This is a genomic window from Chryseobacterium piscicola, from assembly GCF_900156685.1.
Taxonomy (GTDB): Bacteria; Bacteroidota; Bacteroidia; order Flavobacteriales; family Weeksellaceae; genus Chryseobacterium; species Chryseobacterium piscicola.
In genome coordinates this window covers 633,460-691,130 of record NZ_FTOJ01000001.1, presented here as the reverse complement: position 1 = coordinate 691,130, position 57,671 = coordinate 633,460, and the positions used below count along the sequence as shown (strand labels likewise).

The 57,671-nt window shown below is 34.0% G+C and carries 50 protein-coding genes and 1 riboswitch (2 of these 51 only partly in view); of the genes, 13 read left to right on the top strand and 37 right to left on the bottom strand.

The features are described from left to right. On the top strand, positions 1-2,224 hold the 3' portion of the coding sequence (locus BW939_RS03265) for a UvrD-helicase domain-containing protein (protein ID WP_076450133.1). The gene continues 914 nt to the left of window position 1, outside the view; 2,224 of the gene's 3,138 nt are visible here — the last part of the coding sequence; its start codon lies beyond the left edge, outside the window; its stop codon occupies positions 2,222-2,224. Between the two features lie 657 nt (positions 2,225-2,881). Here the strand turns inward: BW939_RS03265 and clpB are convergent. Further along, a complete protein-coding gene (clpB, locus tag BW939_RS03260) occupies positions 2,882-5,476 on the bottom strand; it encodes an ATP-dependent chaperone ClpB (protein WP_076449717.1) in 2,595 nt (864 codons plus the stop codon). Between the two features lie 410 nt (positions 5,477-5,886). Between clpB and BW939_RS03255 the strand changes: the two genes are divergently transcribed. Further along, a complete protein-coding gene (locus BW939_RS03255) occupies positions 5,887-6,462 on the top strand; it encodes a TetR/AcrR family transcriptional regulator (RefSeq protein ID WP_076449715.1) in 576 nt (191 codons plus the stop codon). A 214-nt stretch (positions 6,463-6,676) separates the two neighbouring features. Here BW939_RS03255 and BW939_RS16000 read toward each other — a convergent pair whose 3' ends face one another. From BW939_RS16000 to BW939_RS03240, 3 genes are read right to left on the bottom strand one after another with little or no spacing between them, the layout of a single operon-like run. Beyond that, the gene (locus tag BW939_RS16000; protein ID WP_228417113.1) at positions 6,677-6,763 is read right to left on the bottom strand and encodes a glycoside hydrolase domain-containing protein; all 87 of its coding nucleotides are present in this window, start codon (positions 6,761-6,763) and stop codon (positions 6,677-6,679) included. A 10-nt stretch (positions 6,764-6,773) separates the two neighbouring features. Then, positions 6,774-7,457, bottom strand: a complete 684-nt coding sequence (locus BW939_RS03245) for a response regulator transcription factor (RefSeq protein WP_076449712.1) — start codon at positions 7,455-7,457, stop codon at positions 6,774-6,776. A 17-nt stretch (positions 7,458-7,474) separates the two neighbouring features. Continuing rightward, the gene (locus tag BW939_RS03240) at positions 7,475-8,722 is read right to left on the bottom strand and encodes a sensor histidine kinase (protein ID WP_076449709.1); all 1,248 of its coding nucleotides are present in this window, start codon (positions 8,720-8,722) and stop codon (positions 7,475-7,477) included. A 172-nt stretch (positions 8,723-8,894) separates the two neighbouring features. Between BW939_RS03240 and BW939_RS03235 the strand changes: the two genes are divergently transcribed. The 4 genes from BW939_RS03235 (at position 8,895) to BW939_RS03220 (ending at position 13,613) form a co-directional block, all read left to right on the top strand. Beyond that, positions 8,895-9,308, top strand: a complete 414-nt coding sequence (locus tag BW939_RS03235) for a DUF1573 domain-containing protein (protein ID WP_076449707.1) — start codon at positions 8,895-8,897, stop codon at positions 9,306-9,308. 172 nt (positions 9,309-9,480) lie between these two features. After that, on the top strand, positions 9,481-10,362 hold the full coding sequence (locus BW939_RS03230; RefSeq protein WP_076449705.1) for an SDR family oxidoreductase: 882 nt from the start codon (positions 9,481-9,483) through the stop codon (positions 10,360-10,362). A gap of 83 nt (positions 10,363-10,445) precedes the next feature. Then, positions 10,446-12,656: a M1 family metallopeptidase gene (locus tag BW939_RS03225; RefSeq protein WP_076449703.1), complete on the top strand. Its 2,211-nt coding sequence runs from the start codon at positions 10,446-10,448 to the stop codon at positions 12,654-12,656. A gap of 129 nt (positions 12,657-12,785) precedes the next feature. After that, positions 12,786-13,613, top strand: a complete 828-nt coding sequence (locus tag BW939_RS03220) for an endonuclease/exonuclease/phosphatase family protein (protein ID WP_076449701.1) — start codon at positions 12,786-12,788, stop codon at positions 13,611-13,613. A 29-nt stretch (positions 13,614-13,642) separates the two neighbouring features. Here BW939_RS03220 and BW939_RS03215 read toward each other — a convergent pair whose 3' ends face one another. The 11 genes from BW939_RS03215 to folE all read right to left on the bottom strand — a co-directional run bounded on the left by BW939_RS03215 (position 13,643) and on the right by folE (position 25,309). Further along, a complete protein-coding gene (locus tag BW939_RS03215; RefSeq protein WP_076449699.1) occupies positions 13,643-14,287 on the bottom strand; it encodes a response regulator transcription factor in 645 nt (214 codons plus the stop codon). A gap of 2 nt (positions 14,288-14,289) precedes the next feature. Then, entirely contained in the window at positions 14,290-15,069 is a 780-nt protein-coding gene (locus BW939_RS03210; protein WP_076449697.1) for a sensor histidine kinase, read from the bottom strand. Further along, complete coding sequence (locus BW939_RS03205) at positions 15,048-15,716, bottom strand: hypothetical protein (protein ID WP_076449695.1); 669 nt, start codon at positions 15,714-15,716, stop codon at positions 15,048-15,050. The genes BW939_RS03210 and BW939_RS03205 overlap by 22 nt, the downstream gene beginning before the upstream one ends. A 14-nt stretch (positions 15,717-15,730) precedes the next feature. Then, positions 15,731-16,222: a hypothetical protein gene (locus BW939_RS03200; protein WP_076449693.1), complete on the bottom strand. Its 492-nt coding sequence runs from the start codon at positions 16,220-16,222 to the stop codon at positions 15,731-15,733. 158 nt (positions 16,223-16,380) lie between these two features. Then, positions 16,381-16,890 carry a ferritin gene (locus BW939_RS03195; RefSeq protein ID WP_076449691.1) on the bottom strand — a complete coding sequence of 170 codons (510 nt, stop codon included), beginning with the start codon at positions 16,888-16,890 and terminating at the stop codon, positions 16,381-16,383. A 187-nt stretch (positions 16,891-17,077) separates the two neighbouring features. Beyond that, positions 17,078-17,527 (bottom strand): hypothetical protein, encoded by a 450-nt coding sequence (locus BW939_RS03190; RefSeq protein WP_076449689.1) that lies wholly within the window; start codon positions 17,525-17,527, stop codon positions 17,078-17,080. Positions 17,528-17,708: 181 nt separating this feature from the next. Then, complete coding sequence (locus BW939_RS03185; RefSeq protein ID WP_185115840.1) at positions 17,709-18,656, bottom strand: hypothetical protein; 948 nt, start codon at positions 18,654-18,656, stop codon at positions 17,709-17,711. A gap of 139 nt (positions 18,657-18,795) precedes the next feature. Beyond that, entirely contained in the window at positions 18,796-21,447 is a 2,652-nt protein-coding gene (locus tag BW939_RS03180; protein WP_076449685.1) for a 4-alpha-glucanotransferase, read from the bottom strand. Between the two features lie 128 nt (positions 21,448-21,575). Next, a complete protein-coding gene (locus BW939_RS03175; protein WP_076449683.1) occupies positions 21,576-22,739 on the bottom strand; it encodes a T9SS type A sorting domain-containing protein in 1,164 nt (387 codons plus the stop codon). A 303-nt stretch (positions 22,740-23,042) separates the two neighbouring features. Next, complete coding sequence (cysS, locus tag BW939_RS03170) at positions 23,043-24,509, bottom strand: cysteine--tRNA ligase (protein ID WP_076449682.1); 1,467 nt, start codon at positions 24,507-24,509, stop codon at positions 23,043-23,045. 131 nt (positions 24,510-24,640) lie between these two features. After that, positions 24,641-25,309, bottom strand: a complete 669-nt coding sequence (folE, locus tag BW939_RS03165; protein WP_076449681.1) for a GTP cyclohydrolase I FolE — start codon at positions 25,307-25,309, stop codon at positions 24,641-24,643. A 99-nt stretch (positions 25,310-25,408) separates the two neighbouring features. On the opposite strand from folE, the gene BW939_RS03160 reads away from it, so the two are divergent. Beyond that, a complete protein-coding gene (locus tag BW939_RS03160; protein WP_076449678.1) occupies positions 25,409-26,563 on the top strand; it encodes a hypothetical protein in 1,155 nt (384 codons plus the stop codon). Positions 26,564-26,775: 212 nt separating this feature from the next. Here the strand turns inward: BW939_RS03160 and metF are convergent, their stop codons facing one another. The 9 genes from metF to BW939_RS16140 form a co-directional block, all read right to left on the bottom strand. Then, positions 26,776-27,732, bottom strand: a complete 957-nt coding sequence (metF, locus tag BW939_RS03155) for a methylenetetrahydrofolate reductase [NAD(P)H] (RefSeq protein ID WP_076449676.1) — start codon at positions 27,730-27,732, stop codon at positions 26,776-26,778. Between the two features lie 50 nt (positions 27,733-27,782). Next, a complete protein-coding gene (locus BW939_RS03150; protein WP_076449674.1) occupies positions 27,783-28,250 on the bottom strand; it encodes a hypothetical protein in 468 nt (155 codons plus the stop codon). 31 nt (positions 28,251-28,281) lie between these two features. Continuing rightward, complete coding sequence (gene metH, locus BW939_RS03145; RefSeq protein ID WP_228417092.1) at positions 28,282-30,996, bottom strand: methionine synthase; 2,715 nt, start codon at positions 30,994-30,996, stop codon at positions 28,282-28,284. Further along, positions 30,986-31,360: a four helix bundle protein gene (locus BW939_RS03140; RefSeq protein ID WP_076449672.1), complete on the bottom strand. Its 375-nt coding sequence runs from the start codon at positions 31,358-31,360 to the stop codon at positions 30,986-30,988. Before BW939_RS03140 ends, metH begins: the two co-directional genes overlap by 11 nt. A 20-nt stretch (positions 31,361-31,380) precedes the next feature. Continuing rightward, positions 31,381-32,391 (bottom strand): homocysteine S-methyltransferase family protein, encoded by a 1,011-nt coding sequence (locus BW939_RS03135; protein ID WP_076449670.1) that lies wholly within the window; start codon positions 32,389-32,391, stop codon positions 31,381-31,383. A 181-nt stretch (positions 32,392-32,572) separates the two neighbouring features. Continuing rightward, the gene (tnpA, locus tag BW939_RS03130) at positions 32,573-33,025 is read right to left on the bottom strand and encodes an IS200/IS605 family transposase (RefSeq protein WP_076449668.1); all 453 of its coding nucleotides are present in this window, start codon (positions 33,023-33,025) and stop codon (positions 32,573-32,575) included. A 238-nt stretch (positions 33,026-33,263) separates the two neighbouring features. Next, positions 33,264-34,430, bottom strand: coding sequence for an O-succinylhomoserine sulfhydrylase (locus BW939_RS03125; RefSeq protein WP_076449666.1), 1,167 nt, complete (start codon positions 34,428-34,430; stop codon positions 33,264-33,266). A gap of 98 nt (positions 34,431-34,528) precedes the next feature. After that, positions 34,529-36,064, bottom strand: a complete 1,536-nt coding sequence (locus BW939_RS16145) for an ACT domain-containing protein (RefSeq protein ID WP_076449664.1) — start codon at positions 36,062-36,064, stop codon at positions 34,529-34,531. Then, positions 36,061-37,005, bottom strand: a complete 945-nt coding sequence (locus tag BW939_RS16140) for an alpha/beta fold hydrolase (RefSeq protein ID WP_076450127.1) — start codon at positions 37,003-37,005, stop codon at positions 36,061-36,063. The genes BW939_RS16145 and BW939_RS16140 overlap by 4 nt, the downstream gene beginning before the upstream one ends. Before the next feature lie 67 nt (positions 37,006-37,072). Next, positions 37,073-37,185: riboswitch (SAM riboswitch) on the bottom strand. 184 nt (positions 37,186-37,369) lie between these two features. Between BW939_RS16140 and BW939_RS03110 the strand changes: the two genes are divergently transcribed. Then, positions 37,370-39,976 (top strand): MGH1-like glycoside hydrolase domain-containing protein, encoded by a 2,607-nt coding sequence (locus BW939_RS03110; protein ID WP_076449662.1) that lies wholly within the window; start codon positions 37,370-37,372, stop codon positions 39,974-39,976. A 62-nt stretch (positions 39,977-40,038) separates the two neighbouring features. On the opposite strand, the gene BW939_RS03105 is transcribed toward BW939_RS03110, so the two are convergent. The 7 genes from BW939_RS03105 to BW939_RS03075 all read right to left on the bottom strand — a co-directional run bounded on the left by BW939_RS03105 (position 40,039) and on the right by BW939_RS03075 (position 46,982). Then, positions 40,039-40,464 (bottom strand): OsmC family protein, encoded by a 426-nt coding sequence (locus BW939_RS03105; RefSeq protein WP_076449660.1) that lies wholly within the window; start codon positions 40,462-40,464, stop codon positions 40,039-40,041. A gap of 197 nt (positions 40,465-40,661) precedes the next feature. After that, the gene (locus BW939_RS03100) at positions 40,662-41,984 is read right to left on the bottom strand and encodes a DUF58 domain-containing protein (RefSeq protein ID WP_076449658.1); all 1,323 of its coding nucleotides are present in this window, start codon (positions 41,982-41,984) and stop codon (positions 40,662-40,664) included. 4 nt (positions 41,985-41,988) lie between these two features. Beyond that, entirely contained in the window at positions 41,989-43,017 is a 1,029-nt protein-coding gene (locus BW939_RS03095) for an AAA family ATPase (RefSeq protein WP_076449656.1), read from the bottom strand. Positions 43,018-43,080: 63 nt separating this feature from the next. After that, complete coding sequence (locus BW939_RS03090) at positions 43,081-44,241, bottom strand: hypothetical protein (protein ID WP_076449654.1); 1,161 nt, start codon at positions 44,239-44,241, stop codon at positions 43,081-43,083. Positions 44,242-44,244: 3 nt separating this feature from the next. Continuing rightward, positions 44,245-45,054, bottom strand: a complete 810-nt coding sequence (locus BW939_RS03085; RefSeq protein WP_076449652.1) for a hypothetical protein — start codon at positions 45,052-45,054, stop codon at positions 44,245-44,247. After that, a complete protein-coding gene (locus BW939_RS03080) occupies positions 45,047-46,009 on the bottom strand; it encodes a DUF4013 domain-containing protein (protein WP_076449650.1) in 963 nt (320 codons plus the stop codon). The genes BW939_RS03085 and BW939_RS03080 overlap by 8 nt, the downstream gene beginning before the upstream one ends. Further along, on the bottom strand, positions 46,002-46,982 hold the full coding sequence (locus BW939_RS03075; protein WP_076449649.1) for a stage II sporulation protein M: 981 nt from the start codon (positions 46,980-46,982) through the stop codon (positions 46,002-46,004). The genes BW939_RS03080 and BW939_RS03075 overlap by 8 nt, the downstream gene beginning before the upstream one ends. Positions 46,983-47,009: 27 nt before the next feature. Here BW939_RS03075 and BW939_RS03070 point away from each other — a divergent pair, with 27 nt between their 5' ends. After that, positions 47,010-47,759, top strand: a complete 750-nt coding sequence (locus BW939_RS03070) for an RDD family protein (protein WP_076449647.1) — start codon at positions 47,010-47,012, stop codon at positions 47,757-47,759. 93 nt (positions 47,760-47,852) lie between these two features. Beyond that, entirely contained in the window at positions 47,853-48,143 is a 291-nt protein-coding gene (locus tag BW939_RS03065; RefSeq protein WP_076449645.1) for a GNAT family N-acetyltransferase, read from the top strand. Here the strand turns inward: BW939_RS03065 and BW939_RS03060 are convergent. From BW939_RS03060 to smpB, 5 genes are all read right to left on the bottom strand, one after another. Then, on the bottom strand, positions 48,129-49,103 hold the full coding sequence (locus tag BW939_RS03060) for a glycosyltransferase family protein (protein ID WP_076449643.1): 975 nt from the start codon (positions 49,101-49,103) through the stop codon (positions 48,129-48,131). The two genes, BW939_RS03065 and BW939_RS03060, sit on opposite strands and share 15 nt — an antisense overlap. Before the next feature lies 1 nt (position 49,104). Next, complete coding sequence (locus BW939_RS03055) at positions 49,105-49,929, bottom strand: UDP-2,3-diacylglucosamine diphosphatase (RefSeq protein ID WP_076449641.1); 825 nt, start codon at positions 49,927-49,929, stop codon at positions 49,105-49,107. 291 nt (positions 49,930-50,220) lie between these two features. Beyond that, positions 50,221-50,961: a YebC/PmpR family DNA-binding transcriptional regulator gene (locus BW939_RS03050; protein ID WP_076449638.1), complete on the bottom strand. Its 741-nt coding sequence runs from the start codon at positions 50,959-50,961 to the stop codon at positions 50,221-50,223. Positions 50,962-51,054: 93 nt separating this feature from the next. Continuing rightward, positions 51,055-52,539 (bottom strand): OmpA family protein, encoded by a 1,485-nt coding sequence (locus tag BW939_RS03045; protein WP_076449636.1) that lies wholly within the window; start codon positions 52,537-52,539, stop codon positions 51,055-51,057. 77 nt (positions 52,540-52,616) lie between these two features. After that, positions 52,617-53,075, bottom strand: coding sequence for an SsrA-binding protein SmpB (gene smpB / locus BW939_RS03040; protein WP_076449634.1), 459 nt, complete (start codon positions 53,073-53,075; stop codon positions 52,617-52,619). Positions 53,076-53,192: 117 nt separating this feature from the next. Here smpB and BW939_RS03035 point away from each other — a divergent pair, with 117 nt between their 5' ends. Further along, a complete protein-coding gene (locus BW939_RS03035; protein WP_076449632.1) occupies positions 53,193-54,815 on the top strand; it encodes an ABC-F family ATP-binding cassette domain-containing protein in 1,623 nt (540 codons plus the stop codon). A gap of 83 nt (positions 54,816-54,898) precedes the next feature. Here the strand turns inward: BW939_RS03035 and BW939_RS03030 are convergent, their stop codons facing one another. After that, complete coding sequence (locus BW939_RS03030) at positions 54,899-55,714, bottom strand: M48 family metallopeptidase (RefSeq protein ID WP_076449630.1); 816 nt, start codon at positions 55,712-55,714, stop codon at positions 54,899-54,901. A 98-nt stretch (positions 55,715-55,812) separates the two neighbouring features. Between BW939_RS03030 and recJ the strand changes: the two genes are divergently transcribed. Both recJ and nadD read left to right on the top strand, forming a co-directional pair. Continuing rightward, the gene (gene recJ / locus BW939_RS03025; protein ID WP_076449628.1) at positions 55,813-57,531 is read left to right on the top strand and encodes a single-stranded-DNA-specific exonuclease RecJ; all 1,719 of its coding nucleotides are present in this window, start codon (positions 55,813-55,815) and stop codon (positions 57,529-57,531) included. Positions 57,532-57,653: 122 nt separating this feature from the next. Next, a protein-coding gene (gene nadD, locus BW939_RS03020; protein WP_076449624.1) for a nicotinate (nicotinamide) nucleotide adenylyltransferase crosses the window boundary here: on the top strand, positions 57,654-57,671 show its 5' end (the start). 567 nt of this gene lie beyond the right edge of the window; the window shows 18 of its 585 coding nt (coding positions 1-18); its start codon is at positions 57,654-57,656; its stop codon lies off the right edge, out of view.

Sequence of the window (57,671 nt, the reverse complement as noted above, 5' to 3'; positions counted from 1 at the left end):
AGAGATAGACATCAGTGAGATCCTGGATCAGCTCATTCAAAACCGACTTACACTCATTAAAATTTATATTGAAACTCAAAAAAAAGAGAAAATTCTAGCTGCTCTTTTGCCTTTAAAGGTTAATAAAGACATTCAGGATGAACTAAAAAAAATTGAGGAAGAAAACGATCTTGTTTTGCTTTCGAAATTTAATATTTTAATCAATGAAAATCTTAAAAGTGAGCCTTCTGCGTTTATTTATGAAAAAGTAGGTTCGCAGTTTCATCATTATTTCTTTGATGAATTTCAGGATACATCAGAACTTCAATGGCAGAATTTTCTTCCGTTGAGAGATCATGCGGTTTCCAGTGACAATACTTCATTCACCTTAGTTGGTGATCCTAAGCAAAGTATTTATCGTTTTCGTGGTGGGGAAAGTCAACTAATGCTCGACATTATCAACAAGAAAGAAACAACGCCGAAGGAAGCATCGCTCTTAGTTTTAAAAGACAATTGGCGAAGTGCTAAAAATATTGTGAATTTTAATAATGATTTGTATCGTTTTCATTCTGAAAATTTAAACGAAGAACACAAGAATATCTTTGGAAGCGATGGTGAGCAAAACCCAAAATCATCGCTGGAAGGTCGGGTTAAAATAAACCTCATCGAGAATCTCACAAATGAAGATTTTTATACTGACACGTCCGAAAAAATGCTGAAAGACATTCAGGAAAGTTTGAACAATGGGTTTTCATTTTCCGATATTACGATTCTCTGCCGTGGGAATTTTGACATTTTCAGCTACGCTCAAAAACTGGGAAATCTTACAGTAAATTATAAAGGTGAAATTACCAACATCAAGACCATTTCAGACAAGGGATTAACGTTGGATCTTTCTAATACATTGAAAGCCGTAATAGAATTTCTGAGATGGCAAAGCAACAGAAAAAATAAAACCAGCCTTATTATGCTGATGTATTTTCTGAAAAAATCGGGGAGAATTGTGATGGATGATTTTACCGTGGGCATGCAGGAAATACTCAATATTTCAGATCACGATCTTATTGCTGAAGAGATTCTGAAAAAATATGGCGTAAAACTTCATCAAGATGATTTCCCGAAATTTAATCTTTACAATTTTGTTGAATTTTACATCAATGAATTTTCCGTGGAAAATAAAGAAACAGATTTCCTCTTAAACTTCTTGGAAATGTTGTTTAATTTCACTCAAAATGCAGGAGCAAGCACCAAAGAATTCTTAAAATATTGGGATGAAGAAGCTTCGAAACATACGATTCAGGCGTCGGAAAATATTGATGCCATCCAGATTATGACTATTCACAAAGCCAAAGGATTGGAATTTCCGATTGTTTTTATCCCCATGATTAACAAAAACCGTGATGCGGAATTCACCAATTGGTTTGGAACCGAAGACCTTGATGTTTTACAGTCTGTGAACATCAGCCAGTTCAGCAAAAATCTTGAAGTCTACGATGAAGAAATCGAAATTTTTAATCAGGAAAATTCTTACAAAAATTTTGTTGACCGGCTTTGTCTGCAATATGTTGCCACAACACGACCTGTAGAGCAATTGTTTTTCTACATTCAAAAAGCCAATAAAACCTCCAACAATCTTGAAATTCTGGATTTTGTACAATCTAAAAACATTGAAAACACTGACGAATTTGACCTCTACCCAACCGAACCTGAGATGTTGAAGAAAAAGGTTTTTCATAAAAAATCAACATTCAGAACCAAGAATATTACGGAGCTTAAAAACCTCAATGAGAAAAAAACATCGATAAAAGTAGCAACGCCTTCGAAAAATTATCAGACAAGAATTGAAAAAGTGAGAGTCGGTCTTTTTGTACACGAACTTTTATCGAAAATTAACACGAAAAAAGATATTGCAAAAGTACTAGAAAGGTATATTTTAGACGGACAAATCACGCTGGAAGAGAAAATTGATATCGAAAAAAATCTGCTCAGAATTATTGATCAGCACAACGAATTTTTTGATGAAAAATGGGAAGTCATCAACGAGAAAGACATTATGATTTCTGAAAATGGCGTTACAAAAATCTACAGACCCGACCGTATTCTGAAATTAAAAGATGAATACATAATCGTTGATTTCAAAACAGGAGAGGAAAGCGAAAAAAACGATGCTCAGATTGAAAATTACAAAACTGTTTTGGAAAGTTTAGGAAGAAAAGTTGTGAAAACACGATTGATTTACATATAAAAAGTATATTTTTCTATAAATAACACTGAATTATAGAAATAAATACAATTTAAATTATAAAATAGTGGACTTTTTAAATTATAATTTGTTATTTAATTTATTTTTTATATTTACATTCGAAAATAAACAACGACAATGAAAAAAAAAATAATTCATTTGCAATAATGAGTTTTCTTGCAATTTAACTAATAATCTCTTGTTCAACCGAAGGAGATTTAGAAACAGAAAACACTGAAATTTCTAATATTAAATTTGCATCACGCGGCTCAAAAATATGTGCCCTTTTTGAAAATGCTGTGGAAAGTTTAATATTACCAGGAATAAAAGCTGTAAATATTGACAATGGAATACCATTTACATGTAATAATAATATTTTAATTTTTCCTTCTTTAGATTATTATGAAATTGCTATAGAAAAAATAAGACCTAAAAATTGATGAATATAATGATTCATTTGATTTACAAACAATGGGTTGACAGACGCAGAAGCAGATGATTATGCTGATCTAACCGGTTTCAATGAAGAACATATTACGAGGCAAAAAGAGATGTTTACAGAGTTGGAGTAACGTATTATTTTAATGGGAAATAAAAAAATTCCAGGCAAGAACAATGTCTATGTCTGGAATTCTAAAAACTAAATATGAAAAAAAACTATTATTTTTCTGCAGGTCTAAAAACCAACCCTGTCTCTTCAAAATAATCCAGCGTGATTCTGTCGCCGTCATTCACAGTTCCAGCGAGGATTTCTCTTGATAATTTATTTAAAACTTCCTGCTGGATGACTCTTTTCAATGGCCTTGCTCCGAAACTTGGGTCGTAACCTTTGTTGGTCAGATAATCCAAAGCATCCTGCGTTGCGGTCATCATAATATTTCTTTTCAGCAACAAATCGTTGAAACCTCTCAACTGATACTGAACGATTTTTCCAATTTCTTTTTTTCTCAAGGGCTGGAATAATACCGTCTCATCAATCCTATTCAGGAATTCCGGACGAAGTGTTTGTTTCAATAAATCGAAAACCTGAATTTTTGTGTCCGCGACAATTTCATCCTGATTTTCTTCAGTAATATTTTCAAAATTTTCCTGAATGATATGCGAACCCAAATTAGAAGTCATAATGATGATCGAGTTTTTGAAATTCACCACACGGCCTTTATTATCCGTCAATCTTCCATCATCCAAAACTTGTAATAAAGTGTTGAAAACATCGGGATGAGCCTTTTCAATTTCATCTAAAAGCACGACAGAATAAGGTCTTCTGCGAACCGCCTCAGTTAATTGCCCACCTTCATCATAACCCACGTAACCCGGAGGCGCACCGACCAATCTCGACACCGAATGACGTTCCTGATATTCGCTCATATCAATTCTCGTCATATTATTTTCGTCATCAAATAAAAACTCTGCTAAAGCTTTTGCCAACTCGGTTTTCCCGACCCCGGTTGTTCCCAAGAACAAGAATGAACCAATTGGTTTTTTCTCATCGCTCAAACCAGCCCTATTTCTTCTGATCGCATTTGAAACAGCTTCAATAGCTTCTTCCTGACCTACAACTCTGTGATGAAGTTCGGTTTCAAGATGCAATAATTTTTCCCTTTCAGATTGCAGAAGTTTGGTAACAGGAATTCCCGTCCATTTTCCTATAACTTCTGAAATATTGTCTGCAGTTACTTCTTCTTTAATTAATTCATTTTGATGATTTTGCATCTCCAGTTCGAGTTTCTGCAAAGCATCTTCTTTCTCCTTTATTTTCCCGTACTGGATTTCTGCAACTTTTGCGTAGTCTCCCGCTCTGGATGCGCGTTCTGCCTCAATTTTCAGGGATTCAATATCTTTTTTAATGGAGGTAAGATCTTCAGATTTTTGTTTTTCTTTCAGCCATTTGGCGTTGATTTCGTTGCGTTCTTCTGAAATTCTTGAAATATCTTCTTTCAGATGAGTTACTTTAATATCATTTCCTTCCCGTGAGATTGCCGCTAATTCAATCTCCATCTGCATCAGTTTTCTGTCTAGAACATCCAGCTCTTCGGGTTTTGAATTGATTTCCATTCTCAGTTTAGCAGAAGCCTCATCAATTAAGTCTATCGCTTTATCTGGTAAAAAACGGTCTGAAATATACCGCTGAGACATTTCCACGGCTGCAATAATCGCCTCATCTTTGATTCTTACTTTGTGGTGGGCTTCATATTTATCTTTAATTCCTCGCAGGATAGAAATCGCCGATTCTGTATCGGGTTCTTCTACCATCACTTTCTGGAAACGTCTTTCTAACGCTTTATCTTTTTCAAAATATTTTTGATATTCATTTAAAGTGGTTGCTCCAATCGCTCTTAATTCTCCTCTCGCCAAAGCGGGTTTCAGAATATTGGCTGCATCCATAGCACCTTCACCACCTCCGGCTCCCACCAAAGTATGTATTTCATCAATGAAAAGAATAATTTGTCCGTTTGATTTTGTAACCTCGTTAATTACGGATTTCAAACGTTCTTCAAACTCACCTTTGTATTTTGCGCCTGCAATCAACGCTCCCATATCTAAGGAATACAAGGTTTTATCCTGCAAATTTTCGGGGATATCTCCGCTGATAATTCTGTGGGCAATTCCCTCTGCTATTGCCGTTTTACCAACGCCAGGTTCACCAATCAAAATCGGATTGTTTTTGGTTCTTCTGGAAAGAATTTGCAAAACCCTTCTTATTTCTTCATCACGACCAATTACAGGATCCAATTTGCCTTCTGCAGCGAGTTCGTTAAAATTTTTGGCATATTTATTCAAAGACTGATACGTTTCTTCCGAACTTGCAGAATTGGCTTTCGAGCCTTTTCTAAGTTCTTTAATTCCGCCTTCCAAAAGACTTTTAGTAACACCCATATCTTTCAGCATTTTTGAAACCTCAGAATTCACATCCAGTAGAGAAAGCCACAGATGTTCGATGGTTACAAACTCGTCACCCATTCTTTTAGCGATGTTTGGCGCATCCAGCAAAACTTTGTTTGCAGATTGAGAAAGGTAGATGTTTCCGCCTTGTACTTTCGGAAGTTTATCTAAATTACCTCTGTTTCGTTCTCTCACAAGAGCGGCATCTGCTTCAGATTTTTTCAGTAAGAAAGGCGATATATTTTCATCCGTCCGGAAAATCCCTTCCAAAAGGTGTTGAGGTTCTATTTGCTGGTTCCCAAATTCCATAGCCACTTGTTGTGCAGCTTGAATGGCTTCCTGTGATTTTACGGTATATTGGTTTAAGTTCATATTTTTTTATAATTGATGGTTAATAAATAATAATTGATTTTAAAATTGCATCAAATTTTGTTTAATTTTTTAGTGTTGAAGAATGATTTTAATTGTTTTTAAAAAACATTAAGAACTTAAGTTTATCAGGTTTAAATTCTTAACGTTTATCAATCATTTAATTCTGAAACCAATACAGCAAAAAGCGATCAATTGTTTATTTTATAATAAAATCGGTCAAAATTTCCGAATTTAATATTTACAATTCATCAAATAAAGACAAAATTTCCGTTTTTAATGAAAATTAAAAAAAATAAATCACCTAAGTTCGGTTGTTCAAAATTTAACTTACTTCTGAAAATGGAGTATTAAAAAATCACTCATCAAAAAGAATAGATTTAATTTGAGAATATTTACTTTTGTAGACACGCATGGAACTGAAAGAAAAACAACAGAGAATATTAGAAGTAGCCATTGAGCTTTTTAAAGAAAAAGGTTATCCGGCAAGTTCTGTAAGGGATTTAGCTACTAAACTGAACATCAAGGCAGCATCTTTGTATGCACACATCCGCTCGAAAGAAGAAATTTTAGAATGGATTTGTTTTGGTGTGGCTCAGGAGTTTTTTGATGAGCTTCAGGTCATTAAAACCACCAATCTTCCACCAAAAGAAAAACTCAATCTTTTTATTGACAAACACCTTTCGATTGTTTTAAAAAACCGCGATGTAACTCACATTTATTCAAACGAATGGAAGCATCTTGATGAAAGATTAACAGAATTTGTGGAATTAAGAAAAAACTATCAGCAAGAAGTAGAGCAATTGATTTCTGAAATTTACATCGCAGAAAACTGGGAGCTGAAATCTACTACTTTTACCACGAGATTTATTCTGCATACTTTAAACAATTCTTATTTTTGGTTTAAAAGAAATACAGAAACTACAGATGAAATCAATAAAGAAATCAAAGAAAAACTGCTGTACGGCTTACTTGGTAGAAATAAGTAGATTATTTATTTGCTTTTAGAGTCTTATAAAAAGTTAGTTTTCCAGCATTCATAATATCAGAATGTTTTAAAGTAAAATTTTCAATTTATTTTCCGTTGAGAGCAACTTTCTGCACATAAACACATTTTTACCCTTGGTAAACAGCATCAATTTCAAACCGTTTTCCGCTTTCTAAATTTAAAATTGTGCTATCAACAGACGGACTTCCAATTGCTTAATTTTTGGATCCCAGCGCAACCAGATAAAAGCCCCCAGAATTTAAAATATACCACGCTCTCATTTGACCTGCATCGTCATTTATCTCTACGCTTTCACTCTTTTACAGCGAACCGAAATCCTATTCCGTGGACATTTTCAATCCAGATTTGCTCTTCATCAGCAAAAACTTTGCGTAGTCTCGAAATAAAAACATCCAAACTTCTTCCCATAAAATAATCATCATCTCCCCAAATTGCCTTCAAAATATCTTGCCTCTTCAAAACGGTATTTTTGTGAGTGATAAAATAAAAAAGCAATTCAGACTCTCGCTGAGTGAGTGTAATTGTAATTTCAGAGTTTTTTAAAGTGTAATTTTTCGGATCAAAATCATATTTTCCAGCTTTATATTTTGACGGATTTGCTTCTACTTTCTTTGAACGTTTGAGGAAAATTTCAATCTTCAAAATCAATTCCTCTATACTGAAAGGTTTTACGAGGTAATCATCTGCACCAATTCTTAAACCTTTAATTCTATCTTCTTTTAATGCTTTTGCTGAGATAAAAATAATAGGTATTTCAGAATTTTCTCCGCGAATTTTCTCCGCCAACTCAAAACCATTGATTTCGGGCATCATAATATCCAACAGGCAAATATCAAAACTTTCTTTTTTAAAGGCATCCAAAGCCGCTCTTCCGTTAGAAAAATGGCTTATTTGATAATAATTTTCAAGACTATCCTGAATCAGAAATGCAATTGTTTCATCATCTTCTGCATATAAAATTTTAGATTTATTCATTATTAACACTTAAAAAATCACATTGGAATAAACAACGTTGTAGTAATCCCCTGATCTTTATTATTTTCTACTAAAATCTTCCAATGGTGTTGGCGCACCACCTTTTTCACATAAAAAAGTCCTAATCCGAAACCATTAATCTCATTATGTTTCTTAGAAATCACTCTGTAAAATTTATCAAAAATCTGAGGAATATTTTTCTCAGGAATTCCTATTCCATTGTCTTTAAATTTTAAATATAAGCCTTTTGTATCTTTTACAGAAAAAATTCTGATTTCTGGTGAAGATTCGCAGTACTTAATTGAGTTGTCTAAGATATTATAAACGATATTCGTAAAGTGAAATTCATCCGCCGTTATCGTGATATTTTTTTCAATTTCTAAATTTATCACCAGATTTTCACTTTTTTGCCTGAGGGTTTCTGCAATCTCTTCAATAAAGGGAAGCAATCGTATCTTTTTGGGCTTTAATAACAATCCAGACTCATCGTTTTTAGCTACATTGAGGATCTTTTCTATGTGATTATTCAGTTTAATACTTTGATTAACAATAATTGAAGTATAGGTCTGTAATTTCGGATTTTCTTTCACCGATTCTTGTTTATTTAAAGCTTCTGTCGCTAAAAGTATTGATGAAAGCGGAGTTTTGAACTCATGGGTCATATTATTGATAAAATCTCTCTGTAATTCTGAGAATTTTTTCTGCTGAATAATTGTATAAATTGAATAAACATATACCAAAAGTATGATAATTAAAGCAAAAGTAAGTAAATACCAAAACCTAAGAGAACTGATTAAATAGGTCGCTTTGTCTGGAAAACGAATAGAAAAATAATAGGTGAGATTTTCATGTTTAGGAAAATTGATTTTTTTAAGCTCAGACTGCTTGGTTTCTGGAGTTATGTATTTTCCGTAAATCATTTTGTCACTATGGCAATTGTAGACGGCGTAAACATAATTGGTATTTATCTGAAGGCGCGTAAATTCTGTTTTTAGATAATATTCTAAAACATCAGGATGAAATTCATTGTTGATATTAACCACATAATAATCATTGGCAATATTCTGTACGGGGTTTTTTGCGAATGACGTTTCTCCTCCAGAAAGTTTTTCTACCACTTCACTCAAAGCAATATTTACTGTTTGATTAAATTTTTTATCCTCCAGATTATATGCCTGTCTGGTCCACAAAAGCTGAGCAATCAAAATTCCTACAATGGCGACAAGCCCCAAAGTGATGATAATATTAAGTTTCTTTATTTCCATTTTGTGAAACAATATTATCTAAAAAAATCAATAATATTTTATCATTAACAACTCGTTAACAAATTTTTGAAAACGATTAACAATAAATAAGAATTTGTGTAGTAAATTTGTTACATCAAGAAAAACAATCGTATTAATTGATTTTTTACTATCAACAATAAAATTTATATTTATGAAAAAACTAAAAATCTCTGCTGTTTTGGCTGTTTTGGCATTCTCATCAATCTATGCTGAAGTTTTGCCCGTAGCAAACAATGCAATCGTAACTGTAATCGCAGATGCAATCAAATGGAAATCAGAATCTATTGATGTTGGAAACATTCCGCAAGGAAAACCAAAATTAATTAGATTTGAATTGACTAACACATCTACTAAGCCTGTAATCATAGAAAATGTAGCGCCTGCATGTGGATGTACAACTGCTGATTATACAAAAACTCCTATCCTACCAGGTAAAAAAGGATTTGTAGAAGCTAGCTATAACGCAGCAACTACAGGTTCTTTTATTAAAACCGTAACTGTAACAACAAGCGATAGCAAAACTCCAAAAACACTTTCATTTAAAGGAACTGTTGTAGGAGCTTAATTGTCTATTAATTTTTAAATATCAACCTTGTAATTGTTTTGCAAGGTTTTTTTTATGCTTTACTTCATTTAAAATTTAAGCTTCTATCAAGAATAATTATTTACAACATCATTTATTTTAGAATTTTGAACCTTTTCCGTTCAATATTCATTATTTTTAAAAAAAATAAAATATGAATCTTTATACACAACCCATGTTACGTGAAGGGGCTTTGAAAGATAAAGTTGCCATCGTTACTGGTGGCGGAAGCGGACTTGGAAAAGCTATGACAAAATATTTCCTTGAATTGGGAGCAAAAGTAGTGATCACCTCTAGAAATTTAGAAAAATTACTACTTACAGCCAAAGAATTAGAAACGGAAACCAACGGAAAAGTTCTTTGCATCGCTTGTGACGTAAGAAATTGGGACGAAGTAGAAGCCATGAAAGAAGCCACATTAAAAGAATTTGGCAAAATCGACATCCTTCTCAACAACGCGGCCGGAAATTTTATCTCGCCTACCGAAAGATTGACTCACTCTGCATTTGATTCTATTTTAGATATTGTTTTAAAAGGAACAAAAAACTGCACACTTTCAATCGGTAAACATTGGATTGATTCTAAAACATCGGGAACAGTTCTAAATATAGTGACCACTTATGCATGGACCGGCTCTGCCTATGTTGTTCCATCCGCTTGTGCAAAAGCAGGAGTTTTGGCCATGACAAGAAGTCTTGCAGTAGAATGGGCTAAATACGGAATCCGTTTCAATGCCATTGCACCAGGCCCCTTCCCTACCAAAGGAGCTTGGGACAGATTGCTTCCAGGAGATTTGCAGGAAAAATTTGATATGAGAAAAAAAGTACCATTGAGAAGAGTTGGAGAACATCAGGAGTTGGCTAATCTTGCAGCCTATATGGTCTCAGATTACTCAGCTTACATGAACGGGGAAGTTGTTACCATTGACGGCGGCGAATGGCTTCAAGGCGCTGGAGAATTTAATATGCTAGAAGATATTCCGCAAGAAATGTGGGATGCTTTGGAAGCAATGATTAAAGCAAAAAAATCAAACTAATATTATTTCGACACATTTACGTCAGAATTTGTAACGATTACACGATTTTTTTTACTCATCATTTTAAATTAAACCTTTTCCAGATGAATCTTAAATTCCCTACAAAAATTTTTGTTGCTACTGTTTTTGCAGTTTCTTCTCATTTTTCTGCTCAGGAAGCAATAAAAGAATCTCCAAAATACGATTTCGTGGAGGCTTTTAAACCATTTTTTTATCCTCAAACGGGTACAGAAACAAGATCGGCAAGCGGACAACCCGGTCATGCCTATTGGCAGAACTCTGCAGATTACAAACTAGACATCAAACTAGACGAAAAAAAGAATGAGCTTACAGGAACCGCAGAAATTTTATACACCAACAACAGCCCAGATCAATTAGGATTCTTGTGGTTGCAGTTGGATCAGAATTTATTTTCAAAAGACTCTAGAGGAAATTCTGTAGTTCCTTTATCTGGAAGTAGAAATGGATCTCACGGAGAAACTTTTGAAGGAGGATACAAAATTAAATCTGTTTCTTACGATGGTAAAACCGTAAAATACACAATTAACGATACCAGAATGCAGATTGACCTTCCACTACATCTTGCAGCAAAAGGGGGAAAAGCAAAAATTAAAATTGAATATTCATTTGTTTCTCCAAAGTACGGCTCAGACCGTATGGGAATTGAGGAAAGCAAAAACGGAAAGATCTACACTATCGCTCAATGGTACCCTAGAATGTGTGTTTATGATGACGTAATGGGCTGGAACACCCTTCCGTACCTTGGTGCATCTGAATTTTATTTGGAATACGGAGATATTACTGCGAATATTACCGTTCCTGCGAATCATTATGTGGTAGCGTCAGGAGAACTTTTAAACTCAAAAGAAGTATATTCTAAAGAGGAAAATGACCGTTGGGAACAAGCGAGAAACTCTGATAAAACGGTAATGATCAGAAAAGAATCTGAAATAAAAAAAGGCCAGGATTCGGGTACAAAAACTTGGAAATTTAAAATCAATCAAACGAGAGATTTCGCATGGGCATCTTCTTCAGCATTTGTTCTAGACGCAGCTAAAATCAATCTTCCAAGTGGAAAAAAATCTATCGCTATCTCTGCCTATCCTGTGGAAAGTGCGGGCGATAAAGCCTGGGGAAGATCTACAGAATACACCAAAGCATCTATCGAACATTATTCTAAAAAATGGTATGAATACACTTATCCTGCAGCAACCAATGTTGCCGGAAATGAAGGCGGCATGGAGTATCCTGGAATTGTTTTTTGCCACATGGATTCTAAAGGTGAAAGCCTTTGGGGTGTAACAGATCACGAATTTGGGCACAACTGGTTCCCGATGATTGTAGGATCAAACGAAAGACTATTTGCTTGGATGGACGAAGGTTTCAACACATTCATCAATGAACTTTCAACTGAAGCATTCAACAACGGAGAGTATTATCAGAAGAAAAATATCGCTCAATCTGGCGCCTTTTTGATGAATGACAGTTTCGAGCCAATTATGGTGGGACCAGATAATATGAAAGAAAGAAATATTGGAATTTTAGCTTACTATAAACCAGGTCTAGGCCTAGGTGTTTTACGTGAGTCTATCCTCGGTCCTGAAAAATTTGATAAAGCTTTCAAAACTTACATAGATAGATGGGCTTTCAAACATCCAACTCCTTGGGATTTCTTTCATACAATGGAAAATGTTTCCGGTGAGGAACTCAACTGGTTCTGGAGAGGCTGGTTTATCAATAAATGGAAGATAGATCAGGGTATAAAATCAGTAAAATATGTAAACGGAGACTATAAAAATGGTGCTCAGATTACTATTGAAAATCTGGGCCAATTACCTATGCCTACCACGGTTCAGCTTAAATTTAAAGATGGCAGCAACCAGATTGCAAAACTTCCGGTAGAGGTTTGGAAGAGAAATACAGAATGGACTTTTAAAGTAGATTCTTCTAAAGAGATAAGCGAAGTAAAGATTGATCCAAACAGTGAAATTCCGGATATCAACTTAAAAAACAACAGCTGGAGTTCTTCTCAAGCAAGTACTGCTGAGAAAATTAACCCTAAAGATTTCATTGGAACTTTTGGCAGCAAAGAAATGCCTTTAAAAATAGTTTTAACAGAAAAAAGCGGACAACTTTACGCTCAAGCAACTGGGCAACAAGCATTTCCACTAGAATATTCTGGAGATAACAAGTTTACTTTTGAGCAAGCTCAAATAGAAATCACTTTCAGTAAAGACAAAAAATCTTTCACCATCGGACAAGGCGGGAAAGATGTGAAATTTACGAAAGAGTAATTTTTTATTCAATAATCAAAACTCCGGTATCTTCCGGAGTTTTTTTTGCTTTATATTTAATAGTAAAATAATTTATTCTGAAACCCAATATTCGTAATGAAATTATATTTTTGTTTTAAATTTAAAAATATGAAAAATATTCTCACTTTTTTTTCTGTTTTAAGCTTTTCGTTTGCATTTTGTCAGGATTTAAAAGTAATATCATTCAATATAAGACTTAATTTAGAATCTGACTTAGAAAATGCTTGGCCAAAAAGAAAAGCAGAGGCATTGGGACTTCTAGAATATTATCATCCGGATTTCTTCGGGATTCAGGAAGCTTTACCCGAACAAATAAAAGATATAAAAACGGTTTTACAAAACTATAATTTCGTAGGCGTTGGAAGAGATGACGGCAAAGAAAAAGGCGAATTTTCGGCGATATTTTATGATACTTTGAAACTGAAAATTGTAAAATCCGGAACATTCTGGCTTTCTGAAACACCCGAAAAACCTTCCAAAGGATGGGATGCTGCTCTTAACAGAATTTGCACTTATGCAATATTTAAAGATTTAAAATCTAAGAAAGAATTTTTGGCAATGAATATTCATTTTGATCATGTAGGAAAAACTGCAAGAGTAAAATCTTCCGATCTCATTTTGAAAAAAGCGCAGGAATTAAACCCTAATAACCTCCCAATAGTATTGACCGGGGATTTTAACTTAACAGAAGATACCGAACCGATAAAAATATTATCTCAAAATCTTAAAGACACTTTTTATCATTCAGAAAAGAAACATTATGGTCCCATAGCTACGTTTACGGGTTTTAATATTAATGAACTTCCAAAAGATAGAATTGATTATATTTTTGTGAAAGGTTTCAAAATTAAATCTCACCGCCATATCAATGATAGAAGAGAAAATCTTCTTTACCCTTCAGATCATTTTCCTGTTTTTTCAACATTAAGTTTTTAAAAAAATACTACTGTTGAAGGACAGCGTTTTTATGTTTCGGCAAAACCATTTTTTATGGCAAAAATAGCCAGACCAACACGTGTTTTCAGATCAAACCTTTCGCAAAGTTGATCTCTGTAACTTTCAACAGTTCTGGGGCTACAGCTCATCTCTAGCGCAATGGCTTTGTAACTAAGTTCTGTTACGGTGTAACGAAGAAACTCTCTTTCCCGTTCGGAAATTTTTAATTCTTTATCATTTTTAGAATCGGCATTCATACTAGAGAAAATAACCTTAGAAGCCCAATCCGGATAGAAAAATCCTTCGCTTGAAAGTTTTTTAAGGGCAAATTCAAGGTCTTTTGGGTGGGTGTTTTTTAGAAGATAGCCTTTTGCTCCGTTTTTTATCATTTTAATAACACTTTTATCATCATCCTGCATACTGAGAGCCATTACTTTGATGTCGGGATAATTCTCTTTAAGCCAAAGAACAGTTTCAAAGCCGTTCATCACAGGCATACTGATGTCCAAAAGTATAATCTCAGGAATTCTGCGGTTTGCCGCAAATTTATCAATGAGATCCTGCCCGTTTTCTGCACAGTAAATCACTTCAAAATCAGTAAAATGATCAATAATACCCTCGAGTGCTTTTGCTATAAGAATATGATCGTCTACAAGAACAATTGTTTTTTTCATGGTTATTTTTTTAAAACAATGTTAAGCGAAGTTCCAATATTTTTTTCACTTTTGAAAGTAAAATCTGCCCCAATCATTTCTGCCCTATTTTTCATATTGCCAAGCCCAATTCCGGATGAATTTACTACTTCAGTATCAAAACCTTTACCGTCATCTTTGATATTAAGTTCCCACAGATTATTTTCGTTTGTATTCAGATTTATAAAAACATTTGTACATCCGGAATGCTTCATGCTATTTTGAATGAACTCTTGTATAATTCTAAGCACAACTGTTTTATGTTTGAAATTTAAATCTAAATCATAAAAATTATATTCAAAATTTACTTTACATTTTTTTATTGCATTGGCAGCATTGACCTCATCCTCGATCAGCTCTACAATTTTGTTGTGACTTATTTTATTATCAGTTAGCGATTTAGACAAACTCCGTAGATCATCAATAGAATGATTAATGATTTGTGAAACCTGTTCTATTCTTTCGTTGACGTCGGGCACCTTATTCTCATGAAGAAGCTGTTGCGTATAAAGACTTACCAGCGTGAGTTTTTGACCTATATTATCATGAAGTTCTCTCCCAATTTGCTTCATCGTAGATTCTTGTATTTCGAGCTGAGTAGCGAGAAGTTCTTTCTGATGAATTTCGTTTTTCATTTGAATTTCAACAAGATATTCCTTTTTCCTTTGCTTATACTTTCTGATGTATACCATAATGGCTACAATAAAACCTAAGAAGAAAATATTGAAGAGTATAACGGTTATTAAGAGTTCTGTTTTTTCCATACATCAGCATTTTCTTTTCCTAGAATAAATGAAACTGCAAATAAAACATACATTACAATACCTGAAATCTGAAAGTAAATATAGTAAATACTAAACAAATCTTTGAGCTCTGCAAAGAGACTCCAAAATGATAACAAAGGCAATGTACCGATGTAGAATACGGTAACCCCCCAATTGATGTAAAACATTCTATTGTCGCTAAAATTAAGAATATCCGAAGAATTCACCTGCCTGTAATACTCTAAAACAACAAGATACAATAGAAAAAGAGAACCCAAGGTATAATTAAGTGAAAAAACAATTTTCTTTGAGCTGAAAAATAATTCGTGTGGAATAAACGACAATAGATACAAAGCAGATAATATGTAAAAAAGTTTTGGCTTTCTAAAAGATTTTGCTGCATATAGCCAATAAAAAAAGATGAACTCTCCTGGAATCACAAGATAATTATAAAACCGAACTTTATTATCTCTAGAAAACACTCCTTGTTCTCCTAAAGTTTCACTTATAAAAATAAGAATAAGATATATTGCAAAATATTTCCAATAGGTGTTTTTCAATCGTGGCAGATACAATAATCCTATCAAGGCTGCTAAAGCCTCGCTACCGTAATAAATATGACTTAAAATATCCCGAAAAAAATCCATCTACTTTATTTGTTTTAATATAATTCTCCTTCGCAAGAATCTGGAGGTGCAAGACTGCCATGATTTTGAGCCATTGCTTTCGTTGTTACTAACGCCAATCTTTTATCTGAAGAATTAATGAGTGGATTGTAATCATAATGTACGATTTCACCAACAGAATTCTCCTGCTTTTTTGTTGGAATCATTATAAGTGTATGCAGTTTAAGATATTCATTTTTAACACTTATGTCTTCTAGATTTTCTGGATAAGCTGCATAGTACATTCTCACTCCCAAATCTGCATCAATTACTGAAGCATCTGCATTACGAGCCAGATTTTCCACATCTGCAATAAATTTTTTAAGAGTTGGGAGATCAAACCATATAGAATGTGCATCTTCCAAACCCAAATTATCGGCAGTGCACTGGAGTTGATTACTTCTATATTGTGCCACAGCAGCTCTTATGAAATCTACACTCAGGCTGTTTGCTCCGTTTCTTTCTATTGAATCAAATTCTTGTCCCATGATATTAGTTAGTTTTTACAAAATTGAAAAAAAAATATCAATACCTAAACGTATTTTCCCTAAATCCTTACCGTATTTTTACGGTGATATTGTAAATAATAAAAACATACCCCAAAAACACAATGTTTTTGGGGTATGTATAGTAAATAAATCTACTTTTAAGCAGTTGCGTCTGGCGTAAATTTTCTTGTTGCCAATTCTTGATCAAACAAATATAGCGCTGAAGGATTATCACAAACCATTTTAATTTTAGTAACATACTGTGAAGCACTTGCTTCCTCTTCAACCTGCTCATTGATAAACCACTGGAGGAAAGAAGTTGTAGCAAAATCACCTTCATCGTTGGCATTTTTTACTATATTGAAAATACTTCTCGTTACTTTCTTTTCATGCTCCAAAGCTTTCTCAAAGATGTCTGTAGCATTAGAAAATTCGTGTGGTGGTTTTGCAATTTCACCGATGATGATTTGTCCACCAACATCGTTTAGATAATCAAACATTTTATCTGCATGCATCAATTCTTCTTTGCTTTGAACTCTGAAGTAATTTGCAATCCCATCAAGATCTATAGCAGAAAACCATGCAGACATTGAGAGATAATATTGAGCAGCATATTGCTCGTGAGCTATTTGTTCATTTATAAGTTGTGCAATTTTTTCGCTTACCATAATTTTTAATTTAACTTCAAATTTACGCAATATAAGGCGGTCTGTAAAATGATGAAAGAAATTTAAGTTTAGATTAGATAAAAATTACAACTCACATGCTCCTTTCAATCAAAAAATAATACATAAGAAAAGCGGAAATAAATTTCCGCTCTTACCTCACATTAAAAAATCTAAACTATGAACTCAATTATCTTATAGGCTCCAGTTGCTGTTTCATTGGCTTGTGGTGAGTTCTTTCGCCATTTTTTCTACTTTTCATTGCCGTTCTTCTCTGCTCCATCTTTGCATTTCTTTCGGCTTCCCATTTTTTGTATTGTTCAGGATTTAAGATGCTTTTCATTTCTTGATTCGTTTGTTCTCTTTTATCTTTCATTTCCTTCATTTTAGCCATTCTCCTGTCTTTATTTTTATCGAAATCAGCTTTTCTTTCTGCTCTTTTCTTTTCATGAAGTGCTTGCACTTTTGCTACCTGATCTTTCGATAAATTCAAATCTTTTTGCATTTTATCCAAATGATTCTTTTCTCTCTGCTGCATTTCAGCTCTTTTAGCTTCTTTCTGTTCTTGTGTATGATTTTGTTGAGCCATTGCCAAACTTCCAAATCCTACTAACGCTACTGATAAGATTAATTTTTTCATTTTATTAAAGGTTTAATTAATTATTTTCTATTGGTTTGATGTGAAATTAATTTAAAAGTTAAAAATTAATTTTACAAAAAATGTTAAACTTAATTAACAATACCTCACCCATAATATAAAATAAAAAAAGAGTAGATAAAAAATCTACTCTCTACACCACTCAAATATAATATATGAAAAACTAATTTCCTGCTAAACGAGTTCTAAACCCTCCGCTCCTTTCTCCGCCTCCAGAACTTCTTGTTCCTGGTGTACCTTCGCTGCGCTGAGGTCTAGATTCGCCACCACTTCTAAAGCCTCCACCTGATCTTGGGCTACTATTTTCGTTTCTTGGTTGACCGCTTTCACTTCTGAATCCACCGCTTCTAGGCTGCGTACTTTCTACTCTTGGCTGAGTGTTCTCATTTCTGAAACCACCATTACTGCGAGGTTGTGAACTGCTGTTATCTCTGAAACCTCCGTTTCTAGGTCTTGTTCCTGAATTACTGTTGTCTCTAAACCCTACTTCTGAATTGTTTCTAAAACCTGAGCCTCTTACTACATTTAAAGTTGGATTTACTGTTCTTCTGAACTCTGATCTATTTACTTTATAAATATTGATATTTACATTTCTATATCTTGGCATTACAGTAAATCTCGGGCTATAATAAGATCTTCTGTAATTCTGAAAATATAAAACGGGTCTGTTTCCTCTGTAATAATTATTCTGAAAAACCACAAAGACTCTTGGGCCCATGATTCTTTCTAAAGCGTAGAATCTATCATAATACCATCTATCCGGATTATAGCTGTAGAAATTATTCCATGTAGAAAAATTACTGTACAGACTATTCAAATAAAGAATCTGATCGATTTGCCATCTAGACAATCTATTTTGTGCAAAAAACACATTCCAGTTGATATTACTTACCGAGTTTCTGTAATCGTTATAATAACTTTGGTAATAATCTTGCGGATAATAATCTTGCGGATAGTTGTAGTAATAATCATCTGGGAAATAATTTTGATCGTCATCATCACTGTAATATCCGTCAGAGTAGCCATTATCTCCGTATCCATTGTTCGGATATTGCTGGGCCATCAAAAAAGAAGCAAATCCCAAAGCAAATCCCAAAAGTATTTTTTTCATTTCTATAATCATTAATTGGTTTATAATATTTTGAATCTCTCAATTCTATCTTTTGGATATAGGAAAAAAAAAGAAGTTAAACCTTTCGATAAAACTTCTTTTAAATTTAAATTAAGTATTTGATAATCAATTGTTAAATTTACAACCTTCCGCTATCTTCAATCCATTTTTTTATCTTTTCATTGAAATTTTCTGCTTTATGGAGTTCTTCAATATTTAAATGCATTCTATACCTCCAATAGTGAGGAAAAACGGCAGGATTATTAATTCTTTCAATATCTAGATTTGGATTAGAAAGCGTTTCTTCGGTCGCTAAAAACTCTTGAATCGGGAATATCGCCAACATTGCATCGTTGTACAAATGCTGTTTTATAATAATTTCAGCTAAATCTGGCATCAGATTTTCCGGAGCTTCCCCATATTGATTAAGTTGCTGATTATAATACTTTTGCGTGAGAGCAGAATCCTCTTTCCACCATTGTCTTAAGGTAGAACTATCGTGAGAAGAAGCGGTTACCACATTCATATAATCTGCTATTTTAGGGTTATAAAAAGGTATATTTTCAGAAGGCATTCTCTGTACCTTGAGAGCTATGATTGCAAGTTCATCCATTACTACAGGAACACAATCTGGTACGAGACCAAGATCTTCTCCGCAAATCAACATTTCTGTAGCATTTAGAATAACAGGAAGTTTTTCCATTGCCTGTGCGTACCATAAGCCATCTTGTCTTTTGAAGAAATAATCATGATAAAGATTATAAATAATACGTTTTTCACCATCTGAAAGAAACTGATAAGATTCTGTTTTATAAATATTAAACCTTGGATGATATACTGTTTCTCTATCTTTTTCTTCTGTTAAAAACAAAACATTTGCTGCCAAAGAAATTAGTTGCTCTGTAAATTCTGTATTTTCATCATTCTTAAAATGATTTGAAATTTTTCTTTGCGTATCAAATTGAGGTTTAAAATAATAAGTTTGATCAGAATTTATATCTAAATATTCCAAAGCACTATCTTCGTTTTCTCCAAAATATTTGTTTAAAATCTCATCATTGATAAATGGTTTACAGTAACGATTAAAATCAAATGGAAGATGAAGCTTTTTAAACTCATCCTCGGTAATGGGCATAGCAGGATAAAAATACCCCAAAATTCCTTGTGTTGCCGAAATCGGCATTCTCCATATTCTGAAAAAACCAAGAATATGATCTATCCTCATTGCATCAAAATATTGCTCTAATGCTTTGAATCTGTTTTTCCACCATTGGTATCCGTCATTTTTCATCGCTTCCCAATTATAAGTCGGGAACTCCCAGTTTTGCCCCAAATCTGTAAATTGATCTGGCGGTGCACCCGCTTGGAAATCCATACCAAAAAGTTCAGGCTCAGTCCAAGCCTCGACTGAATAACGATAAATTCCGATAGGCAAATCTCCTTTGATTGAGATTCCTAAACCATGCATATAATCAACAGCATCTTTCAACTGTTTATGAAGCTGAAATTGAACCCAAGAATGAAGCATTACCGCCTCATAGTCTTTATTTTTGATGGTAAAAAGCTGAGAAATTTTCCCTGCAATGTATTTTTTATGGGTTTTCCATTCTCCGAAATTAGGCGTTTTGTACTTATCTCTCAAAACACAAAATGCAGAATAAGGAACTAGCCAAGTTTCGTTATCTTTAATAAATTTCTTGAAATTTCTATCTTTAAAAATGTTTTCTTTTTGCTCCTCAAAAACCTGTTTTATAAATTTCCATTTTCCAGAAATCATTTTTTCGTAATCGATGAGGTTAAGAGTATTAAGCTCATCTTTTTGAGCGTTGTATTCTTCAACTAAATTCTTCGGCAATACATAATCTAGTTTTTCTAAAGATAGGTATTGTGGGTGCAATGCATAAACAGAAACTGCTGCATACGGATAAGAATCTGTCCATGTGTAGTTTGCGGTTGTATCATTAATTGGCAATATTTGAATAATTCCCAAACCTGTTGCCTTATTCCAGTCTGCCAGTATTTTAAGATCAGGAAATTCACCAACTCCGAAACCATCTTCTGTTCGCAGAGAAAATACAGGAACCGCAACTCCTGCATCGTGGTACATTTGATAAGATTTAAACTTAAAATAATGGTCTGAAACAATATGAAGTACCTCTTTATTAGAATTTGGATAAACCAATCTGTTTGCTCCAGATTCTACATCAATCACTTTCTTTTCAACTGTATCGTAAATACAATACTTGTATTCTACAGGATAATTTTCAGGAATTTCTACCGAAGCTTCCCAAACACCGAAATCGGTTTGAGAAAAAATAATTACCTTATCATAGCTCCAACTGCCAAGAGATTCTGAACTTCCAAAAAGCACAATTTTCCAGTTGGAATGATAAATTGGAGCAAAAATTTTGAAAAGGTGGGTATGTTTTTTTAGAATACTGTTTTTTTCAGGCTTAAAACCCGTAAGCTTATTCTTTAAGATCTTATTGGTAAGATAATTTTCCGGAAAATTTTTCTTGTTCCAAACATCAATGATTACAAATTCTTTGTATGTATGTGGAAAAGATAATTGATGACCTACATCTTCTACAGCAACCGTAGTATTTTCTTCATTTTTCACCAAATATTTATAGCTTATATCTTTAGAAAAGTGATCTACCTCTGCCTTCCAAACTCCAAAATCCGAAGGCTGCATTTGATGATCCTGCGCTTCTTGTCCATTGGTAATTACTGAAACAAACAAACTTTCACCCTTTTTTGTGATATATCTTACGCTGAAATATAATTTCATCTCTATATTTTTTGCTAAAAATAGTGTTTTATAAGTTAAAAATAAGGGTTTTTTGCATCAATTATTCATTAAAAAAGCCTTTCAAATAAAATCTGAAAGGCAAATATATCCAAATGACAAAATTTTTTTTACTTTGTTTTCAACACTTTTTTAGTAGCTATAATTTTTCCTGTATTATCAAAAACACTTACCAAATAAGCCCCTTGAAAAAGAGTAGACAATTCTATTCTTTCATTAAGATTTCCATCTTTTATTGATAATTTTTTACTCAAAACATTTTTACCGGAAAGATCAAAAATCTCAACTTTTATATTGCCTTTTATCTTTGTTTGATTCAAATTAACATAAATAAAATCCTCATCAATCCTTGTAGGATAAATTTCCGCATTGATTGAAGGAGCTCCAATAGCTTTTCTATCGTTCAAAAAATATTTACTCGCCAGATCATAAATATGAAGATTGGTTTCTCCGGCAAGTTGTTTTGCTTCCAGGCTTTCGAAATTCACTTCATACAAAGCATTTCCTTTGGCACTTGCTACAAGTATTTTACCTTTAGAATTTACAGCCACTCCGTTTACAGAATAATTTTCTGGAAGCCCTGATATTTTACCTAAAAAGTAAGCTTGAAGACTTTTAGAGGAAATTTTAAATGCATTTCCTGAGGCCGAAAAAACGTAGAAATTACCTTCTGCATCTGAAATCATATCACCTCCGAAACCTGTTTCCATAGATGTAAATGAGTTTTTGCCATTGGAAGCAGCATCTTTCACAATGCCTAAATCTGCAACAGCATACTGACCGTCTTTTTTCGAAATCTGTAGCAACTGTGTTCCTGCATTATTCAATGCATAAATGGCTCCGTCGTAGCCTAATGTCATTCTTGTAAAATGAGAATTAACGTCACAAGATGTCACTTTTGCTACATTATTTTCAACAAGAGTAATTTGTTTTGTATTCTGATTTAAAACATAGATATTTGATGAAAACATAGGCATATAAACAAGATTTTCTTGTGAAGAATCCGTTGCCAGCGCAGCGAGATTCATTGCTTGTGCATTTCCGTAAGAATTTCTGTCTTCAGTAATTTTCATTCTTGAATTTTGCGAAAATACTTCAGATGGCGTCACTGATGTGAAAATCTGTGTTGTTGAACTTCCATCTGCATTCATCATGCGGATATCATTGAACTCAATTCTTGGAGAATCTTTCCCTGCCAATGCAAATAAGTCTTGCTGTGCATGGATTGTATTTCCTAGAAATAATAAGATAATAGGGAATAAATGTCGTTTCATATAGAGAGATTTAGGTTGGTAATTGTTTTAGTCTTACTAAGTTAAACATTTTTTAATTTCAAAATAAAAAAATGTGATTTAAATTACTCATACGTAATGCTCAAAAAAATCCAGACGTATTAACCCAATAAATTTGATGTGTGATTTAGCAAAGTTAGACGTCTGAATATTAAGATTAATACCAATCAATTTATTGTATGATGTAAATAATGTAGTTATCAAACTATTTACTGTGTTAAATTATAAACACAAAAAACTCCCACTAAGTGAGAGTTTTCAGTATAATTTTATTTGATTTAAAATTTAATTTAAAACATAAGAAGTTCCATCTCTTCCATCTTTCAGCTCAATACCTTCAGCCAAAAGTTTGTCTCTGATTTGGTCTGAAAGTTCAAAATTCTTAGATTTTCTTGCCTGATTTCTCAATTCAATTAAAACCTGTAGAGTTTGGTCTAGCTTCTCATTGTTGTTTTCTTCAATTGCCTGAAGTCCCAAAACATCGAATATCAAAGCGTTCAACGTTGATTTTAAATCTGCCAAATCTTCTGTAGAAACTGTTTCTTTTTCATCTTTTAAAGCAAAAATAAATTTCACGGCTTCAAACAAATGGGCAATCAAAACCGGAGAGTTGAAATCATCTGTCAACGCATCATAAGCTTTAGTTTTCCATTCTTTTAGGTTATAACCAGATTCTTTTTTATCATCTGGGATGATTGAATTTAAAGCTTTCATCGCTTCCATTAATCTTGTGAAACCTTTTTCGCTTGCCATCATTGCATCATTAGAAATATCTAAAACACTTCTGTAATGTGCTTGCAAAAAGCAGAAACGAACAATGGTAGGATGAAAAGGTTTTTCGAAAAAATCGTTTTCTCCCGAAACCAATTGTTTAGGTAAAATATAATTTCCGGTCGATTTGCTCATACGCTGGGAATTCATCGTCAACATATTGGCGTGCATCCAGTAATTTACGGGTTCTACATCATTGCAAGCTTTTCCTTGTGCAATCTCACATTCATGATGTGGGAATTTCAAATCCATTCCACCTCCGTGAATGTCGAATTTATCTCCCAAATATTTCGTACTCATTGCCGTACATTCAAGATGCCATCCGGGAAAACCTTCTCCCCAAGGCGAATTCCAACGCATGATGTGAGCCGGAGAAGCTTTTTTCCATAAAGCAAAATCCTGTGGATTTTTCTTTTCTCCCTGTCCGTCTAGATCTCTGGTATTGGCAAAAAGTTCTTCGATATTACGTTTTGACAGTTCACCGTAGTTCAAACCTTTTTTATTGTATTCTAAAACATCAAAATAAACCGAGCCGTTGCTTTCGTAAGCAAAACCTTTTTCGATTAACTTTTGAGTCAATTCAATTTGTTCCACGATATGACCGGTTGCTGTAGGTTCAATATTGGGAGGAAGAAGATTAAACATTTCCAGAACTTTATGAAAATCGACAGTATATTTTTGCACGATTTCCATTGGTTCTAATTTTTCAAGACGAGTTTGCTTAACGAATCTGTCGTTATTCACGTCTCCATCGTCAGTGAGGTGACCCGCATCAGTAATATTTCTTACATATCTTACTTTGTAGCCCAAATGTATTAAACTTCTGTAAATAAAATCGAAAGAAAGGAAAGTTCTCACATTTCCCAAATGCACATTGCTGTAAACCGTAGGTCCACAAACGTACATCCCGACATTATTTTCGTGAATTGGATTGAATATTTCTTTCTCCGCTGTAAGCGAATTGTATATTTTTAGTTGCATTATTTATAAATGATGATTGATAATTGATGATTGATTTTTAAATTAATTCAAGAAAAATCAGCAACAACAAATAATTGTCATTACAAAAATCTTATTTGAAACTTTTTTAAATTTTATCATTATTCTAAATATTAATAATCCAATTTCGCATGGCTTCCTACATAATGTAGAAATTCTTGTCTTGTAATAGGATTGGTTCTGAAAATCCCGCTTAATTCTGCGGTGATTGTAGAACTTGCGGTATCTTTTATTCCTCTGCAATTCACACAAAGATGTTTTGCATCAATGATGCATGCTACATTTTGAGTTCCCAACGCTTCTTTCAAGGCATCCACAATCTGCATGGTTAATCTTTCCTGAACCTGTGGTCTTTTTGCGTAATAATCTACAATTCTGTTAATTTTTGAAAGACCAATCACATCACCATTCGATATATAAGCAACATGCGCTCTTCCTATAATCGGTAGAAAGTGATGTTCACAGAATGAGTACACAGTAATATCCTTTTCCACCAACATTTGTCGGTATTTGTATTTATTTGAAAATGTAGAAATTCCGGGTTTATTTTCTGGAAGTAACCCTCCGAAAATTTCGTTTACATACATTTTCGCAACTCTTTTAGGAGAATCCTTTAATGAATCATCGGTCATATCAAGGCCTAAAGTTTCCATGATTTCTCCGAAAAGTTGGGTAATTTTTTCTATTTTTTCCTGTGGCGATTTCTCAAAAGCATCTTCACGAATCGGCGTATGGTCTTTTCCTGTGAAAATATCATCATCGTTATCGGTAAAATCAACCATTTTTATTTATTTTGCAACAAAAATACGGATAAAATTTATTCTACATTTTAATTTAAACCTAAATTGAATTACCTTTCCCATCTAATAGTCTAAAAAAATATGGTCATTGCAGAAGAAGTTTTGAATATCAAGCAAAAAAAAGAATTTTTGGAGTTTCCCGCGAGACTTTATAAGAATGACAAAGCATACATTCGGCCTTTAGATAAAGATATTGAATTCGTTTTTGATCCTCAGAAAAATAAGTTTTTTGAAAACGGAAAATGCAAACGGTTTTTATTTTTAAATGAAAATGGCGAAACTGTAGGAAAGGTTGCCGCGTTTCATCATCAAAAATACCTTCAGAATCAACCCACCGGTGGAATTGGTTTTTTCGATTGCATCAACGATCAGGAAACCGCCAATTTCATCTTCGATTTCTGTAAAAACTTCCTTCAATCGATTGGAATGGAAGCAATGGATGGGCCTATTAATTTTGGAGAAAGAGATAAATTTTGGGGCGTTTTAATTGATGGTTTCACTCCGCCTTTATACGGAATGAATTATAATTTTCCATATTACAAAGATTTATTAGAAAACTACGGTTTTCAGGTTTATTATGACATGCTTTGTTTTAGCCGTAAAGCCCATGCTCCCACTTCTAGAATTTTCAACATTATGCATGCAAAGCATAGTAAAAATGAAAATATCTCTGCAAAACCGGTTACTAAAAAACAAATCAACAATTTTGCAGAAGATTTTTTTGAACTTTACAATAAAACTTGGGAAAGTCATGGTGGTGGAAAACAGATGAATTTGAAAGAGGTTAAAAATATGTTTAACAGTATGAAACCTGTAATGAATGAACATATTGCGTGGTTTGCCTATGACAATAACAAACCCATTGCGATGTGGATTAACATTCCTGATCTTAATCAATGGTTTAAATATCTAAATGGGAAATTCGGTTTTTTAGACAAGCTTAAATTTCTTTATTATAAGGCGACAAAAACCAATACCAAATTTGTAGGATTAATTTTCGGTGTTGTACCAGAGTGGCAAAACAAAGGCGTGGAAGGTTATCTTATCGTAGAAGCAGCGAAGCATTTTCAGGTAGATACAGATTTTATTGATTTTGAAATGCAGTGGATTGGCGATTTTAATCCTAAAATGCTGGGTCTTGCAAAACATTTGGAGACTGAAGTAACAAGAAAACTAGCGACGTACCGATATTTATTTGACCGAAATAAGGAGTTTGAGAGACACCCAATGGTTTAAGAGCGTGTTTAAAAATGATTAAAAAACAAATTTTCAAGGCATTTTTCTTTTCCTCAACCCTAAAGGGTGGAAAAATGCCTTGAAAATTTCATCAAAATTAACTCCCTTTAGGGTTGGGGAAATTAATTTTGATGAAATTTAAACGGACTCTAAAAATTTATGATATAAAAAAGCCTTGTTAAAACAAGGCTTTACTTTCAAATATTACTTTATTAGAATAACTCTCCGGCTACTTTTTTAATATTGTCACTTTTCCCCATCGAGTAAAAATGCAGTACGGGAACTCCAAAATCCAGCAATTCTTTGCATTGGCTGATTGCCCATTCTACACCGATTTGTTTTACTGCTTCGTTATTTTTTGCGTTTTCTACGGCATTGATTAAATCTTCGGGCAAATCTATTTTGAAAACCTGCGGTAAGAGCTTCAAGTGTTTTTTCGTAGCAATTGGTTTAATTCCCGGAATAATTGGAACAGTAATTCCCATTTCACGGGCTTTAGTAACAAACTCGATATACTTTTTATTATCAAAAAACATTTGCGTTACGATGTAATCTGCACCTGCGTCTACTTTTTGCTTCAGCCATTTCAGATCATAATTCATTGATGGCGCTTCCATGTGCTTTTCGGGATAACCGGCAACTCCGATGCAGAATTTGTTGTGATCATCACAAGCCTGATCGTCATGAAGATATTTTCCTCTGCCTAAATTATTGATCTGGTTTACCAAATCCATTGCGCTTGCGTGACCACCGGGAGTCGCTTCAAAATATTGGTGGCCTTTCATCGCGTCACCCCGCAGTGCCATAATATTATCAATTCCCAAATACATACAGTCTACCAAAAGATATTCTGTTTCTTCTTTTGTAAAGCCTCCACAAAGTAAATGCGGAACCGTATCTACATTATATTTATGCTGAATTGCAGCACAAATGCCCAAAGTTCCGGGACGCATTCTTGTGATTCTGCGCTCCATCAAACCGTTTCCTTTGTCGATGTACACATATTCTTCTCTTGATGTTGTCACGTCGATAAATGGAGGTTTAAATTCCATTAAGGGTTCGATGTTGGTATATAAATCTTCAATCCCGATTCCCTTTTGAGGCGGAACAACCTCTAAGGAAAATAGAGTTTTGCCGTTGGCGTTTTTTATGTGGTCTGTGATTTTCATTTATTTATTAATAGTAAGTTTTGACATTGAATTTGTTTTGATATGATTGTTTAATCACCACCAAAATAAATTTTCTTTATTGATTTTTGATTTGGATTAACACAGATAAGACCTATGAAATATGTAAAAAATTTGAAATCCCCTTCTATTTTTGATTGAGCACTGTCCCAACTGATATAATAAATTTCATCATTTTCGATATCAATTTTCTTAAAAACTTTTGTTACATAATTTTTAACTACTTCTAAATCTTCTCCCCAATCTTCTTTTTTAAATAGTTTTTTTAAAGTTTCCTTTAGTTCTACAAAATTTAATTTAATAAAATCATTTGCAGATAATAATCGAATTGTAAAAGGTCCAAATTGGCCAGGTCTTCTTTGCTCGGATAACATATCAGTTTTTAAAATATTTTCAAGGGAAACATTTTCCGATGAATATTTAAAAATACTTGCTTCATAAAACCCTAGATAGTTTTTTTCATCCACTTCGAACGTAGTCTGAATATGTTCAAAAATCATCTTTAATAATATTTTATCTTTAATTTATTATTTAAAATCCATCTGCCAAATTCGGATTCAGCCATTTTCTCGCTTCCTGTAAAGAAATTCCTTTCCTTACAGCATATTCTTTCAACTGGTCTTCTGAAATTTTTCCTACACCAAAATATTTGGCGTGTGGGCTTCCAAAATAATATCCGGAAACGGCTGCCGTTGGGAACATTGCCAAACTTTCAGTAAGATAAACACCGATGTTTTCTTCCACTTTCAATAAATCCCAAATGGCATGTTTTTCCAGATGGTCTGGACAAGCTGGATACCCCGGAGCCGGACGAATTCCTTTATACTTTTCAGCAATTAAGTCTTCGTTGCTTAAATTTTCCTGATTGGCATAACCCCAATATTCTGTACGAACTTTTTTATGTAAAAATTCTGCATAAGCTTCTGCAAAACGGTCGGCGATTGCTTTTACCATGATGGCGTTGTAATCGTCATTGTTTTTTTCGTACTGATCCGATAATTCATCTGTTCCAAAGCCTGTGCAAACACAGAAAGCCCCCATATAATCAGTCTTCCCTGAACTTTTTGGTGCAATAAAGTCGCTTAATGCGATATAGTCTTTTCCTTTTGATTTCTGAACCTGTTGTCTCAGCGTTAAAAATTTAGCCTTCTCCTGATCATTTTCATCGTATATTAAAATATCATCGGTTTCATTTGAATTGGCTTTAAAAATTCCGAAGATTGCTTTGGCAGTCAGTAATTTTTCATCAACAATTTTCTTTAAAATTTTCTGACCGTCTGCAAATAATTCTTTTGCCTGTTCGCCTACAACTCCATCATCAAAAATATTAGGATATTTACCGTGAAGATCCCAACTTCTGAAAAATGGCGACCAGTCTATAAACGGAATCAATTCTTCCAAATTCTGATTTTCAAAAACCTGAATTCCTAGATTTTTTGGAGTGAAAATTTCTTCATTTTCCCAATCGATTTTAAATTTATCTTTTCGGGCATCTTCAATTGAAACGTAATTTTTATCAACCTGCCTGTTTAGGAATTTCTCTCTGAAATCCGAATAGTCACTTTTCAGATCATCAACATATTCTTTATTTCGATCTCCCAATAATGAACTCACCACGTTGACTGCTCTGGAAGCATCATTCACGTGAACTACAGCATTTTTATATTTTAAATCAATCTTTACTGCAGTATGTGCCTTTGAAGTTGTTGCGCCGCCTATTAATAAAGGAAAATTTAAATTTTGTCTTTCCAGTTCTGAAGCGATGTACACCATTTCATCTAAGCTGGGCGTAATTAATCCGCTCAAACCAATAACATCCACCTTATGATCTATTGCTGCCTGAATAATTTTCTCGGCAGGAACCATCACACCCAAATCTACAATTTCGTAATTATTACAACCCAAAACTACACTCACAATATTTTTTCCGATATCGTGAACGTCACCTTTTACAGTTGCCATTAAAATTTTTCCGTTGGGTTTCTGCGCCACATCTTTTTCAGCTTCAATAAACGGTTGGAGATAAGCGACTGCTCTTTTCATTACTCTAGCAGACTTTACTACCTGTGGAAGAAACATTTTTCCGCTTCCGAATAAATCACCAACAACGCCCATTCCCGTCATCAGATTGACTTCAATCACATGAAGAGGTCTTTCCGACAGTAATCTTGCTTCTTCTACATCTTCTTCTATAAAACGGTCGATCCCTTTCACCAAAGAATGGGTGATTCTGTCTTGTAAAGGAAAAGTTCGCCATTCTAGTTCTTCAACTTTTTCTTTTTTAATTGATTTATTTCGTTCAGAATAATCTAAAAGTCGTTCTGTAGCATCTTCTCTTTTGTCTAGAATTACATCTTCTACCAATTCGAGAAGCTCTTTATTAATTTGATCATAAACTTCGAGCAATGCAGGATTTACAATTCCGATATTCATCCCGGCTTGAATTGCGTGATAAAGGAAAACCGAATGCATCGCTTCACGCACTGTATCGTTTCCACGGAAAGAGAATGAAACATTGGATACTCCCCCACTTACCGAAGCGTACGGAAGATTTTGTCTTACCCACCGTGTAGCTTCAATGAAATCAATTGCATTGCGACGGTGTTCGTCCATTCCTGTTGCAACGGGAAATATATTTAAATCGAAAATAATATCTTCTGCTGGAAATTTAACCTCATCTACTAAAATATCGTAAGAACGTTTGGTGATTTCGAGTCTTCTGTTGTAGTTATCGGCTTGCCCTACCTCATCAAAAGCCATAACGATAACCGCCGCACCGTATCTTTTGATGGCTTTGGCGTGTTTTACGAATTCCTCTTTTCCTTCTTTTAAACTGATAGAATTCACCACACATTTCCCCTGAACAACTTGTAAACCCGCCTCCAAAATTTCCCATTTGGAAGAATCTATCATGATTGGGATTTTGGAAATGTCTGGTTCGGAGCCAATAAGGTTGAGGAATTTAATCATTGAAGCTTTCCCATCGATCAATCCGTCATCAAAATTAACGTCGAGAATTTGTGCACCACCATCAACCTGATCTCTTGCGATATCAAGAGCTTCAGAAAATTTCTCTTCTTTTATTAATCTTAAAAACTTTTTGGATCCGGCAACATTGGTTCTTTCGCCAACGTTGATAAAATTGGATTCCGGGGTTATAATCAAAGGCTCGAGGCCTGATAAGCGAAGGTATTTGGGATATAGCGTTTGGTTTTTAGTTTTTAGCATCCCTTCTTTATTTTCCATCTTCTTGTTTTTTGAAATAATTTATAAATCCATTTAACAACTTTTTTGATGTCTGGATTTCTTCATCAATTGTACTGAAAAATGTTTCATCAATATAATTTTGATCAAACGCAATATATAGTTGAGTTTCTAATTCAAAAAGAGAACCTCTAGGTATGTATAAAAAAACCAGAGTTCCTTTTGGTGTATTTCTACCGCATCCTTCTGCAATGTTTGACGTAACAGAAACTGCATATCTCCTCATTTGATTCTTCAAACCAAATTGCTCACTATTTGGAAATTCTTTTGTTACTGTATAAATTGAGTTGGCCAATTTTCTTGCAAATAGCCAAACATCTAATTTTTTAAAATCCTGAAAACTCATATAAATCTAAATACAAAACACTAAAAACTAAGTACCACTTTTCTAGGCTCATATTTCTCAACCAGCTCTGCAATTGCTTTGATATGTTCTGGCGTTGTTCCGCAGCATCCACCGATGATGTTGATTAATCCTTTTTCCACATATTCTTTGATCTGAGTTGCCATTTGCTCAGGCGATTCGTCGTATTGTCCGAATGCATTAGGCAAACCGGCGTTTGGATATGCTGAAACACAGAATTCAGAGTTATGAGCAAGTGTTTCTAAATAAGGCGTTAACTGACTGGCTCCCAAAGCGCAGTTGAAACCAACACTTAGTAAATTTAAATGTGAAACTGAGATTAAAAATGCTTCAGCTGTTTGTCCGCTCAAGGTTCTTCCTGATGCATCAGTAATCGTTCCTGAAACCATGATTGGAATTTCAATTCCTCTTTCTTCCTGAATTTCATCGATTGCAAATAATGCTGCCTTTGCATTGAGTGTATCAAAAATTGTTTCAACCAAAAGAATGTCTGAACCCCCATCTAATAAAGCTTCCGACTGCTGTTTGTAAGCCAGTCTCAATTCTTCAAATGTAATTGCGCGGTAACCCGGATCGTTGACATCTGGACTTAAGCTCGCCGTTCTGTTTGTTGGACCAATTGAACCTGCAACAAACCTTGGCTTTTCGGGATTCTTTACTGTATATTCATCACAAACTTTTCTGGCGATTTTTGCAGATTCATAGTTGAGTTCGTACACCAAACCTTCCATGTGATAGTCTGCCATTGCAATGGTTGTTCCTGAAAACGTATTCGTTTCCAGAATGTCTGCGCCAGCTTCAAGATATTTTCTATGCACTTCCTCGATTGCTTCCGGTTGTGTAAGCGAAAGAAGATCGTTATTTCCCTGCACGGGATGTTCCCAATCTTTGAAACGCTCGCCACGGTAGTCTTCTTCTTGAAATTTATACCGCTGAAGCATTGTTCCCATGGCTCCGTCGAGAATGAGAATGCGATTTTGCAATGCTTTATATAGTTGTTCTGAATTTTTCATTTTAAATTTCTTTTATTTTGTAAAACCCTTTAAGGCTTTGTCATCACAGCATTGAGTCTTGACCAATGGTTATTTTTTTTGCGATACTGCACTACCCTGAAAGGGCTTTATCATTAGCATTGAGTGAAGCCTATTGAATAGAAGAGTTGTAGTTCCGCGAAGCCCTGAAAGGGCGACATCACTAATCCCAAACATATTCTTCATTATACTGAACATTATATTTTTTTAAAAATGCCCTATACTCATCCTGAAAACTTTTTATTTTATGATGCTCCTCTTGATTTTGAATATATTTCTTCACAACATCAATTTCAGTTGGATTTACAGAAAACGCTCCGTATCCACTTTGCCAATAAAAATTGGAAAACTCTTCATTCTTTGTCTTAATCCATCTTGAAGATGAGGATTTTACTTTTTCCATTAATTGTGTCAAAGCTATCTTTTTTGAAAGTGCACATAAAATATGAATATGATCTTTATAACCACCAACTTGCAGTGGATTACAATCCAGGCTTTTGCAAACACCTCCTAAATAATTAAACAATTCATCTTTAATATCTTCAGATATATTTGGTTCTCTGTTTTTGGTACTGAAAACAATGTGAATATAAATTCTGTTTAAAGATTGTGACATAACGAAGATTATTTATTAATCATTATTCGATTTTAAAAATTGATTACGCTCTTTCGGGGCTTTAAAAAAATGTTGCCTATTTTATTCAATATTCCTCTGGCTTCAACACTGGCTAATGATTTCGCCCTCTCAGGGCTTTCAAATTAACCTTCATGATGCATTGGTCTTCACCCAATACTGTTGAGGTATCCCTTTCAGGGCTAAACAAAATAAACTTATTTTAATAGTTTCTTTTAAATTAATCCAATGCCTGTTTCAAATCTGCGATAATATCGTCCACATTTTCCAAACCTACCGAACAACGAACCAAACCTGCTGTAATTCCTACTTCATTGCGTTCTTGGTCCTTTAATTTTGAATGTGTTGTTGATGCCGGATGTGTAACAATTGTTCTTGTATCACCCAAATTGGCAGACAGTGAGCACATTTTTATTTTATCTAAAAAACTTTTTCCGCCTTCTATTCCTCCTTTGATTTCAAAAGCAACGACATTACCGCCTAACTTCATTTGCTTTTTGGCAATCTCATAATTTGGATGAGACTTTAAGAAGGGGTATTTTACCAATTCAACATTGGGGTGATTTTCTAAAAACATTGCAACTTTCAAAGCATTTTCACAATGTCTTTCTACACGAATTGCCAGAGTTTCTAAGCTTTTTGATAAGACCCAAGCATTAAAAGGTGACATTGCAGGACCTGTATTTCTTGCAAAAAGGTAAATTTCTCTAATAAGATCTTCTCTACCTACCGCTACACCACCCAAAACACGACCCTGACCGTCCATCAGTTTAGTTGCGGAGTGCACTACGATATCAGCTCCGTATTTAATAGGCTGCTGAAGGTAAGGTGTGGCAAAACAATTGTCTACAATGAAAATAAGATTGTTTTTTTTGGCAATCTGACCGAAAAATTCTAAATCTAAAATTTCTATCGCAGGATTGGTTGGTGTTTCCAGATACAGAATTTTTGTATTAGGCTTGATGTATTTTTCTACGTTATCAGAATCTTCAGCTTTGAAATAGGTGGTTTCAATATTCCATTTTTTAAAATATTTTGTGAACAAGGTGTGTGTAGAACCAAAAACCGACTGGCAACTCAGGATGTGATCACCAGCGTTCAATAATGTTGCAAAAGTGGAATAAATAGCAGCCATTCCTGTAGCAAATGCATAACCCGCTTCTGCACCTTCCATTTTTACTATTTTATCTGTAAATTCTGTAACGTTCGGATTTGAAAACCGGCTGTAAAGATTTTTAGATTTTTCTTCCGCAAAACTCGCTCTCATGTCTTCTGAATCTTCAAAAACAAAGCTTGAAGTAAGATATAAAGGCGTAGAATGCTCATCAAACTGAGTTCTTTCAGTTTGTGTTCTTATGGCGAGGGTTTCGAAATGTTCGTTTTCCATATAATTTATTTTAATGTAAAATGTATTAATCTGGCAGTTTACCAATATTTGACATTGTTTATAGATTGTTACACTGATACATTGTTATATCGTTCCATTTATTTAGTAGCACTAATTCTTAAAATATCTCCAAAAACGCCTCTTGCGGTAACTTGCGCGCCGGCGCCGGCGCCCATGATAACAATAGGGTTTTCTCCATAACTCTCGGTATAAATTTCGAAAATTGAATCTGAACCTTTCAACTGCCCTAAAGCAGATGTTGCAGGAACAGAAATCAGTTTTACATCCAACTCACCTTTATCTTTCTGCAGATCTCCGTGCAAATCTCCTACATATCTTAAAACATGATTTGGTTTTTGATCTTCTTTAATTTTTTGGTAATCATCATCCAATTCTTCCAATCTTTCGATGAATTCTGATTTTGAAATTGAGCTCAATGCTTTTGGAACTAAATTTTGAATACTAATATCATCAAATTCATTGATCAAATCTAATTCTCTCGCCAAGATCAACAATTTTCTCGCCACATCATTTCCGGATAAATCTTCTCTTGGATCGGGTTCTGTAAAGCCTTTTTCTAAAGCTTCAGTGATGATAGTTGAGAATTGCTCTTCTCTTAAAGAAAAATTATTAAATACATAGCTCAATGTTCCTGAGAAAACGCCCTTTATTCTTGTGATATTTTCTCCTGAAAGATGTAGTAATTTAATAGTATCAATCAAAGGCAAACCTGCCCCAACATTGGTTTCGTAGAGATATTGTTTATTATTTTTCTCTAAAGATTTCCTTAGATTCCTGTATTGTGATATAGGAAGTGTGTTGTAAATTTTGTTGGATGAAACCACATCAAAACCATTTTCAACAAAAAAATCATAGTGCTTTACAAAATCTTTGCTTGCGGTATTATCTACCATCACAAGATTTTCTAAATGATGTTCTTTAGCATATCTAATAAGGTTTTCTACGTTTGATGGTGTCTGAGAATATTTCATTTTCTGCCTCCAGTCACTTCCGAAACCACCTTTGTTAAGAGCCATTTTTTTTGAATTGGCGATGGCAACTACTTTTAATTCTAATCTTTTTCTTTTTAAAATATCGTGTGCGGAGTCTAAAATCTGCTCCATTAAAGTACCACCTACATTTCCGTGACCAATTAAAGCCAGGTGAACTACCTTTGGTTTACCATAGATTTCAGTTTCCACGATACTTTTCGCAATATCAGTTTGGTCATCCGTTACCACAATGTTTACTCGTCCTGTCGTTGCAATTTGATTGAGCAACAGAGGGAAAATTTTATTTCTCTGCAGTTCAGATAATATTTTACTATAATTCTCAGAAACAAAACCTATTACAGCTACATTATTCACACAGTAAATATTATCTACAATAGCAGATGCTTTTTCTTCTCTAAATTCTTCGTTGAGAACACGCACTGCATTGATTGCATCTTTTTCGTCTACCAAAACGGAAATTCCGTTTTCTATTGCTTGCTGAGAAATTACTCCTACACTAATTCCCTCGTCATTTAATCTTTTAAAAATTCTAGAATCGATACCTATTTGCCCAAGAAAATTTTTTCCTTCAAAATTTACTAAAGCTTTGCTTTGGTAGATGTTTATTGTCTCTGTTGTCATATTTTCAGAATAGATTTGATGATATTGTTTAATTGTTGATATTCCATTAAAAAAGCGTCGTGCCCATGAATAGATTTAATTTCGTAATAGAAGACATTGTCTTTTTCGTTTTTTAAATTTTCAAAGCACATTCGGATTTGTGAACTAGAAAAAAACAAATCTGTGTCTACAGAAATTACATGTATTTCAGCTTTTATTTTTTTAAGCTTAGCTTCATCTGAATTTATATTCATCAACAAATGATTCATCATTTTATATGATGTTAAACTAAATCTATCGTTTAAAGCATTTCCATGATAAATAAGCCAATCTTCAGATTCTAGTTTATGTTTATCTTTATTAAATTTATTTTGAAACCTTTTATTTAATGACTCTGGCGTTCTATAGCACAACATAGCATGGATTCTGGCTTTCTGTAGAGGTTCATCATTTTGATTTAGTAAAAATTTTTGAACCAAACATTGTGCATGAAGCCAATCATGTGTTTTAAAATCACAAGCGATAGGAATGAAAACTTTTGCAAGCTGAGGATTTTTCACCAGCATTTCCCATCCTATTCCCCCACCTAAAGATCCTCCGATGATAGTATGTAAACTATTTATTTTTAAAATTTCTAGACCCTTTAAAAAGATACTTGCAATATCTGAAGGTGTGAAATCTTCATACCTTTCAATAAAAAAGCCATCATACCCATTTCCTGGGATATTGAAACAGATCACAGTATATTTATTGGTGTCAATTGCTTGATTTTCACCAATTAAATTTTTCCACCAGCCATTTTTTCCAGAAACATCTGAATTTCCCGTCAAAGCATGGTTAACTAAAATGATGGGAGCCGAAAATAAATCTTTCCCGAAAAGCTGATAGCTCAACGAGATATTGTATTCCTGTAGGGAATTGGTTTGATACGAAAAATTAATATAGTTTAGTTCTGTTTTCAATTCTATTATACTTTTTGATAATACAATTTGAAAATGCCACAAAGTAATGGCTGAAAAGAACTTCAGTAAGTTATCTGTCCAAAAAAATAAAACTTTTGGTAGAACGTAGCACCTTCTTCGCTTGCACAAAGGGTTGCTAAGGTTTCACAGGGTCTATCCCTCAACCTTTCTTGATAACATTTTCAATATGTGAATGATCGAATACTGCAAAGATATATCTTTTCCTTTAAATATTAAAATAATTTAATTTAACATTAAAAATCACCTTTACTAAAGCGTTTACTAGCTTTATTAATAAATATTCAAACATTAAAAATTGCTTTTCTTTCACAAAAAAATTAAATTCGTAGAGTAAAAGGAGTTTATGAGTGTAGAAAAAGAAAGATTAGATAGTAATAACTGGCAAGATTGGGGACCTTATGTAAGCAACAGGCAGTGGGGAAACGTGCGTGAGGACTATAGTTCAGACGGTAATGCTTGGAACTTTACCAATCATAATAATGCAGAAAGCTACTCTTACCGATGGGGAGAGGAAGGAATTGCGGGAATTTCAGACCATAAGCAATTACTTTGTTTTGCCTTATCTTTTTGGAATGGGAAAGATAAAATGATAAAAGAACGTTTTTTTGGACTTAGCAACCCTCAAGGAAATCATGGTGAAGATGTAAAAGAGCTATTCTACTATCTTGATAATACACCGACGCACAGCTACATGAAAATGCTGTATAAATATCCTATCAACGCATTTCCGTATGATGATATTCTTCAAGAAAACGCAAAACGCAATAAAAATGATACAGAATATGAAATTGTAGATACCGGAATTTTTGATAATGATGAGTATTTTGATATTTTTATAGAATATTGCAAAGCTGACCGAAACGACATCCTGGTTAAAGTAACCGCACACAACAGAAGCGAAATTGATGCGCCATTAACTGTGTTGCCTACTTTATGGTTCAGAAACAATTGGACATGGGGCTACAATAAATACAAAGGGCAACTCAACTCTTACTCAAATGACCAAGTCAACATTCATCACGATAGTATAGAAATAAAAAAACTTTACTCTAAATCTTCTGGCGAAACTCTTTTTTGTGAAAACGAAACCAACACCCCAAAAATCTATGGTCACTCTAAAAAAGAAAATGCTTTTTACAAAGACGGGATCAATGATTTTATCATTAAAAAAACGCCAACTGTAAATCCTGAAAAAAGAGGATCTAAAGCAGCAATTGCCATCACAAAAATAATTCCTGCGGGCAAATTTGAAGTCTTTGAATTTAAATTAGCTTCAGAAGAAGCTCATGACCCTTTTGATAATTTCGATAATATTTTTGCTGAAAGAAAAAATGATGCAAATGAATTCTACAAAAACATTCAAGAAGAAATCCTCAGTGAAGACGAAAAAAATGTACAGCGACAAGCTTTTGCAGGCCTACTTTGGAATAAGCAATTCTATCATTACAATGTAGGAAAATGGCTGAAAGGAGATCCCAATTTTAATGCCCCGCGAAACTTTAAACATTATGTGAGAAATGTTGAATGGGATCATCTTCATAATAAAGACATCATCTCAATGCCTGATAAATGGGAGTATCCATGGTATGCAACATGGGATCTTGCATTTCATTGTGTACCGTATGCGTTGATTGATGCTAATTTTGCAAAGAACCAACTTCTACTTCTTACCAAAGAATGGTACATGCATCCCAACGGCCAAATGCCTGCCTATGAATGGAATCTTAGCGATGTAAATCCTCCTGTCCACGCATGGTCTTGCTTTAGGGTATTTAAAATCGATGAAAAACACAATGGAAAGCCAGATCTTCTTTTTCTAGAAAAAGTATTCCAAAAACTACTTCTGAATTTCACTTGGTGGGTTAACCGAAAAGATAAAAATGGCAAAAACATCTTTGGTGGAGGCTTTTTGGGTCTAGACAATATCGGTGCTTTTGACCGAAATATGGAGCTGAGAGACGGTGAACATCTCGAGCAGGCAGATGGCACAAGCTGGATGGCAATGTACGCTCTGAATATGATGAGAATAGCGATGGAATTAGCCCAATACTATCAAGTGTATGAAGATATGGCAATTAAATTTTTTGAACACTATCTCTACATCGCCGAGGCTATGGAAAACCTTGGCGAAGGCACTAAAGGTCTTTGGAATGAGGAAGATGGCTTTTTCTATGATGTACTTCAACTGCAAAATGGCAATGCCGTTTCTTTGCGACTTCGAAGCATTGTAGGTTTGATTCCCTTATTTGCAGTAGAAATTATTGATCATCATCTTTTAGAAAAAATGCCAAATTTCCAAGGAAGGATGGAATGGATTCTGAAAAACAAACCAGAACTTGCCAAATTGGTTTCTCATTGGGATGAAGAAGGCCATGGACGTAAACACCTGATGAGCATCGTGAGAAGAACACGGTTAACAAAAGTCTTATCAAGAATGCTTGATGAAAAAGAATTTTTGAGCACCTACGGAATTCGTGCTATGTCTAAAGTTTATGAAGAAAAACCGTTTGTATTTTCTGTACATGGTACAGAAAACATAGTGTATTATACACCTGCAGAAAGCGACAGCCGAATGTTTGGAGGCAACAGCAACTGGAGAGGTCCTATTTGGTTCCCTATCAACTTCCTGATTGTTGAGAGTCTTCAGCGTTTCCATTTTTATTATGGTAATAGCTTGAGAGTAGAATTCCCTACAGGAAGTGGAGAAAAGAAAAACCTAGACGAAATCGCTCAAAATATAAGCACGAGACTTTGCTCTATTTTCTTAAAAGATGAAAACGGAAGAAGGGCTTTTAACGGAGAATATGATAAGTTTAATTTTGATGAAAATTTCAAAGATTATATTACTTTCTTTGAATATTTTCATGGAGATAACGGCCGCGGTGTAGGAGCGTCACACCAAACTGGCTGGACTGCCACGGTAGCAAAACTACTAAAGCCAAGATTATAACCAAAATAAGTCCTGCATTTTGCAGGACTTATTTTTTATTTCAATTACACTGAGAAGAAAGTTTACAAAACTACTTTCTCTCCGTTGACAAAAACTTCGTAACCGATTTTTACATTTGGCTCTAAAGTTTTTGAAACCGAGCAGTATTTTTCGAATGATAATTCTGATGCTTTTAAGGCTTTTTTGGGGTCAATATTTCCTTCTAAAAAGAATTTAAGGGTAATTGATTTGAACGGTTTTGCATCTTCTACCTCAACTCTTTTACCTTCAACTTCGGCTTTGAAATTTGTAATCTCTTGCCTTTGTTTTTTTAAAATTGAAACTACATCAATTCCGCTGCAACCTGCAACTGCCATCATTACGCTTTCCATCGGCGAAACGCCTTTTGCGCCAGGTTGCGAAGTATTATCTAGAAGTATTGAATTTCCTTGTGAATTGGTACATTCAAATAAAAATTCATTATTGATTCGGTTGAGTGTTATTTTCATAGGTATGAGTAATATAGGTGCAAAATTACAAAATCAATTTCATTTTCTCTTTCAATGAAGTATTTCATTAAAAAAAGCAAAATAAAATACTTTAAGAAAAAATGAAAAACTGTTATTTTAAAATGACTTAGAAGACATAAAAATCTAATTTTAGAGAAACTCTTTAAAACAGTGAGCGTTTTCTTCATCATTAAAATTTACAAAATCCCTCTCGCTTTTATTTCCAAATATTTATTAATTACATCTACATTAAGATTTTCTGGAAGCGTGTACACAGAAAAGATACCATATTTCCTTAATTCTTGAATAATAAGTTTTTTTTCAAATTCAAACTTTTCTGCAATGATCTGGTCATAAATTTCCTGGGTACTGTTCGGTTTCTTATGTATCAACTGGTGAAGCTCTGCATTTTTGAAGAAAACAACCACAAGCAAATGGTTTTTAGAAATTCCGCGGAGGTATTTTATTTGACGATTGAGCCCGTCTAATGTCTCAAAATTGGTAAAAAGTAAGATGAGACTTCTTTGGTTTAATGAAAAATTCACATCCTGATACAATCTATTGAAGTCACTTTCAAAAAAATCTGTTTTCACATTATACAAAGCTTCAGAAATTTTCTTGAGCTGCCCAGATTTATGATCTGCCGCGACCATATTCTCCGCTTTTTTAGAAAAGGTCATCATCCCTGCACGATCCCCTTTTTTAAGTATAATATGAGCCAAAGCCATCGATGCGTTAATAGAATAATCTAAAAGACTCAAACCCTTAAAAGGCATTTTCATCGTTCTTCCCTTGTCGATAATAATAAAAACACGTTGCGCTTTTTCATCCTGAAACTGATTGACCATTAATCTATTTGACTTTGAAGTCGCCTTCCAGTTGACGGTTCTTATGTCATCTCCTGGAACATATTCTTTAATTTGCTCAAACTCCATTGTATGACCTAGTTTCCGGATTTTTTTTGTTCCGCCAAGTAAAAATTCGTTTTGCAGAGCCATTAATTCATACTTCCTTAAATGAATGAACGAAGGATAAGCCGGCAACATCACATCTTTCTGAAATCTAAATCTTTTGGCAATAAGACCCAAAGGTGAAGAAGCGTAAACATTCAGTGCACCAAAACTGTACTCGCCTCTTTCTTTAGGTTCTAAAATATATTGAAAAAATAAGTTTTTTCTGCTCTCAATTTTCTTTTTAATTAAAAAATCCCTCTTCTGAAACTGAAATGGTATTTCATCAATTACATTCACATTAATTTTAAAGTTGTAGTTATTTTTAATGTCAATTTTTACAGGATTTTCGTCTCCGTTAGAAAGTTTTTCCGGTAAAATTCTCTGGGCAGAAACACCTTCTTTTTCATTAAATAAAAACAGATATTCTACGATTGCCAGCAAAAAAACCAGCAATAGAAAAATATGTGCAACCAACACTAACCAAGGAAAAAAAAAGGCAAAAACATAGATGATTCCCACTGAAATGAGCATCAAAAAAAAACGGGTATGAATGTACAGATTCTTCATTAAATTATCTCGGAATTTCTATTCCTTCTAAAATTTGTCTGATAATTTCATCCGCGGTAAGTCCTTCCATTTCTCTTTCCGGAGAAACGATTACTCTATGCCTTAAAACCGCAAAGCTTGCTTCTTTAATATCTTCCGGAGATACAAAATCTCTTCCCCTTAATGCAGCAAAAGCCTTTGACGCAGATAAGAGTGCCAAACTTGCCCTAGGTGATGCACCCAAATATAAAAATTGGTTTTCTCTTGTATTTATGGTGATTTTTGCAATATATTCTATCAGTTGAGGTTCTACCACAATTTCTTTTACCAAACTTTGGTATTTCTTCAATTCCTCAGAAGTAATGATTTTGTTTATGTGCTCTGTTTTATCCTCAACACGGCTTTGGTGCTGGTTTTTAATAATTGCAATTTCCTGCTCAAGAGTGGGATAACCTACATTAATTTTAAACAAGAAACGGTCAAGCTGCGCCTCCGGAAGTCTGTAAGTTCCCTCATGTTCAATAGGATTCTGCGTTGCAATAACTATAAAGGGTTCATTCATCGGATAACGAATTCCATCCATAGTAATCTGGCGTTCTTCCATTACTTCAAACAATGCAGACTGTGTTTTTGCTGGTGACCTATTGATTTCATCAATCAAAACAAAACTTGAAAAAATGGGTCCTTTTTTAAATTCAAATTCAGAGTTTCTGACATTAAAAATAGAAGTTCCCAAAATATCCGAGGGCATCAAATCTGGTGTAAACTGTATTCTGCTAAAGTCTACATCAATGGTTTTTGCCAATATTTTTGCGGTAATGGTTTTTGCAACTCCTGGTACACCTTCTATCAAAACATGCCCATTTGCCAAAAGTGCCACCAAAAGATGATTAATCATATCTTCCTGCCCAACAATAACTTTTGAAATTTCTTCTTTTACTTTTTGCAGACTATTTTTTAGATCTACCATATCTATTCTCTGTTCAAAATCGTTTTCAATTTTTGCCAAATTGATTTCTTGGTTTTCTGTATTTTGATATTCTGTGTTTTCCATTTAGATTATTGTTGTCTTTTATTATTTTAAAATTTGGTTTGCCCTCGTAGAATAAAACTAATTCTATTTCAAAATCTCATCCAGCAAGCTATTCATTTTCGTTAAATCATCTTTCGTTACATGGGCGTATGGATCTTGTGCTTTCTGTAGCAAGATGATAGCTTCGGCTATTTTATCTTCCGGTTTGCCGGTTTTCAGCTGTAGTTTTTTAGCAAAATCGTAATCAAGATTTTGTGTACTAATCAACAAATCTATCCTTACTTTATGCAGAAAATACTGTGCTTTTTTCGCTATCATTTCATGGAAATCTCCCTCTTGAAGATAAAGATTCCCGATGCTTTTCACAAAATCTACAGAAGAATTCTTTAACGGTTCAATAATCGGAATGATACGTTGTTTTCGCTTCACATTAAAGCATACAAACAAAAGCAATCCTCCTAGCAAAATCCACCATGCATATCTCAATGCAGGATTAGCGAGAATAAATCTCATAAAAGACTGAGACTCGCTGCTGCTTTTTTCGTCAGTAAACCAAAGTGTTTCCCTATCTTGAAGATATGAAAATACATCCTGAGCATATTGAAGGTTTTCTTTTTGTAGAAGATAATAATTGGTAAGAAAAAGAGGTTCAGAATGTATAAAAAAATGTCCTTTCCCAAATTTGGCTTTTATAAAACCAGCTTGATCCTCAGCATTTGGAGAAACAATTTTTCCCAAAATTTCAATTTCAGGTTTTATGTAGGTAAAACCTCGTCCGCCAGGGAATTTCTCAATTTTCGCAAAACTATTGAGAAATTTCTTATCTGTAAGTTTTAGAACTTCACTCTCGGCCTCATTAAAGTTTGATGTGTAAAAACCTATACTGTCTGCAATTTTTCTCGGAAACTGCTGTTTTATAATCATAGCATCTGAGCCATTGGCGACCTCATCCATTATTTTTTCCCAAGATAAAAGATCTATGTCTTTTTCTAAAACGAGAATATTATGTTGTTTTTTTTCATTGTTTTCGTAAAAATCGTAGGGGTTTACCGAAACTTTCTGAAGTTTATTTTTAAAGAGAAATTCTGCTTCGTGATCAAAAACATAAAGCCCAAAAGGGGATTTTTCGTCGATTTCAAAATTCTTTCGCCAATCGGTTACTTCGGTTTTATTCATCTCTAGCAAAGCAATGATGACCAATACAAAAACGAAGATTATAGCATATATTTTGAATGTTTTATTCATTTTCTAAGTTGTGATTATCGGTTTGAATGCCTGAAACTGTTCTTTAAATTTAAGATAAGAATTGTGATCTACACCAAAATCGCCATACCAAATATAATCGAAGATTAAAGCTAAATCTGAAAATCTATCCTTAAGATTTTTGTCTTTTATTTCATTGGTGTAGTCTGCATTTGTTTTCTCGGGATTCCATGAAATCAATTTTTGGTCGCTTAATTTTTTTAAAACTAAAAGAAACTGATACCTTACCGCCAATTTGTATTCTGCAGAATTTTCAAATTTTACAATTGTATCTGAAAAATTGATTTCATGGATGTTTTCGTGAAGATTTTCTTCTCTGATATCAATTTGAGAATTTTTCTTTACAAAGAAACTCATATTGTTTGATACCCAATATTTGATTAAAAAATAGATCAAAAATCCAACTAAAATGACCACGAAAATGATCAGAATTATTTTCCCTAAATTAAATGAAGTATTCACATTGCTGTAACCGAATATGCTATTTAAAAAAGCATTGATTTTCCGCATAAGCCGATCGAGGAAAGATTCTTCTGGAGTTTCTGTAGTGTAATTGAAATCTTGGCCTTTGTATCTTGACGAAAGATTTTCTTTAAACTTTTTGGTGTAAATTATATTTTCGGTCTGAGGTTTTTCTATAAGTAACGATTCGGAAGCAAGCATCCCGTCGAAGGGATTTCCTGCCTGTTGCACTTGCTCTACAGAATCAACTTCGCTAAATACAGAATCATACTCCTGTCCGAAAGCGAGAGCACTGAAGAAAAAAACATTCAATAAAACTAAAAACTTACGCATTGAGACCAATTGTATCTATTTCTTGAAATTCATTTTTCTGATGCAAATCTCTTCTGCTATCGAAGTATTGAAAACCTGCATTCACGTACAAAACATTCATTAAAAATGCTGAAATTACTATTGAGATACCATAGACGAATGTTATTAAAACACCAAATTCATCGGCCAAAGGATTATTATTAATATTTGAACTGGAAGTAGTAACAGTGAGCCTAAAAATAAGGATAAGAGCAGGAATAGCCATAAAAATAGTGGTAACCACATTGTACATAAGAAAAAGGATTGTGGTAGAACCCCAATATTTCCAGTAAGGCGACTTTTCTCTTCCGTTTTGATAAGAAAATTGGGATCTCAGGGCATAGCTTAAACTCCCAAAAAAACCTCGCTCAGTATAAATATAATCATAAACTAAAAATAGAACTGCATTGAAAAGTGTAGGAACCACAAAAAGCAACACCGGAATACCAATAATGAAGAATACCATCACATAAGAAATAGCCAATAGCAACGCAGCAGCAGGAATAACCAACAAAATTAAACCCAAATAAAGTTTAATAATTTTAGTAAAATTAGTTTTCAAATCTGAAATAATCTCATGAGCCTCTACTTCATCCTGCCCTTGTGCAATCCTTTTAAGATAGAAAACAGGATATAACAAGTTGAGAATCATCAATAAAGAATAAACAGCCAATACCAAAACTATATTAATAATCATTAAGCCAAGATTTTCATGTAAATATTTTTCGAAATAATCTGTTCCTCCGGTAAAATTTTTATTGAAAATCTCTCCTAAAAAATCTTTAAAGCCAAAGAAGATAACTACTATCAAAAGAATTAAAACCATCCCGTTGATCAATAAAAAATTCTTAAAATAGTTGCCTGCTTTGGTTTTGAAAAATCCAAAACTATCTGTAATGAAGCTTCCAAAGTCTCTGTTATTATAAAATTTAATCATTGTTTGTATTTTTTTGTTGCTTTGCTACGTAGTTGGGATAAACGAGATAATAACCTCCAATAAGAATCAGCGATCCAAAAATTATGAAGACATTAAGCGCCAGCGGCATTTCTAAAGCGTGTCTTGTAACATAACCCTCTATAATCCCTGCAGAAATCGTAAAAGGAACAGTACTTAAAAATATCTTGAATGAATCTTTAAAACCTTTTTTCAAGGAATTAAATCTAGATAACGTTTTCGGAAATAAAATTGAAGCCCCCAAAATAAGGCCGCACATCGCTTCTACAACCATCGAAAATATTTCAAATGTACCATGAAGCCAAATTCCTTTTGCACTATCTCCCAACGCACCATAATCATAAAAAAAATACTGAAAAGATCCCAGCATCACACAATTCGATAGAAGGGCATAGAAGGTTCCGAAACCGCCGGATATACCAAAAAGATAAAGTTTTGCTCCTACTTCCAGATTATTAAAAACAATACCAATTGTACTGCCCCAAGTAGAACCATCTTGATAAACCCCAACTGCATTTCCGTTTTTGATGTTTTCTACAGTTTCGTTAACGTAAGCCTGACCATTTGGAATGACTACAGCCAAAAAATCTTTATTGTAAGCTGCCGAAATCCAGCCGATGCAGGTAAACAAAATAAAAAATGCAAAAGCGTAAACCAAATACCTTCTGTATTGATGCACCAGCAAGGGAACTTCAGTTTTAAAATAATAAATCACGCGATTTTGCTCTACCCTTTTCGTTCTGTAGATTTTCTGAAAAATCTGAGACGAAAGATGATTGAGATACACCACGGTATTGCTTTTCGGATAATAAGTCTGCGCAAAAGAAAGATCATTGATCAGATTGATGTACAAAGATGACAGCTCATCGGGATTTTTTTTTAATTTCCCTTGAACAACCTCTTCTATTCCCAACCATTTTTCTTTATTTTGTTTAATAAAATAAACTTCTCTCATAATTGTAAGGCTAAAATAATAAAAAATATGTCTCAAATTGCGATAAACACTTCACAAAATGTTAATATTAGCTTCAATATATCAAGTCTTGGAGAAAGAATACTCGCTTTTCTGATTGACGGAATTATAAGGATCGCTTATTTGTTTTTTGCCATGTATTTTTTTCTCGATTTTTTGAATCTAGAACACTATATGACAGAACTAGATTCTTGGTCTGAACGTGCCATAAAGATTGCCATCTTCTTTCCTGCCTCAGTTTATCCTTTGGTAATGGAAAGTTTAATGGAAGGGCAAACTCCGGGCAAAAAAATAATGAAAATCCGCGTCGTAAAAATAGATGGCTACCAGGCAAGTTTTGCAGATTACTTGATTCGGTGGGTTTTTAGAGTCATCGATGTTACTTTTTTAGGAATTGTAGGTTTGGTGTCGGCAATTACATCCAAAAACAGCCAAAGACTAGGCGACATCACAGCGGGAACTGCCATTATTTCTTTAAAAAACAACATCAACATTTCTCATACGATTTTAGAAAAGCTTCAAGACAACTACATCCCTACATTCCCACAAGTAATCGGCCTAAGTGACAATGACATGAGAATCATTAAAGACAATTATGTAAAAGCCTTAAAAGTAGATGACAGACAGATCATTTCCAAACTTTCAGATAAAATAAAGAGTATTCTCAAGCTGGAAGTTAATCCTCAGCAAATGACCGAAAGACAGTTCATCGGGATTGTGATTAAAGATTATAATTATTACACGGGGAAAGATAATTAATTAAGTTTTAATTTGTGTTACTGGCTAATGTCTATTTAAATTTAAAACATCATCGGTTCAATTTTTGCATTTTTAAATTCTAAACATAGCCTTATGACATTCACCAACAACAAAAGCGGAAACGGAGGGGTAATTACTCTTAATAATGAATTGAGCGAAGTGGGCAGACTTACTTACACCATTTTTCCTGAAGACAAAAAACTAATAATTTCGTTTGTTTTAGTTCACAGCGAGTTTGAAGGTCGTGGGTTGGGAAAATTTCTGGTTGAAGAAGCCATAAAATTTGCAAGGGAAAACAATTGGAACATTTATCCTCACTGTTCCTACGCAAGAGCCGTAATGAAAAGAATGAGTGATGTAGAAGATATTTTACTTGAAAGGTAAAACTTCATCAATTAAGATTTCTTCAATATTGTTAGGATAATTTACTTTTAAATGCTGTTTAGAATTTACCCAATTTTCAATATCTTCTTTTTTTAAAGTTTTAGATTTTGGAATTCCTAAACGATAAATTGCTTCTGCATTGCATTCTTGTTCATACTGATTATGAATAGGAATCACAAATAGCTTTTTATCTAAAAACAATGCTTCGGCAGGCATCTCAAAACCAGCGTTACAAAGAATTCCTTCACATTTTTCGAAAGCATTCAGGTATTCTGTTTGGTCTATCGGAAAAACTTCTACATTATTTACTTGATAGTAAAGTTTAGAATATTTAGAAAAAACTTTCCATTCTACGACTATTTGACTTAAAATTTTAATAATATTTTCATCCGAAAAACTGGGAAGATAAACCAAATAAAATCCGTTTTTGGAAGCATCCAATTGACGGATTTTTTGCCTAATAACGGGGGTTTTAATTTGAGGATGATAAGATTCAAAATGAAATCCTATTCTATGCTCACTCGGAACATAATATTTTAGAATTTTATCCCCGAAAAAATCTTTTTTCGCAGGTTTTGGTGTTTCTTTAAAGCTCATTGAAGCTTGATGACTCAATTCCAGAAAACGAATCCCTTTTGTTTTGCAAGCCCACCCCGTTAAAGGTTCATAGTCATTGAGAATAAGATCATAGTGGGATAATGCAAGATTTTGAATAGCTTTTACTGCTTTAAAATAATTATTTTTAAAGAGTATTTTAGAGTAAGAAATTCCACCGGATTTGTTGTAAAGAAGAGAAATTCCTTTGTGCTGAAAATCCAAATTAAAATCAGCCTTCAGTTGTGATTGGTGACCACTGATTAATGTATCTACTTCTGCATATTTTTTAAGCAGAGGAATGATTTCTTGGGCTCTTGCCATGTGACCGTTTCCTGTTCCCTGAAAAGCATATAATATTTTCATATTAAGCAAATTGAGTTACAATTTTTAATAAATCTTCATTATTAATTTCCTGCATTTCGTCGTTCTCATCGTCTTTCAGGTTATGTTTATGCTCATCATAATGAAATATGGACCAATTTCCTGAATGATACTCCAAGGCTGAAAGGTTTTCAATCCAATCGCCTGAATTCAGATACAGACAAGAGCCTTTTTTATTTTTCACTTCCCTCATTTGAGGCTGATGAATATGGCCACAAAGAACGTAATCATAGCCATTATCTATTGCCAACTCTGAAGCTGTAAGCTCGAAATCTCCAATGTACTTTACGGCTTTCTTTACATTATTTTTGATTTTTTTGGAAAATGAATATTTCTCTCTGCCCATTTTTTCTAAAAACCAGTTGACAATATTATTGATAACAATCAAAAGATCATACCCTTTTCCACCGAGCTTAGCAATCCATTTTGAATGTTGTACAGAAGCATCAAAAACGTCTCCGTGAAAGATCCATGTTTTTTTTCCGTCGAGATTAAGATTAAGTTTATTGCAGACTTTCAGCTTTCCGAGCTCAAAATCTGTAAACTTGCGGAACATCTCGTCGTGATTTCCTGTGATGTAGAACACATCGGTATTTTTGGTGGCCAAAGAAAGAAATTTCTTGATGACCTTAAGGTGAGGTTTAGGAAAGTAAGATTTTTTAAACTGCCAGATATCTATAATATCACCGTTTAAAACTAATGTTTTCGGTTGAATAGAATTTAGATATCTGAGCAATTCTTTAGCCTTACATCCATAAGTCCCCAAATGCACATCTGAAATGACAACCACTTCTACGTTTCTTTTCATTAGCAGAGATTTTTTCTCTTTGATCAAAAGTGATCGCCATAACCGTAAGTATTTTGATTAACCACTGATGGCGATTTCACGTTTGATTCTTATGCAAAGAAACTACTTGAAAGTGAACTGTATATGAATACAATATTATTTTTCCTGCAGTTTAAATTGTAGGATAAAAAAAAAGCCACGAATACATAAATTAAAATAGCCTTATCAAACTCTTTTTAGAGTTTTAGATTGCTACAAATTGATGTATTCGTGGCGAAATTTTACAGCTTTCTAATAAAGCCCAGTTGTTTTTTATAAAGTTTCTAAAAGTTCATCTGTCATTTCCATGTTGTGATAGACGTTTTGTACATCGTCATCATCTTCAAAACGCTCCAACATTTTCATATTGATCTTAAATTGCTCTAGACTAACTTCCTTTGAGTTGTTTGGAATTCTTTGTAATTCTGCACTTTTAGCTTCAATTTTAAGTTCATCTAATTTATGAGATAATGAGCCAAAATCTTCAAAAGCGGTAGTAATCAATACTTCATCTTCGTCTTTTTCTACATCTTCTGCTCCCCCATCAATCATTTCCATTTCAAAATCATCCCAGTCCATTTTTATTTGGGCTAAATCTATTGTGAAAATGCCTTTTCTATCAAAGATAAATGCTAATTCGCCATTCTTACCCAAGTTACCATCAAACTTATTAAAAATTGCTCTTACGTTGGCTACTGTTCTGGTTGTATTGTTTGTAGTACATTCTACGAAGAATGCAACACCACCTTGCCCATAACCTTCATAGTTGATTTCTTCATAGTTTTCTGCATCAGCACCGCTTGCTTTTTTTATTGCTCTTTCTACATTATCTTTCGGCATATTGGCACCTTTTGCATTCAAGATACATCTTCGTAATGCCGGATTTGCTTCTGGATCACTACCACCCGCTTTTACAGCTAAGGCAATGTCTTTACCGATTTTAGAAAAAGTTTTGGCCATTTTATCCCAACGAGCCATTTTCGACGCTTTTCTATATTCAAACGCTCTTCCCATTTTTTGTATTATATTTTTACAAAATTAACTAAAATCAACAACAAAAAAAATACCCCCAGAAGTCTGGAGGTATTTATTATTTAGAAAAATAGATTATTTTTTCTTTTTAGCAGCAGCTTTTTTCTTAGCTGGAGCTTTTTTCACTGGTAAGTCAGATTTTTTGTAAGTTTCCCACTCTGAACCTCCAGAGATTGCTCTTACAACAACTTTTCTATCAGCTTGTCTTTCAGCATCAGTAGCAGTTTCAGCAACTTGAGCTTCTTGCTCACCAATACCGATTGATTTCAATACAGAAGGATTAACTCCTCTAGATTCTAAAGCAGAAACTACAGAAGCAGCTCTTTGTCTAGATAAATTCAAGTTATAAACATCACTTCCTTTTCTGTCAGTCATACCTACAATTACAAAGTTTTGGTTTGTACCTTCTTCTTTGATAATTCTTGCAGCTTGATCCAATTTACTGTTAGATTGAGATCTAATTGTAGCTTTGTTGAAATCAAATAATAGATCTTTAAACTCTTCAGTAACTCTTACTTCAACTGGTTTTACTGGAGGAGGACATCCGTTAAATTCTGCTAAACCAGGAACGTTAGGACAAGCGTCATCTTTATCTAAGATATCGTCATTATCTGTATCTGGCCAAGGACAACCGTTGTTTTCTACTGGACCTGCAACTGAAGGACAAGCATCATCTTTATCGATGATAGTATCTCCATCTGTATCTGGCCAAGGACAACCACCGTTTTCTACTGGACCTGCAACTTCAGGACATTGATCGTCTTTATCTGCAACACCATCTCCGTCAGTATCTGGACAACCTTGGAATTCTGGTAAACCTGGTGTATCAGGACATAAATCGTCTTTGTCTAAGATACCATCCTTATCTCTGTCTCTGTTTCCGAATCTGAAGTTCAATGAAGCAGAAGCTTGCCAGAAGTTAGCAACTGTAGATTTGTCTCCAGGAGAAGATACGTAATCACCTTGAACACCGAAACCGAAGTTCTTAGTTAACCAGAAGTTAACACCTGCACCTCCAGAAACCATAAAATGATTTGCTTTTCCGTTCTCATTTCCGTTCTCTCCGTTGCTAATCATTTCAGCTGGGTTACCGTTGATAAATGATTGTCTTGGGAAAGTAAGAGAAGTGTAATCATGTCTTAGGTAGTTAGCACCTACTCTCAAGTAAGGGTCAAACCAAGATTCTTCGCTCCAAAGAAGACCAGCAGCTTTTGCTTGGAACCCAAGACCTGTTAATAACATAAATTCTTTCCCCATGTTGAATCTTTTGTTTTCAACATTACCTACTGACGTTTGCCAGTCAATAACCAAACCTTTTCCGATGTTTCTTGCAACAGTAAGTTTAGATAAAGGTGGTGTTACAGAAAAATTGTTCATATTGAACATGTTCTTCGTTACATTATTAGCAGAAAGCGTATTCCCGAAAGTACCACGCTGTGCGGTATGATTTTCCGCATGAGCACCAACTCCGATTAACCACGGATTGTTGGTAGTCTGGGCGAAAACAGTAGAGGCAATCGTAAGTGCCAATGCTGAAATTCCTAATTTTAGATTTTTCATAGAATTAAATGATTAAATAATTGATATTGCAAAATAAATATAATTTTTCTTTATAAACAAAGTTTTCTATATGATTTTTAACTTTTCTTTAATACTCTATCGAGGGTTCGTTTATTTTCTCTATCCTTAATAGTCTCTCTTTTATCATACAGTTTTTTACCTCTTCCTAATGCTATTTGCACTTTTGCCTTGCCTCTATCATTGATATACAGCTTCAACGGCACAATTGTGTTACCCGCATCTTTGAGCTTTTTTTCAAGCTTTGTTAATTCTTTTTTGTGCAACAGCAATTTCCGTTCCCTTTTTGTTTTATGATTATAAAATGTTCCCAATTTATATTCATCTATCATCATGTTGATGATATACAACTCGCCATCTATAAATTGGCAAAAAGATTCCGTAATAGATGCTTTAGATGATCTCAAAGACTTTATTTCGGTTCCCGTAAGCACCATCCCTGCCTCTATTTCATCAAAAATCTCATATTCAAATCTTGCTCTTTTATTAAGTATTCTAACTGTTTTTTCAATCTTCATATTCTTAAATTTTGTTATTAAATATACAAAATTTACTTTCGTATAAAAACTTGAGTATTACAATATTATAATTACCCAAATTCTTTTCGTAATTTTGCGCCAAATTTACAAACTTATATGTTAACAGTATCTAACTTATCTTTACAATTCGGAAAGAGGGTGCTTTTCGACGAAGTAAACATCATGTTTACGAAGGGTAACTGCTACGGGATTATTGGTGCTAATGGCGCAGGAAAATCTACATTCCTAAAAATACTAACAGGAAAACAAGACCCAACAACAGGGCATATATCTTTAGAACCGGGAAAAAGAATGTCGGTTTTGGAGCAAGATCACTTTGCATACGATCATTATACAGTTCTTGAAGCTGTTTTAAGAGGAAATAAGAAATTATTCGAGATAAAAGAGGAGATGGATGCTTTATACGCAAAAGAAGATTTCTCTGATGCTGATGGAATTAAAGCCGGTGAGCTTGGTGTGGTGTATGAAGAAATGGGAGGTTGGAATTCTGAATCTGATGCACAAACAATGCTTTCTAATGTAGGAATTAAAGACGATATGCATTGGCAAATGATGAGCGAACTAGAGAATAAAGACAAAGTAAAAGTTCTTTTAGCTCAAGCTCTTTTTGGCAATCCTGATGTATTGATTCTTGATGAACCTACAAACGACTTGGATATTGACACCATCGCTTGGTTAGAAGATTTCTTAGCAGATTACGAAAATACAGTAATCGTAGTATCTCACGACCGTCACTTCCTAGATACCGTTTGTACACACATCGGAGATTTAGACTATGCTAAATTAAACCTTTATACAGGTAACTACTCTTTCTGGTACCAAGCTTCTCAGCTGGCAACTAGACAAAGAGCTCAAGCGAATAAAAAAGCAGAGGAAAAGAAGAAAGAACTTCAGGATTTCATCGCTAGATTCAGCTCCAACGTTGCAAAAGCTAAGCAAGCAACGGCTAGAAAGAAAATGATTGACAAATTAAACATTGATGATATTAAACCTTCTTCTAGAAGATATCCTGCAATTATTTTCGAGATGGAAAGAGAAGTTGGAGATCAGATTTTAGATGTAAAAGGTTTAGAAAAAACAAAAGATGGAGAATTATTATTCTCAAACATCGATTTAAATCTTAAAAAAGGAGATAAAGTTGCCATTATTTCAAAAAACTCTTTAGCAATTACAGAATTTTTTGAAATTTTAGCGGGAAACAATCAAGCTGATAAAGGAAATATAGCTTGGGGCGTTACTACAAACCAATCTCACATGCCTTTGGATAATACTACTTTCTTTCAGGAAGATATCAACTTAGTAGACTGGTTGAGACAATTTACTAAAAATGATGAAGAGCGTCACGAAGAATTCATGAGAGGATTTTTAGGTAGAATGCTATTCTCAGGTGACGAAGCTTTAAAGTCTTGTAAAGTACTTTCCGGAGGCGAAAAAATGAGATGTATGTTCAGCAGAATGATGCTTCAAAAAGCCAATGTATTGCTTCTTGATGAGCCTACAAACCACTTAGACCTAGAAAGTATTACTACTTTGAACAACTCACTATCTAACTTCAAAGGAAATCTACTGCTATCATCACATGACCACGAAATGCTACAAACTGTTTGTAACAGAATTGTTGAACTAACTCCGAAAGGAATTATCGACAGAGAAACTACATACGATGAATATCTTGCAGACAAAAAGATCAAAGAATTAAGAGAAAAAATGTATTCTTAAATACCAGAGTAACATTCAATTTCATCAAAACAAACTCCTCAAAATTTAGATTTTGAGGAGTTTTTAATTTTATTAAATTTTATTTATTTTGTAAGTTTAGCCTTAGGCAAAGAAACGGTTCCGGGATCTTTCCATAAACCATCTTTTTCGGCTTTTTTCTTTATTGCTTCCGCTCTTTTATTACTGTCGGGATGAGAATTAAACATTTTCTGAATTTTAGATTGGGCAGCTCCTCCTTCAGAAAGCAATGCCAGTTTTTTAAATGCAGTATAAGCTCCCACAACATTATAGCGGTTTGATTTCATAAAATCATACGAGTATTCATCTGCTTCATTTTCTTGTTTTTTGTTGTGTGAGGCATCCAAAAAAGCATTGGCCATTTTCCCTATCTGGGTTTCACTTAGTGCAGCTATATCATTTGAAGCAGAAGAAACAGCCTCTAGTGCCGCTGCTTTCAAGTATGCAGACTTCATAGCATCTTTGGTGTCTTGATTTTTGACGTGCCCAATTTCATGCCCAATCACAGCCAACAATTCATCATCTGTCATTACATCCATCAAAGAAGAAAACACTCTTACGCTTCCGTCAGCACAAGCAAAGGCGTTCACCTCGGTTACTTTATAAACTTTATAATTTAGATTCAAACCATCTTGAGATTTATGCTTTCCAAAAAGCCTATTTAACCTCACGGTGTAAGGATCTTTAGGCCCTGCAATAGGATTATTTTTATCCATATATTCTACAGATTCTTTGGATAATTTCACGGCGTCTTCGTTGGAAAAAACCAAGGCAGAAGCTCCTTTAGAAACAATCCCCACCGCTTTACCAAGATTAATTTTCTGAGCATTTATAGTAAATAAAGCTCCCAAAAGAGCAACACATAATGCGATTTTTTTCATTTGAATATTATTTGTAGCACCAAGATAGGCAATTCAAAAAACCTGAACAATATTTGTTTTCACTACCTAAAGCTAATATTTTTCCTTATTTTTGTGAAATGAGTCATAAATGGATTTTTAAACCTGAACCTGATGAAGAAATTGTAGACGGATTGAGCTCATCGCTTGGTTTCGGAACTTTTGAATCTAAAATCCTCGTTATGAGAGGGATTGACAATTACCAAAAGGCGAGAGAGTTTTTCAAACCCAACCTCAACGACATTCACAATCCTTTTCTGATGGCAGATATGCAAAAAGCAGTAGAACGCATTGCAACTGCAATAGAAAATGGAGAAAAAATAATGGTGTACGGAGATTATGATGTAGACGGAACTACAGCAGTAGCTCTCATGTATCTTTACCTGAGAAAAATTGTACACAAAAGTTATCTCGACTATTACATCCCCGACCGAAATTCTGAAGGCTACGGAATCTCAACAGAAGGAATTGATTTCGCAAAAGAAAACGGTTTTTCAGTAATCATCGCTTTAGACTGTGGAATAAAAGCTTTAGACATGATTTCTTATGCTTCCGAAAAAGGAATTGATTTTATTATTTGTGACCACCATTTACCTGGTGACGAAATACCAAAAGCTGTAGCGGTCTTGGATCCTAAAAGAATAGATTGCAGATACCCATACAAGGAACTTTCCGGATGTGGTGTTGGTTTTAAATTGTGCCAAGGCTTAAATACAATTTATAAAATTCCCGAAGCAGAATTATTTGAATTAACGGATCTGCTTGCCATATCAATTGCTGCAGACATTGTTGCCATGAATGGTGAAAACAGAGTTTTGGCAAAACAAGGCTTAAAAGTCCTCAGAAAAACCCGAAATATGGGCTTAAGACTTTTAATACCAGAAGAAAAACTATCTCATTTTGAAATTTCCAATATTGTTTTTGAAATTGCGCCCAAAATAAACGCTGCTGGAAGAATTTCGCAAGGAAAAGCAGCTGTAGAACTCATGGTTTCAGACAATTTGAAACACGCTCATCAGATTGTTTCCGACATCATGAATTTAAATGATGAGAGACGAGAACTTGATATGCATTCTACAGAATCTGCCTTGAAACAAATTGTAGAATCTCAGCAGGAAACAAAATACACCACTATCGTTTACCATCCGGAATGGAACAAGGGTGTAATTGGTATTGTAGCATCAAGATTAATTGAAACTTACTATAAACCCACTTTGGTTTTTACCGATGGAAACAACGGTGAAATGGTAGCTTCCGCAAGATCTGTATCTGATTTTGATGTACACGAAGCTCTGGATATTTGCTCGGAATATTTCTTGAAATTCGGAGGTCATCATGCAGCTGCAGGCCTTTCTATGGAAAAAGATAAGTTTGAAGAGTTTAAATTAAAATTTGAACAAACAGTTGCTGAAAGAATCCAAGATAATCAGAAAGAACCTTCAATTACTATAGATTCTGTGATGAACATTGATGAAATCAACCGTGAATTCATCAACTTCCATAGAAAATTAGCACCATTCGGACCTCACAATATGAAGCCTAATTTGGTTTTACAAAACCAAAAAATTGCCGGTTATGTGAAGACGATGGGGAAAGACAACAGCCACCTAAAGTTTTACATAAGACAAGAATCTACCGGAAGAAATGTGGAATGTGTAGGCTTTAAACTTGGCCAGTTTGCTGATGATTTTAGAAATAAAACATTTGATATCGCATTTACTCTTGAAGAAAACCATTGGAAAGGAAATGTGACTCATTATCTGAATATTAGAGATGTGAAGTTTCATGAAGGTGAATAAGTTATATTTCTTGCGAAAATAAATTGTAAATGTAAAAATTTAAACAAATATTTAACTTAAAATTGCCAAGTAAAGCGAATTAACAATATAGAAAACTGACATCAAAAAACATCAAAATATCCTTGAAAAAAACAGGCCTC

Coding starts and splice junctions, on each gene's coding strand:
- BW939_RS03060 (WP_076449643.1), bottom strand. CDS start 49,103: ATGAAAATATTATATGCTTTTCAGGGAACAGGAAACGGTCACATGGCA.
- BW939_RS03030 (WP_076449630.1), bottom strand. CDS start 55,714: ATGAAAAAAATCGCATTATGTGTTGCTCTTTTGGGAGCTTTATTTACT.
- tnpA (WP_076449668.1), bottom strand. CDS start 33,025: ATGTCACAATCTTTAAACAGAATTTATATTCACATTGTTTTCAGTACC.
- BW939_RS03190 (WP_076449689.1), bottom strand. CDS start 17,527: ATGAAAAAATTAATCTTATCAGTAGCGTTAGTAGGATTTGGAAGTTTG.
- folE (WP_076449681.1), bottom strand. CDS start 25,309: ATGGTTGATTTTACCGATAACGATGATGATATTTTCACAGGAAAAGAC.
- BW939_RS03195 (WP_076449691.1), bottom strand. CDS start 16,890: ATGGTAAGCGAAAAAATTGCACAACTTATAAATGAACAAATAGCTCAC.
- BW939_RS03135 (WP_076449670.1), bottom strand. CDS start 32,391: ATGAAAAATTCAGAACAACTATATAAAGCATTGCAAAATCGCATTCTC.
- BW939_RS03210 (WP_076449697.1), bottom strand. CDS start 15,069: ATGGAAAAAACAGAACTCTTAATAACCGTTATACTCTTCAATATTTTC.
- BW939_RS03235 (WP_076449707.1), top strand. CDS start 8,895: ATGAAAAAACTAAAAATCTCTGCTGTTTTGGCTGTTTTGGCATTCTCA.
- BW939_RS03230 (WP_076449705.1), top strand. CDS start 9,481: ATGAATCTTTATACACAACCCATGTTACGTGAAGGGGCTTTGAAAGAT.
- BW939_RS03215 (WP_076449699.1), bottom strand. CDS start 14,287: ATGAAAAAAACAATTGTTCTTGTAGACGATCATATTCTTATAGCAAAA.
- BW939_RS03080 (WP_076449650.1), bottom strand. CDS start 46,009: ATGATTAAATTTTATAATAACAGAGACTTTGGAAGCTTCATTACAGAT.
- BW939_RS03045 (WP_076449636.1), bottom strand. CDS start 52,539: ATGAAAAATCTAAAATTAGGAATTTCAGCATTGGCACTTACGATTGCC.
- BW939_RS03240 (WP_076449709.1), bottom strand. CDS start 8,722: ATGGAAATAAAGAAACTTAATATTATCATCACTTTGGGGCTTGTCGCC.
- BW939_RS03245 (WP_076449712.1), bottom strand. CDS start 7,457: ATGAATAAATCTAAAATTTTATATGCAGAAGATGATGAAACAATTGCA.
- BW939_RS03085 (WP_076449652.1), bottom strand. CDS start 45,054: ATGCGTAAGTTTTTAGTTTTATTGAATGTTTTTTTCTTCAGTGCTCTC.
- BW939_RS03095 (WP_076449656.1), bottom strand. CDS start 43,017: ATGGAAAACACAGAATATCAAAATACAGAAAACCAAGAAATCAATTTG.
- BW939_RS03100 (WP_076449658.1), bottom strand. CDS start 41,984: ATGAAGAATCTGTACATTCATACCCGTTTTTTTTTGATGCTCATTTCA.
- BW939_RS03065 (WP_076449645.1), top strand. CDS start 47,853: ATGACATTCACCAACAACAAAAGCGGAAACGGAGGGGTAATTACTCTT.
- BW939_RS03140 (WP_076449672.1), bottom strand. CDS start 31,360: ATGAGTTTTCAGGATTTTAAAAAATTAGATGTTTGGCTATTTGCAAGA.
- BW939_RS03150 (WP_076449674.1), bottom strand. CDS start 28,250: ATGATTTTTGAACATATTCAGACTACGTTCGAAGTGGATGAAAAAAAC.
- metH (WP_228417092.1), bottom strand. CDS start 30,996: ATGGAAAATAAAGAAGGGATGCTAAAAACTAAAAACCAAACGCTATAT.
- BW939_RS03255 (WP_076449715.1), top strand. CDS start 5,887: ATGGAACTGAAAGAAAAACAACAGAGAATATTAGAAGTAGCCATTGAG.
- BW939_RS03200 (WP_076449693.1), bottom strand. CDS start 16,222: ATGGGACAAGAATTTGATTCAATAGAAAGAAACGGAGCAAACAGCCTG.
- BW939_RS03205 (WP_076449695.1), bottom strand. CDS start 15,716: ATGGATTTTTTTCGGGATATTTTAAGTCATATTTATTACGGTAGCGAG.
- BW939_RS03090 (WP_076449654.1), bottom strand. CDS start 44,241: ATGAATAAAACATTCAAAATATATGCTATAATCTTCGTTTTTGTATTG.
- clpB (WP_076449717.1), bottom strand. CDS start 5,476: ATGAACTTAAACCAATATACCGTAAAATCACAGGAAGCCATTCAAGCT.
- BW939_RS03180 (WP_076449685.1), bottom strand. CDS start 21,447: ATGAAATTATATTTCAGCGTAAGATATATCACAAAAAAGGGTGAAAGT.
- BW939_RS03125 (WP_076449666.1), bottom strand. CDS start 34,430: ATGGAAAACGAACATTTCGAAACCCTCGCCATAAGAACACAAACTGAA.
- BW939_RS03055 (WP_076449641.1), bottom strand. CDS start 49,929: ATGAAAAGAAACGTAGAAGTGGTTGTCATTTCAGATGTGCATTTGGGG.
- smpB (WP_076449634.1), bottom strand. CDS start 53,075: ATGAAGATTGAAAAAACAGTTAGAATACTTAATAAAAGAGCAAGATTT.
- recJ (WP_076449628.1), top strand. CDS start 55,813: ATGAGTCATAAATGGATTTTTAAACCTGAACCTGATGAAGAAATTGTA.
- BW939_RS03220 (WP_076449701.1), top strand. CDS start 12,786: ATGAAAAATATTCTCACTTTTTTTTCTGTTTTAAGCTTTTCGTTTGCA.
- BW939_RS03185 (WP_185115840.1), bottom strand. CDS start 18,656: ATGAAAAAAATACTTTTGGGATTTGCTTTGGGATTTGCTTCTTTTTTG.
- BW939_RS03050 (WP_076449638.1), bottom strand. CDS start 50,961: ATGGGAAGAGCGTTTGAATATAGAAAAGCGTCGAAAATGGCTCGTTGG.
- BW939_RS03075 (WP_076449649.1), bottom strand. CDS start 46,982: ATGAGAGAAGTTTATTTTATTAAACAAAATAAAGAAAAATGGTTGGGA.
- BW939_RS03160 (WP_076449678.1), top strand. CDS start 25,409: ATGGTCATTGCAGAAGAAGTTTTGAATATCAAGCAAAAAAAAGAATTT.
- BW939_RS03225 (WP_076449703.1), top strand. CDS start 10,446: ATGAATCTTAAATTCCCTACAAAAATTTTTGTTGCTACTGTTTTTGCA.
- BW939_RS03105 (WP_076449660.1), bottom strand. CDS start 40,464: ATGAAAATAACACTCAACCGAATCAATAATGAATTTTTATTTGAATGT.
- metF (WP_076449676.1), bottom strand. CDS start 27,732: ATGAAAATCACAGACCACATAAAAAACGCCAACGGCAAAACTCTATTT.
- BW939_RS03110 (WP_076449662.1), top strand. CDS start 37,370: ATGAGTGTAGAAAAAGAAAGATTAGATAGTAATAACTGGCAAGATTGG.
- BW939_RS03175 (WP_076449683.1), bottom strand. CDS start 22,739: ATGAAACGACATTTATTCCCTATTATCTTATTATTTCTAGGAAATACA.
- cysS (WP_076449682.1), bottom strand. CDS start 24,509: ATGCAACTAAAAATATACAATTCGCTTACAGCGGAGAAAGAAATATTC.
- BW939_RS03035 (WP_076449632.1), top strand. CDS start 53,193: ATGTTAACAGTATCTAACTTATCTTTACAATTCGGAAAGAGGGTGCTT.
- BW939_RS16145 (WP_076449664.1), bottom strand. CDS start 36,064: ATGACAACAGAGACAATAAACATCTACCAAAGCAAAGCTTTAGTAAAT.
- BW939_RS03070 (WP_076449647.1), top strand. CDS start 47,010: ATGTCTCAAATTGCGATAAACACTTCACAAAATGTTAATATTAGCTTC.